The organism is Duganella sp. BJB476, assembly GCF_003416895.1.
Taxonomy (GTDB): Bacteria; Pseudomonadota; Gammaproteobacteria; order Burkholderiales; family Burkholderiaceae_D; genus Rugamonas.
This window is the reverse complement of sequence record NZ_QVIO01000005.1, coordinates 398,566-455,341: the sequence shown is the minus strand read 5'-3', so window position 1 is coordinate 455,341 and position 56,776 is coordinate 398,566. Positions and strand designations below refer to the sequence as shown.

52 protein-coding genes (1 of these 52 cut by a window edge) are annotated in these 56,776 nt (G+C 63.2%); 17 read left to right on the top strand and 35 right to left on the bottom strand.

Annotation, left to right across the window (positions count from 1 at the left end; translation table 11 throughout):
* From D0T21_RS21890 to D0T21_RS21830, 13 genes are all read right to left on the bottom strand, one after another.
* Positions 1 to 319, bottom strand: the 5' end (the start) of a protein-coding gene (locus D0T21_RS21890; RefSeq protein WP_116991407.1) for a site-specific DNA-methyltransferase. The gene continues 500 nt to the left of window position 1, outside the view; only the first 319 of its 819 coding nucleotides appear in the window; the start codon lies at positions 317 to 319; its stop codon lies beyond the left edge, outside the window.
* Positions 316 to 1,632, bottom strand: coding sequence for a histidinol dehydrogenase (hisD, locus tag D0T21_RS21885; RefSeq protein WP_116991406.1), 1,317 nt, complete (start codon positions 1,630 to 1,632; stop codon positions 316 to 318). Before hisD ends, D0T21_RS21890 begins: the two co-directional genes overlap by 4 nt.
* Before the next feature lie 6 nt (positions 1,633 to 1,638).
* On the bottom strand, positions 1,639 to 2,301 hold the full coding sequence (gene hisG, locus D0T21_RS21880) for an ATP phosphoribosyltransferase (protein ID WP_008443069.1): 663 nt from the start codon (positions 2,299 to 2,301) through the stop codon (positions 1,639 to 1,641).
* A gap of 2 nt (positions 2,302 to 2,303) precedes the next feature.
* Complete coding sequence (murA, locus tag D0T21_RS21875) at positions 2,304 to 3,554, bottom strand: UDP-N-acetylglucosamine 1-carboxyvinyltransferase (RefSeq protein ID WP_116991405.1); 1,251 nt, start codon at positions 3,552 to 3,554, stop codon at positions 2,304 to 2,306.
* Positions 3,555 to 3,560: 6 nt separating this feature from the next.
* Positions 3,561 to 3,797 (bottom strand): BolA family protein, encoded by a 237-nt coding sequence (locus D0T21_RS21870; RefSeq protein ID WP_070267817.1) that lies wholly within the window; start codon positions 3,795 to 3,797, stop codon positions 3,561 to 3,563.
* A 16-nt stretch (positions 3,798 to 3,813) separates the two neighbouring features.
* A complete protein-coding gene (locus D0T21_RS21865; RefSeq protein WP_116991404.1) occupies positions 3,814 to 4,581 on the bottom strand; it encodes an ABC transporter permease in 768 nt (255 codons plus the stop codon).
* Positions 4,578 to 5,492, bottom strand: coding sequence for an ABC transporter ATP-binding protein (locus D0T21_RS21860; protein WP_116991403.1), 915 nt, complete (start codon positions 5,490 to 5,492; stop codon positions 4,578 to 4,580). Before D0T21_RS21860 ends, D0T21_RS21865 begins: the two co-directional genes overlap by 4 nt.
* 185 nt (positions 5,493 to 5,677) lie before the next feature.
* Positions 5,678 to 6,103: a lipid asymmetry maintenance protein MlaB gene (locus D0T21_RS21855; RefSeq protein ID WP_116991402.1), complete on the bottom strand. Its 426-nt coding sequence runs from the start codon at positions 6,101 to 6,103 to the stop codon at positions 5,678 to 5,680.
* 22 nt (positions 6,104 to 6,125) lie between these two features.
* Positions 6,126 to 6,770, bottom strand: coding sequence for a phospholipid-binding protein MlaC (locus D0T21_RS21850; protein ID WP_116991401.1), 645 nt, complete (start codon positions 6,768 to 6,770; stop codon positions 6,126 to 6,128).
* A 31-nt stretch (positions 6,771 to 6,801) separates the two neighbouring features.
* On the bottom strand, positions 6,802 to 7,653 hold the full coding sequence (locus D0T21_RS21845; RefSeq protein ID WP_116991400.1) for a VacJ family lipoprotein: 852 nt from the start codon (positions 7,651 to 7,653) through the stop codon (positions 6,802 to 6,804).
* On the bottom strand, positions 7,650 to 8,120 hold the full coding sequence (gene mlaD, locus D0T21_RS21840) for an outer membrane lipid asymmetry maintenance protein MlaD (protein ID WP_070267829.1): 471 nt from the start codon (positions 8,118 to 8,120) through the stop codon (positions 7,650 to 7,652). The genes D0T21_RS21845 and mlaD overlap by 4 nt, the downstream gene beginning before the upstream one ends.
* A 36-nt stretch (positions 8,121 to 8,156) precedes the next feature.
* Entirely contained in the window at positions 8,157 to 8,942 is a 786-nt protein-coding gene (mlaE, locus tag D0T21_RS21835; RefSeq protein ID WP_116991399.1) for a lipid asymmetry maintenance ABC transporter permease subunit MlaE, read from the bottom strand.
* The gene (locus D0T21_RS21830) at positions 8,939 to 9,757 is read right to left on the bottom strand and encodes an ABC transporter ATP-binding protein (protein WP_116991398.1); all 819 of its coding nucleotides are present in this window, start codon (positions 9,755 to 9,757) and stop codon (positions 8,939 to 8,941) included. Before D0T21_RS21830 ends, mlaE begins: the two co-directional genes overlap by 4 nt.
* Before the next feature lie 272 nt (positions 9,758 to 10,029).
* On the opposite strand from D0T21_RS21830, the gene D0T21_RS21825 reads away from it, so the two are divergent.
* Genes D0T21_RS21825 through D0T21_RS21815 form a run of 3 tightly spaced genes read left to right on the top strand, consistent with a single transcriptional unit; the run spans position 10,030 to position 13,576 of the window.
* Positions 10,030 to 10,845 (top strand): PEP-CTERM sorting domain-containing protein, encoded by an 816-nt coding sequence (locus D0T21_RS21825; protein ID WP_116991397.1) that lies wholly within the window; start codon positions 10,030 to 10,032, stop codon positions 10,843 to 10,845.
* A gap of 18 nt (positions 10,846 to 10,863) precedes the next feature.
* Positions 10,864 to 11,739, top strand: a complete 876-nt coding sequence (locus D0T21_RS21820; protein WP_147328152.1) for a GNAT family N-acetyltransferase — start codon at positions 10,864 to 10,866, stop codon at positions 11,737 to 11,739.
* Positions 11,740 to 11,764: 25 nt separating this feature from the next.
* On the top strand, positions 11,765 to 13,576 hold the full coding sequence (locus tag D0T21_RS21815; protein ID WP_158568035.1) for an alkaline phosphatase family protein: 1,812 nt from the start codon (positions 11,765 to 11,767) through the stop codon (positions 13,574 to 13,576).
* A gap of 68 nt (positions 13,577 to 13,644) precedes the next feature.
* On the opposite strand, the gene D0T21_RS21810 is transcribed toward D0T21_RS21815, so the two are convergent.
* The 6 genes from D0T21_RS21810 to D0T21_RS21785 form a co-directional block, all read right to left on the bottom strand.
* The gene (locus D0T21_RS21810; protein ID WP_116991394.1) at positions 13,645 to 15,108 is read right to left on the bottom strand and encodes a glutamate synthase subunit beta; all 1,464 of its coding nucleotides are present in this window, start codon (positions 15,106 to 15,108) and stop codon (positions 13,645 to 13,647) included.
* Positions 15,109 to 15,143: 35 nt separating this feature from the next.
* A complete protein-coding gene (locus D0T21_RS21805) occupies positions 15,144 to 19,868 on the bottom strand; it encodes a glutamate synthase-related protein (protein ID WP_116991393.1) in 4,725 nt (1,574 codons plus the stop codon).
* A gap of 193 nt (positions 19,869 to 20,061) precedes the next feature.
* Positions 20,062 to 20,763 carry a transposase gene (locus tag D0T21_RS21800; RefSeq protein WP_116991392.1) on the bottom strand — a complete coding sequence of 234 codons (702 nt, stop codon included), beginning with the start codon at positions 20,761 to 20,763 and terminating at the stop codon, positions 20,062 to 20,064.
* A gap of 99 nt (positions 20,764 to 20,862) precedes the next feature.
* The gene (locus tag D0T21_RS21795) at positions 20,863 to 21,543 is read right to left on the bottom strand and encodes a response regulator transcription factor (RefSeq protein ID WP_116991391.1); all 681 of its coding nucleotides are present in this window, start codon (positions 21,541 to 21,543) and stop codon (positions 20,863 to 20,865) included.
* A gap of 55 nt (positions 21,544 to 21,598) precedes the next feature.
* Positions 21,599 to 22,732 (bottom strand): PAS domain-containing sensor histidine kinase, encoded by a 1,134-nt coding sequence (locus tag D0T21_RS21790; RefSeq protein WP_116991390.1) that lies wholly within the window; start codon positions 22,730 to 22,732, stop codon positions 21,599 to 21,601.
* Positions 22,733 to 25,882: a DEAD/DEAH box helicase gene (locus D0T21_RS21785; protein ID WP_116991389.1), complete on the bottom strand. Its 3,150-nt coding sequence runs from the start codon at positions 25,880 to 25,882 to the stop codon at positions 22,733 to 22,735.
* A gap of 215 nt (positions 25,883 to 26,097) precedes the next feature.
* Between D0T21_RS21785 and D0T21_RS21780 the strand changes: the two genes are divergently transcribed.
* From D0T21_RS21780 to D0T21_RS21770, 3 genes are all read left to right on the top strand, one after another.
* Entirely contained in the window at positions 26,098 to 28,446 is a 2,349-nt protein-coding gene (locus D0T21_RS21780; RefSeq protein WP_116991388.1) for a Tex family protein, read from the top strand.
* Between the two features lie 81 nt (positions 28,447 to 28,527).
* Positions 28,528 to 28,839, top strand: coding sequence for a Grx4 family monothiol glutaredoxin (grxD, locus tag D0T21_RS21775; protein WP_008443113.1), 312 nt, complete (start codon positions 28,528 to 28,530; stop codon positions 28,837 to 28,839).
* Positions 28,832 to 29,428 carry a UbiX family flavin prenyltransferase gene (locus D0T21_RS21770; protein ID WP_116991387.1) on the top strand — a complete coding sequence of 199 codons (597 nt, stop codon included), beginning with the start codon at positions 28,832 to 28,834 and terminating at the stop codon, positions 29,426 to 29,428. The genes grxD and D0T21_RS21770 overlap by 8 nt, the downstream gene beginning before the upstream one ends.
* A gap of 30 nt (positions 29,429 to 29,458) precedes the next feature.
* Here the strand turns inward: D0T21_RS21770 and D0T21_RS32275 are convergent, their stop codons facing one another.
* From D0T21_RS32275 to D0T21_RS21760, 3 genes are all read right to left on the bottom strand, one after another.
* A complete protein-coding gene (locus D0T21_RS32275; protein WP_020703835.1) occupies positions 29,459 to 29,629 on the bottom strand; it encodes a hypothetical protein in 171 nt (56 codons plus the stop codon).
* Positions 29,630 to 29,877: 248 nt separating this feature from the next.
* Positions 29,878 to 30,285, bottom strand: a complete 408-nt coding sequence (locus tag D0T21_RS21765; RefSeq protein ID WP_026334739.1) for a hypothetical protein — start codon at positions 30,283 to 30,285, stop codon at positions 29,878 to 29,880.
* Positions 30,286 to 30,528: 243 nt separating this feature from the next.
* Positions 30,529 to 31,569 carry an MBL fold metallo-hydrolase gene (locus D0T21_RS21760; protein WP_116991386.1) on the bottom strand — a complete coding sequence of 347 codons (1,041 nt, stop codon included), beginning with the start codon at positions 31,567 to 31,569 and terminating at the stop codon, positions 30,529 to 30,531.
* Between the two features lie 87 nt (positions 31,570 to 31,656).
* Between D0T21_RS21760 and D0T21_RS21755 the strand changes: the two genes are divergently transcribed.
* From D0T21_RS21755 to D0T21_RS21730, 6 genes are all read left to right on the top strand, one after another.
* Positions 31,657 to 32,064: a MerR family DNA-binding transcriptional regulator gene (locus D0T21_RS21755; RefSeq protein ID WP_116991385.1), complete on the top strand. Its 408-nt coding sequence runs from the start codon at positions 31,657 to 31,659 to the stop codon at positions 32,062 to 32,064.
* Positions 32,065 to 32,176: 112 nt separating this feature from the next.
* Positions 32,177 to 33,361 (top strand): isovaleryl-CoA dehydrogenase, encoded by a 1,185-nt coding sequence (locus tag D0T21_RS21750; protein ID WP_116991384.1) that lies wholly within the window; start codon positions 32,177 to 32,179, stop codon positions 33,359 to 33,361.
* Between the two features lie 74 nt (positions 33,362 to 33,435).
* Positions 33,436 to 35,259, top strand: coding sequence for a bifunctional isocitrate dehydrogenase kinase/phosphatase (gene aceK / locus D0T21_RS21745; RefSeq protein ID WP_116991383.1), 1,824 nt, complete (start codon positions 33,436 to 33,438; stop codon positions 35,257 to 35,259).
* Positions 35,252 to 36,451, top strand: a complete 1,200-nt coding sequence (locus D0T21_RS21740; RefSeq protein ID WP_116991382.1) for an acetyl-CoA C-acyltransferase — start codon at positions 35,252 to 35,254, stop codon at positions 36,449 to 36,451. Before aceK ends, D0T21_RS21740 begins: the two co-directional genes overlap by 8 nt.
* Positions 36,452 to 36,455: 4 nt before the next feature.
* Complete coding sequence (locus tag D0T21_RS21735) at positions 36,456 to 37,124, top strand: SDR family oxidoreductase (protein ID WP_116991381.1); 669 nt, start codon at positions 36,456 to 36,458, stop codon at positions 37,122 to 37,124.
* Between the two features lie 19 nt (positions 37,125 to 37,143).
* Positions 37,144 to 38,271, top strand: coding sequence for an acyl-CoA dehydrogenase family protein (locus D0T21_RS21730; protein ID WP_116991380.1), 1,128 nt, complete (start codon positions 37,144 to 37,146; stop codon positions 38,269 to 38,271).
* A gap of 99 nt (positions 38,272 to 38,370) precedes the next feature.
* On the opposite strand, the gene D0T21_RS21725 is transcribed toward D0T21_RS21730, so the two are convergent.
* From D0T21_RS21725 to D0T21_RS21695, 7 genes are all read right to left on the bottom strand, one after another.
* Positions 38,371 to 38,946 carry a flavin reductase family protein gene (locus D0T21_RS21725; protein ID WP_116991379.1) on the bottom strand — a complete coding sequence of 192 codons (576 nt, stop codon included), beginning with the start codon at positions 38,944 to 38,946 and terminating at the stop codon, positions 38,371 to 38,373.
* Entirely contained in the window at positions 38,947 to 39,654 is a 708-nt protein-coding gene (arsH, locus tag D0T21_RS21720) for an arsenical resistance protein ArsH (RefSeq protein WP_116991378.1), read from the bottom strand. It abuts the gene before it with no gap.
* Between the two features lie 9 nt (positions 39,655 to 39,663).
* Positions 39,664 to 40,944 (bottom strand): arsenic transporter, encoded by a 1,281-nt coding sequence (locus D0T21_RS21715; protein ID WP_116991377.1) that lies wholly within the window; start codon positions 40,942 to 40,944, stop codon positions 39,664 to 39,666.
* Positions 40,944 to 41,426, bottom strand: coding sequence for an arsenate reductase ArsC (locus D0T21_RS21710; RefSeq protein ID WP_116991376.1), 483 nt, complete (start codon positions 41,424 to 41,426; stop codon positions 40,944 to 40,946). Before D0T21_RS21710 ends, D0T21_RS21715 begins: the two co-directional genes overlap by 1 nt.
* Positions 41,423 to 41,737 (bottom strand): helix-turn-helix transcriptional regulator, encoded by a 315-nt coding sequence (locus D0T21_RS21705; RefSeq protein ID WP_116991375.1) that lies wholly within the window; start codon positions 41,735 to 41,737, stop codon positions 41,423 to 41,425. The genes D0T21_RS21710 and D0T21_RS21705 overlap by 4 nt, the downstream gene beginning before the upstream one ends.
* Positions 41,738 to 42,109: 372 nt before the next feature.
* Positions 42,110 to 43,027, bottom strand: a complete 918-nt coding sequence (locus D0T21_RS21700) for a YihY/virulence factor BrkB family protein (RefSeq protein WP_116991374.1) — start codon at positions 43,025 to 43,027, stop codon at positions 42,110 to 42,112.
* Between the two features lie 20 nt (positions 43,028 to 43,047).
* Positions 43,048 to 44,781, bottom strand: coding sequence for an ABC transporter substrate-binding protein (locus tag D0T21_RS21695; RefSeq protein ID WP_116991373.1), 1,734 nt, complete (start codon positions 44,779 to 44,781; stop codon positions 43,048 to 43,050).
* Between the two features lie 99 nt (positions 44,782 to 44,880).
* Here D0T21_RS21695 and D0T21_RS21690 point away from each other — a divergent pair, with 99 nt between their 5' ends.
* From D0T21_RS21690 to D0T21_RS21675, 4 genes are all read left to right on the top strand, one after another.
* Entirely contained in the window at positions 44,881 to 46,119 is a 1,239-nt protein-coding gene (locus D0T21_RS21690) for a nucleoside recognition domain-containing protein (RefSeq protein ID WP_116991372.1), read from the top strand.
* An 11-nt stretch (positions 46,120 to 46,130) separates the two neighbouring features.
* Entirely contained in the window at positions 46,131 to 47,681 is a 1,551-nt protein-coding gene (locus D0T21_RS21685) for a D-alanyl-D-alanine carboxypeptidase/D-alanyl-D-alanine-endopeptidase (protein WP_116991449.1), read from the top strand.
* A 68-nt stretch (positions 47,682 to 47,749) separates the two neighbouring features.
* Entirely contained in the window at positions 47,750 to 48,493 is a 744-nt protein-coding gene (locus D0T21_RS21680) for a HipA family kinase (RefSeq protein WP_116991371.1), read from the top strand.
* Positions 48,490 to 49,314 (top strand): DUF3037 domain-containing protein, encoded by an 825-nt coding sequence (locus D0T21_RS21675; RefSeq protein WP_116991370.1) that lies wholly within the window; start codon positions 48,490 to 48,492, stop codon positions 49,312 to 49,314. The genes D0T21_RS21680 and D0T21_RS21675 overlap by 4 nt, the downstream gene beginning before the upstream one ends.
* Here D0T21_RS21675 and D0T21_RS21670 read toward each other — a convergent pair whose 3' ends face one another.
* Complete coding sequence (locus D0T21_RS21670) at positions 49,315 to 50,241, bottom strand: LysR family transcriptional regulator (protein WP_229211589.1); 927 nt, start codon at positions 50,239 to 50,241, stop codon at positions 49,315 to 49,317.
* A gap of 84 nt (positions 50,242 to 50,325) precedes the next feature.
* On the opposite strand from D0T21_RS21670, the gene D0T21_RS21665 reads away from it, so the two are divergent.
* Entirely contained in the window at positions 50,326 to 51,303 is a 978-nt protein-coding gene (locus D0T21_RS21665; RefSeq protein WP_116991369.1) for an aldo/keto reductase, read from the top strand.
* 9 nt (positions 51,304 to 51,312) lie between these two features.
* On the opposite strand, the gene D0T21_RS21660 is transcribed toward D0T21_RS21665, so the two are convergent.
* The 5 genes from D0T21_RS21660 to D0T21_RS21640 are packed head-to-tail and all read right to left on the bottom strand — an operon-like array spanning position 51,313 to position 56,720.
* Complete coding sequence (locus D0T21_RS21660; RefSeq protein WP_116991368.1) at positions 51,313 to 51,924, bottom strand: M15 family metallopeptidase; 612 nt, start codon at positions 51,922 to 51,924, stop codon at positions 51,313 to 51,315.
* Positions 51,925 to 51,941: 17 nt separating this feature from the next.
* On the bottom strand, positions 51,942 to 52,817 hold the full coding sequence (locus tag D0T21_RS21655) for an N-acetylmuramoyl-L-alanine amidase (RefSeq protein WP_199538524.1): 876 nt from the start codon (positions 52,815 to 52,817) through the stop codon (positions 51,942 to 51,944).
* Between the two features lie 22 nt (positions 52,818 to 52,839).
* On the bottom strand, positions 52,840 to 53,739 hold the full coding sequence (locus D0T21_RS21650; RefSeq protein WP_116991366.1) for an N-acetylglucosamine kinase: 900 nt from the start codon (positions 53,737 to 53,739) through the stop codon (positions 52,840 to 52,842).
* A 17-nt stretch (positions 53,740 to 53,756) separates the two neighbouring features.
* Positions 53,757 to 55,409 (bottom strand): glycoside hydrolase family 10 protein, encoded by a 1,653-nt coding sequence (locus D0T21_RS21645; protein WP_116991365.1) that lies wholly within the window; start codon positions 55,407 to 55,409, stop codon positions 53,757 to 53,759.
* Positions 55,410 to 55,451: 42 nt separating this feature from the next.
* On the bottom strand, positions 55,452 to 56,720 hold the full coding sequence (locus D0T21_RS21640) for an MFS transporter (protein ID WP_116991364.1): 1,269 nt from the start codon (positions 56,718 to 56,720) through the stop codon (positions 55,452 to 55,454).
* Positions 56,721 to 56,776: the final 56 nt, after the last annotated feature.

Sequence of the window (56,776 nt, the reverse complement as noted above, 5' to 3'; positions counted from 1 at the left end):
GCACGCGGCGGTCCCAGATAATCTCGTTCATCATCGTCATGCGCTTTTTCAGCAGCACGAAGATCTCCGGCGAAAAGCGCCAGGTCAGGAAAATGTACAGGCTGCCGTTGGGCTTGAGCTTGGGCAGCGCGGCGTCGATCCATTGCTCGGTCCAGCGCAGGTACTCTTCCACCGTTTGGGTATCGGAGTCGTTGCCGTAGTCCTTGCCCAGGTTGTACGGCGGGTCGGTCAAAATCAGGTCGATGGAACCGTCCGGGATGCGCGCCAGGCCGGCCAGCGCATCCTCACAGAAGACCTGATTGATCCATGCTTCACTCATTTGAGGCGCAGCTCCGCGCTGCGGGCGTGGGCCTGCAGACCTTCGCCGTAGGCCAGCTCCGCCGCGACCTTGCCCAGCGTTTGCGCGCCGGCTTCGCTGACGTGGATGATCGACGAGCGTTTCTGGAAATCGTACACGCCCAGCGGCGACGAGAAGCGCGCGGTGCGCGACGTCGGCAGCACGTGGTTAGGGCCGCAGCAGTAGTCGCCCAGCGATTCGGACGAATAGCGGCCGAGGAACATGGCGCCGGCGTGGCGGATCTGGTCCGCCCACTGCTGCGGGTTCTCGGCCGAGATTTCCAGGTGTTCGGCGGCGATGCTGTTGGCGATGGCGCAGGCTTCGGCCATGTCGCACACTTTCACCAGGGCGCCGCGGTCGGTCAGCGAGGTGCGGATCACTTCCGCGCGCGGCATCGTCGGCAGCAGCTTGTTGATGCTCGCTTCCACCTTGGCGATGTAGTCGGCGTCGGGGCACAGCAGGATGGCTTGCGCCAGTTCGTCGTGCTCGGCCTGCGAGAACAGGTCCATCGCCACCCAGTCCGGATCGGTGGTGCCGTCGCAGATGATCAGGATTTCGGAAGGGCCGGCGATCATGTCGATGCCGACGATGCCGAACACGCGGCGCTTGGCGGCGGCCACGTAGGCGTTGCCGGGGCCGACGATCTTGTCGACCGGCGCGATGGTCTCGGTGCCGTGCGCCAGCGCGGCGACAGCCTGCGCGCCGCCGATGGTGATGACGCGGGTGACGCCGGCAATCGCGGCGGCGGCCAGCACCATCTGGTTCTTCACGCCGTCCGGAGTCGGCACCACCATGATGATCTCTTGTACGCCGGCGACGTGCGCGGGTATCGCGTTCATCAGCACCGACGACGGATAGGCGGCCTTGCCGCCCGGGACGTAGATGCCCACGCGGTCCAGCGGCGTGACCTTCTGGCCCAGCACCGTGCCATCGGCTTCGGTGTAGGTGAAGCCGTTCAGTTCCTGCTTCTGGCGTTCGTGGAATACGCGGATGCGCTGCGCGGCGATGTGCAGTGCGTTGCGTTGCGCTTCAGGGATCGCGGCCAATGCGGCCTGCAATTCGGCTTCGGGAATATCGAAGGCGGCCATGCTGGGGGCGCCGCCGTTCGGAATGCGGTCGAAGCGGTTGGTGTATTCCAGCACGGCGGCGTCGCCGCGCGCCTTGACGTCGGCGAGGATGCCGCCGACGGCGCGTTCGATCGCTTCATCAGTGCTCGCTTCAAATGCCAGCAGGGCATCCAGGGACTTTTTGAAATCGGCTTGGGTGGAATCGAGCTTGGTAATTTGAATCGACATGATGTTTTACTTTTTAGAGGCGCGTTCGAATGCTTCGATAATCGGTTGCAGGCGGGCGCGCTTGAGCTTCAGGGCGGCCTGGTTGACGATCAGGCGCGACGAGATGTCCATGATCGCTTCGACTTCCTTCAAGTCGTTGGCGCGCAGCGTATTGCCGGTGCTGACCACGTCGACGATGGCGTCCGACAGGCCGACCAGCGGCGCCAGTTCCATCGAGCCATACAGCTTGATCAGGTCGACGTGCACCCCCTTCTTGGCGAAGTGCTCACGCGCCGTCTCGACGAACTTGGTGGCCACGCGCAGGCGCGCGCCCTGGCGCACGGCGGTCTCGTAATCGAAACCGTTGCGCACCGCGACCGACATGCGGCAGGCCGCGATATTCAAATCGATAGGCTGGTACAGGCCTTCGCCGCCGTGTTCCAGCAGCACGTCCTTGCCGGCCACGCCGAAGTCCGCCGCGCCGTGCTGCACATAAGTCGGCACGTCCGTGGCGCGCACGATGATGACGCGGACGTCAGGATCGTTGGTCGACAGGATCAGCTTGCGCGAAGTCTCCGGGTTTTCGGTGACGGTGATGCCGGCCGCTTCCAGCAGCGGCAGGGTGTCCTCGAAAATACGTCCCTTCGACAGCGCGAGGATCAGCTGCGAGTTGGCCTGGAATGCGCTCATGATTATTTAATCCGTTTGATGTTGGCACCGACTGCGGACAGTTTTACTTCCATCTGGTCGTAGCCGCGATCGAGGTGGTAGATACGGTCGATCAGCGTTTCGCCGCGCGCGGTCAGCGCCGCGATCACCAGCGATGCCGAGGCGCGCAGGTCGGTCGCCATCACGGGCGCGCCCACCAGCTGCTCGACGCCTTTGATGAAGGCGGTGTTGCCGTCGGTTTCAATCGACGCGCCCAGGCGGTTCATCTCCTGCACGTGCATGAAGCGGTTTTCGAAAATCGTTTCGGTCACGCGGCTGGCGCCGTCGGCGATGGTGTTCACCGCCATGAACTGCGCCTGCATGTCGGTCGGGAAGCCTGGGTATTCGGTGGTGCGGAAGGTCACAGGCGTAGGGCGCTTGTCCATCTGCGCGCGGATCCAGTTGTCGCCGATGGTCATTTGCAGGCCGATCTCGCGCAGCTTGTCCAGCGCGGCGTCCATGATGTCGACGCGGGTGTTGCGGATCGTGATATCGCCGCCGGTGGCAGCCACCGCGCACAGGAAGGTCGCCGCTTCGATACGGTCGGAGATGACAGCGTGCTTGGCGCCGTGCAGTTCGGCCACGCCCTGGATCGTCAGGCGGTTGGTGCCGATGCCTTCGATCTTCGCGCCCATCGCCACCAGCAGGTTGGCCAGATCGGTCACTTCAGGTTCGCAGGCGGCGTTTTCCAGCACGGTCTCGCCTTCGGCCAGCGTTGCTGCCATCAGCAGGTTCTCGGTGCCGGTGACGGTGATCATGTCGGTGACGATGCGCGCGCCCTTGAGCTTTTTGCACTTGGCGTAGATGTAGCCGCCTTCGACGGTGATGTCCGCGCCCAGCGCCTGCAGGCCCTTGATGTGCTGGTCCACCGGACGCGAGCCGATGGCGCAGCCGCCCGGCAGCGAGACCTTGGCTTCGCCGAAGCGCGCCAGCAATGGGCCCAGCACCAGGATCGAGGCGCGCATGGTTTTCACCAGCTCATACGGGGCTTCCAGCTTGTCGATGGCGCTGCCGTTGAGCGTGACCTTGTCGCCGTCCTGTGTCACTTTCAGGCCGGTCTGGCCCAGCAGCTTGAGGATGGTCGCCACGTCGTGCAGGTGCGGCACGTTGGACAGTTCGACATCGCCCGACGTCAGCAGGCCGGCGCACAGGATAGGCAGCGCCGCGTTCTTCGCGCCGGAGATGTTGATGTCGCCGTTCAGGCGGTTGCCGCCTTGTATGAGGAGCTTGTCCATGCTTGCTTATCCTTGGTATTCGTCAGGGGTGAGGGTTTTCATCGACAGCGCGTGGATTTCTTCGCGCATGCGGTCGCCCAGCGCGGCGTACACGATCTGGTGGCGCTGGATCAAACGCTTGCCGACAAAGGCCGGCGAAACGATGATGGCCTGGAAGTGCTGGCCGTCGCCCTCCACTTCGAGGTGGGTGCATTCGAGGCCGGCGCTCAGGTAGCCGTGGATCAGTTCTGGAGTAGTGGTCATGATGAAGTCCTTGGAATTAATAGCGCAGACGGTAACCGCTGCGCAGCAAACGAATCGCCAGCAGTGCCAACACGACGAGGAAGGCGGAGACGATGCTCACGCTGATCAGCGGGTTGACGTCCGACTGGCCGAAGAAACCGTAGCGGAAGCCGTCGATCATGTAGAAGAACGGGTTCAAATGCGAGATCGTCAGCCAAAACGGCGGCAGCGAGTGGATGGAGTAGAACACGCCGGACAGGAAGGTCAGCGGCATGATCAGGAAGTTCTGGAACGCGGCCAGCTGGTCGAATTTCTCGGCCCAGATGCCGGCGATCAGGCCCATGGTGCCGAGGATGGCGGCGCCCAGCAGCGCGAACACCACGATCCACAGCGGCGCCGTGAACGACAGGTGGGCGAACCACGCCGTCACCACGAACACGCCGAAGCCGACCACGATGCCACGCACCATGGCGGCGATCACGTAGGCCGAGAAGATCTCCCAGTGCGACAGTGGCGTGAGCAGCACGAACACCAGGTTGCCGGTGATCTTGGACTGGATCAGCGACGACGACGAGTTGGCGAAGGAGTTCTGCAACACGCTCATCATCACCAGGCCGGGAATCAGGAAGGCGGTGTAGCTGACATCCGCGTACACGGTGACGCGACCTTCGAGCACATGGCCGAAGATCAGCAGGTACAGCATCGCCGTCAGGATGGGCGCGGCGACGGTTTGCGTGGCGACTTTCCAGAAGCGCAGCGTCTCCTTGTAGACCAGGGTGCGGAAGCCGGTGGAGATGAAGTTCATACGGTGCCCTTATCCATGATCTGCAAGAAGATGTCTTCCAGGTCAGCTTGTTGCAATTGCATTTCGTCGATCACGGCGCCGGATTCACGCAGGCGCGCCAGCAGGGTTTCGACTTCAGCGTATTCGTTGACGCGCAGGCTGTACTTCTTGCCGTGCTCCGACTGCTCCGGATGCGTGACCAGGTGGCGCATGTCTTGCGGCAGGTCGCCGGCGGCCAGGTTGACCGTCAGCTGCGAGCCGGAGATGCGGCGGATCAGCGACGCCATCGTGTCCAGCGCGACCACCTTGCCGCTCTTGAGCATGGCCACGCGCTTGCACATGGCTTGCGCTTCTTCGAGGTAGTGGGTGGTCAGCACCACGGTGTGGCCTTCGCGGTTCAGGCGCGAGATGAACTTCCACAGCGTCTGGCGCAGTTCGACGTCGACGCCGGCGGTCGGCTCGTCAAGCACGATCACGGGCGGCTTGTGCACCAGCGCCTGCGCCACCAGCACGCGGCGCTTCATGCCGCCGGACAGAGCGCGCATGTTGACGTCGGCCTTGTTGGTCAGGTCGAGGTTGTGCATCACCTCGTCGATCCAGGCGTCGTTGTTCGGCAGGCCGAAGTAGCCCGACTGCAGGCGCAGCGTCTCGCGCACCGTGAAGAAGGGGTCGAACACCAGTTCCTGCGGCACCACGCCCAGCTTCTTGCGGGCGGCGCGGAAATCGCCGGTGACGTCGTGGCCATGAATGGTGACCTTGCCGGCGTCGGGACGGATCAGGCCCGCGATGATGGATATCAGTGTGGTCTTGCCCGCGCCGTTGGGGCCCAGCAGGCCGAAAAACTCGCCCTCTTCGATCGAAAGGGACACGCCGCCCAGTGCCTGGAGCGACTTGTAGCGCTTCTCGACATTACTTATTTGGATCGCTGTCATGCTTGACTTATCTGTAAGGTGCGGCGGCGCGAGCCGGCGCTGTGTGGCCTAAACGTGGCGGAAGATGCTGCGGGCGCCGCGGCTCTCAGGCAGCGGCAACGTTCAATTATATTGGAAATTTGCTTCGGCAGAGCCGGACAGGCTATTTACCGAGGGAACAACAGGCGGCGGGGGTGCGGCGAGGGTCAATGATGGTGGTGCGAAGCCGAGTCGTCGGCGAGACCGGTCTTTTTGGTGAAGAAGGACTCCGGCGCATCGACCGGGGCGAATTCGTCGTGAGCGGGGTTGCGCGCGGCGGCGCCGTCCTGGTCCAGCTTGGCGTCCGGCGGGAACAGCAGCGAGCACACGCCATACAGCTTGGTCAAGCTTTGCAGCGCCGGCGGCAGGTTTTTCAGTTCCAGCTTGACGCCGGCATCCTGGGCGGCGCGTTGCCACGCCAGCATGACCGACACCGCCACCGAATCCACCGTCAACACATGGCGCAGGTCGAACACGGTCTGGCCGGCCTTGAGGGCCGCCAGGCCGCGCTCCAGCGCCGCGGAGGCGTTGAGCACGGTCAGGGTCGTGAGCGACTGCAAGTTGTCGATGGCTTCGGAAACGGCGGTAGACATGGCGTTATGGCTTCGTTGTGGCTTACTTGGCGACGGTTTTCAGGGGTTTGTTGGCCAGCGACTTGTTCTTTTCCGTCAGGGTCTTGATCAGGCCGTCGATGCCGCCCTTGCTGATTTCGGAGGCGAACGTGCCTTTGTAGGTCTCGACCAGCCATGCGCCCAGCACATTGATGTCGTAGATCTTCCAGCCCGACGGGGTCTTGGCGACGCGGTAGTTCAGCGGGATCGGTTCGCCGCGGGCGACGTTGACCTGCGAACGCACTTCCACTTCGTTGTCGGTCGGATCGGAACGCATCGGCTTGAATTCGATGGTTTCGTTCTTAATTTGCGACAGCGCGCCGGAGTAGGTGAAGATCAGCAGCGTGCGGAACTGTTCCGACAGCGCTTTTTGCTGGTCGGGCGTGGCGTCGCGCCAGAAGCGGCCGGCCGCCAGCGCGGTCATGCGCTGCGAATCGACGTAGGGCAGGATCTTGCTTTCCACCAAGTCGAGCACCTTCTTCTGGTCGCCGGACTGGATGGCTTTGTCGGCCTTGGCCGTCTCAATCACTTCCTGGCTGATGCGCTTGACCAGCACGTCCGGCGCTTCGTTGGACGGCGCGGTGGCCGCGTGGGCGTTGACGGCCAGTGCAACAGTTGCTAAAGCGATAAGTTGTTTGATCAATTTCATGTTGTCGTTACCTTTGTGTGGTTCTTCGGGGTCACTGGCTGGCGGTAGCCGCAGCCGGTGCGCCAGAGTTTAACTCTTTTGGCGCCGATTCGGATGACACGGGGGCAGAACTTTGTGCGGCGGCAACCGGAACGGCCGCTGGTTTGGCGTCAATCTCGGCCGAATCATCCTTCTTGGACTTGCGCGGAGCGTCGCCGTCGTCAGGATGGATCTGGCTTTCGCGGCGCTGCAGGAAGCCGTCGCGGATGAATTCGTAGCGGTCCAGCGCGGCATCTTCCAGCAGGCTGGTCGCGTTGAGCAGGTTGGCACGTTGGTCGACGACACGGATCGCGGTACCGGTGTTGCGGATGTAGACCGGTTCCTTGTAGGCCCAGATGTCGCCCTTGATATCGAGCGGCAAGGCCACCGTGTCGCGCACGGTCGATGGGCCCAGCAGCGGCAGCATCAGGTAAGGGCCGGAAGGCACGCCCCAGGTACCCAAGGTCTGGCCGAAGTCTTCCTTGTGCTTTTGCAAGCCGGCTTCCGAGGCGATGTCGAACAGGCCGACGATACCCAGCGTGGAGTTCAGCGCGAAGCGGGTGACGTCCGACATGCCGGCCTCACCCTTGCCTTGCAGCAGGTTGTTGACGCCGGTCCAGGCGTCGGCCAGGTTACCGAAGAAATTGTTGACGCCGGTCTGCACGAAGTTCGGCAGCACGTTGCGGTAGGCCGTGGCGGCCGGCTTGAGCGCGTAGGTGTCGACCGTATCGTTAAAGCTGAACATGGCGCGGTTGAAGCCCTCGTAAGGGTCGCGCGGGTTCGGGCCGGCGCAGCCGGCCAGCAGCACGGTGACGCCCAGCGCCAATGCGGCGCTGCGGAGAGATTTCGGAGTACGGTACGTCATTTACTGTCCTTTCCCTCTGCAGCTTTGCTGTAGATGAATTGATTGATCAGGTCTTCCAGTACGGCGGCGGACTGGGTACGGGCGATCTTGTCGCCGGCGGCCAGGTTGTTGGTGTCGCCGCCGGCTTCGATGCCCACGTATTGCTCGCCCAGCAGGCCGGCGGTCAGGATCTTGGCCGAGCTGTCTTTCGGGAACTTGTAGCCTTCTTCCATGTTCAAGGTTACCAGTGCCTGGTAACTCTTGTCATCAAACTTGATCTCTCCCACACGGCCTACCACCACGCCGGCCGCCTTGACCGCCGCTTGCGGGCGCAGGCTGCCGATGTTGTCGAACTTGGCGGTGATCGGATACACCTTGCCGAATGACATGGAACCCATGTTGCCGGCCTTCAGCGCAAGAAACATCAGCGCGGCGACGCCGACGACGATGAACAGACCGACCCAGACATCCAGAGATTTACGTTGCATAGCGATTCCTTAGTTTCTTATCTTGTACTTTAACGCTTATTTGCTGAACATCAGCGCCGTCATCATGAAGTCCAGCCACCAGATCATCAGTGACGAGATCACGACCGTGCGGGTAGTGGCACGCGCCACGTCTTCCGGGGTCGGCTGGGCTTCATAGCCCTGGTACAGCGCAATAAAGGTGATGGCGATGCCGAACACCACGCTCTTGGCAAAACCGTTGAAAATATCTTTCCAGATGTCGACGCCGCCCTGCATCTGCGACCAGAACGCGCCGTCGTCGACGCCGATCAGCTGCACGCCGACCAGCCAGCCGCCCAGCACGCCGACCGCGCTGAACACCGACGCCAGCAGCGGCACCGAGATCACGCCGGCCCAGAAACGGGGCGCCAGCACGCGCTGGATCGGATTGACGGCCATCATTTCCATCGCCGACAACTGCTCGCCAGCCTTCATCAGGCCGATTTCGGCGGTCAGCGAGGTGCCGGCGCGGCCGGCAAACAGCAGCGCGGTGATCACCGGGCCCAGTTCACGGGTCAGGCCCAGCGCCACCAGCAGGCCCAGCGACTGTTCGGCGCCGTATTTGTTGAGCGTGTAGTAGCCCTGCAGACCCAACACCATGCCGACGAACAGGCCGGACAGGGTGATGATCAGCATCGAATAATTGCCGATGAAGTGCAGTTGCTCGATCAGCAGCGCCGGACGCCGCAGCAGGCCGGGCGACACGCCCAGCATGTTGGCGAAGGTACGGGCGCCGTAGCCTATGCTTTCGACGTAGTCGCGCAGCGGCGCGCCCAGCTTGGACAACCAGTTCTTGATGCTCATAAGACTTGCACTCCCAGGCCCAGATCGTCGGCCAGGGACTTGCCTGGATAGTGGAACGGCACCGGGCCATCGGCCTCGGCGTTGACGAACTGCTTCACGTACGGGTCGGTGGACACCATCATGTCGGCCGGCGTGCCATGCGCGACGATCTTGCCTTGCGACAGGAAGTACACGTAGTCGGCGATGGCGAAGCATTCCTTGACATCGTGCGACACCAGCACGGTGGTCGAGCCCAGCGCGGTATTCAGGTTGCGGATCAGGTTGGCGGTGACGCCCATCGAGATCGGGTCGAGGCCGGCGAACGGCTCGTCGTACATAATCAGTTCCGGGTCCAGCGCGATCGAACGCGCCAGCGCCACGCGGCGCGCCATGCCGCCGGAGATTTCGCCCGGCTTGAGCTTGGCGGCGTTGCGCAGGCCCACGGCGTGCAATTTCATCAGCACCAGGTTGCGGATCAGCTCTTCCGGCAAGTCGGTATGCTCGCGCAGCGGGAAGGCGACGTTTTCAAATACGCTCAGGTCGGTGAACAGCGCGCCGTGCTGGAACAACATGCCCATCTTGCGGCGCAGCAGATACAGGCCGGCGGTATTCAATTTGTGCACGATCTGGCCCTGCACCTTGACATGGCCGCGTTGCGGGCGGATCTGGCCGCCGATCAGGCGCAATACCGTGGTCTTGCCGCTGCCCGAGCCACCCATCACTGCGATTACTTTCCCGCGTGGGAAATCCATCTGGAGCCCCGACAGGATCGAGCGCTTTCCATAGGAGAAGTGTAAATCACGGATTTCGACTAGATTAGCCACGACTGAACTCATTGTTTTTAATGCCGTATTGTAGTGCAGAAAGGTTAATCTCTGCTGGCGCCCCCCTCTTTTGTGACAGAGGAAGACAGCGTAAGTAGCAGATAATACAACACTACTGAACCTAAAGTCAGCAATTTACACCTATCAAGAATTGTTACATTGCTGCATTGCACAACCATTGCACAACATATAAGTCACACTATTGCCGCCAGAAACAATATGTCGATTGACAACATATGTGTAAATGATGACAATCCCTGTTCCCTTTCCGAAATAGAGCCGCCATGTCTAGTCCATCCAACATCTTGCCGAACAAAAAAATAACCGGCACCGCGCTGCTGGCCCTGACGTCGCTGGCGGCGCATGCGGACGTGATCCGGGTCGACGGTATCCACCAGACGCTGGGGCAATGGTACGTCCCCCCAGGGACCCCCGCATCGGTCGCCGTGGATGTGGACCACAACGGCACGACCGACTTCTCGCTGGCGAATAATGCGGCACTCTACGGCCAGAGCTGGGCCGTGATTGGAGGGATCGGCAGCACGGCCTTCTCGCTCCCCGCGTATGACCGCTCGGTCACGGCCGGCGCCCAAGGCGTAGCTGCGAGCTCGGTGGCCGCCGGCACGCTGATCGGGCCGTCGCTGGCGATGTCGAAGACGGTGACCCTTGACCTGACCACCAACCGGCAGGTGGGCAGCATCATCGGGCCCTGCAACAACACCGGCAAGGGCTCCCCCGGCGGCGGCCAGCAATGCGGCCAATTGCCGGTGCTGGCCAGCACCATCACCAACAACAATATCGGCAACAACCTGTTGGTGCCGTTCCAGTTCTCCAGCGGCCAGCAAACGCAATACGGCTGGATAGACGTGACCATCCTGGACAACCCCTCAGTCAAAGTCGCCACGTCCCCGTACATCGTGACATTCAACGGTTACGGCTACGACAATACCGGCGCCGCAGTGGCCGCCGGCGCGGCCGCCTTCACCAGTCCGGTACCCGAGCCGTCGTCGCTGCTGATGCTGGCCAGCGGCCTGGCCGGCATCGCCGCCTACCGCCGCAAAGGCCGCGGCCGGCGCACCGACGCCGCGCTGCCGGCCTGACGCAAGGTAGTGTTGCCGATGGCGACGGTGCATGTCGCCGTGGCGCAGCCGGGCGAACTGGACCTGGCTTTCGCCTTGCTGCCCCACGTCGCCAACCAGGGCGTGGCGGCCGAATCGGTGTTGGTCGCGCGCCGGCTCGGCGACCACGCGATCGTCGGCGCGGCGGCGTTTTCAGCGATCCCTTGGGAAGTGCGGCGCAGCGGATTGCGCGGCGCCATCTTCGTGCTGCCATCGCAGCGCCAGCGCGGCGTCGGCGGCGCGCTGCTGGCGGCGCTCAGCGGGACACTGCGGCAGTGGGACGTCGATTACCTGCACGCCTGGGGCGAATGGGACACCGCCAACGCGCCGCCTTTCCTGGCGCGCAACGGCTTCGTGCCGCAACGCGCGGTGCTGCACTTTGAGGTGGACACCCGCAACGCCTGCCAGCAGACCAATCTGATGCTCGAACGCCTGCGCGCAGGCCGCCGCATTCCGGCCGGCGCCGCCGTCCTGCCGCTGGCGCCGCGCCACCTGCCGCAGGCCATCGCACTGTACGACAGCTACGCCCAGCTGCCCCACGGCACCGCCGCCGCCCGCTTCGATGCTGCACTGGCCAACCCGGCCTACGCCGCGCTGTCGCAGGCGGTCGAACTGGATGGCGAGCTGATCGGTTTATTGCTGTGCAAGCCGAACCAGGAATTGCCCGAAGTGGACCTGTGGATCACCCAACCCGGCCATCGCCACGGCTGGCCGGCCTTGATGTTGCTGGACGCGGCCGCCCGGCAACTGGCGAAGCTGGCAGGGCCCCGCTTCCGCTTCCACTGCAACGACGCGGCCGGCGCCACGTTGCAGATGGCCCGCCGCGTCGACGCCATGCTGCTGCACACCACCCATACCTATGCACTCGCCCTCTGAAACGCGAACCGCGCCGGCGCTGGTCATGCTGGCACTCGACGGCGCCGACTGGCGTCTGTTGCAGGAGCTGGACCAGAGCGGACTGACGCCTTTTCTCTCCAGCCTGATTGGCGCGGGCACTTGGGCGCCACTCGACTTTCCGTTGCCGGCCTGCGCCGACAGCGGTTGGGCCAGCATCGCCAGCGGCATGCAGCCGGACCGCCACGGCATCCTGCACCCGCTGACGGCCATCGACGGCTCCCTGTTCATGCAGGCGCCCGACGCCTCCGCGCTGCGCACCGAGGCCATCTGGCACGCGGCCGATGCCGCCGGCCGTCACGCCGCCGTCATCGGCTGGCCGGCCACGCGCGGGCTGCGGCTGCGGCATGGCACCGTCATCGCGCCGGGCACCGGCGCCTCGCCGGCCAACGACGAGCATGTCTGGCCACTGGACCCGCAGGCGGTCTGGCCGCCCGAAGCGCGCGAGCTGGTGCACGCGGCGCGCCTGGCGCCTGGCGACATCCAGGCACAAGACCTGCACTTCCTGCTGGCTCCGCTGGATACGGCCACCCAGCGCCGACTGGCGGGCACGACGGCGGCGGCGCTGGCCGAATGCGCGACCCTGCACGCGCTGGGAACTGCCGCCATCGAAGAGCGCGGCGCCGATGTGCTGATGTTGCGCCTGCCGTTTATCGCCGTCATGACCGCCGCGCTGGCCGAGGTGGCGGACCGGCACGCGGCCAGCACCTGCCTGGCCCGCTGCTACCAGTTTCTCGACCTGCTATGCGGCCGCTACCAAAACCTCGCCGGCCGCGACGCCTGTTTCGCGATCCTGTCGAACGGCGCGCGCGACGCCGGCTTCATGCTGCTGTGCGGCCCCGGCATCGCGCGGGACCACACCATTGCGCCGGTGGCCGCCTGCGATATCTGGCCGACCGTGGCGGCGGTGCTGGACTTGCCAGCCGGCGGTGACCTCGACGGGCGCGTTATCGACGAGGCGTTGACCATCGCGCCGGTCCGCATGGACGCCGCGACAGTCGCCACAGTGGCGCCGTTGACACCATCCGATATCAGCATCACGCCAGAGGCGCCGGCACTGTCGGCAGCGGAATCGGCCATGTTCGAACGAGAAGGTTTGGCGCTGCCCGATTTCACGCCGCAGATTGCGTTTGTCCGCCAGATCGAATGCGAGACGCGCCTTGCGCTGGCGACGATGACGGCGTTGCGCGGCAACCGCAGCGCGGCGCTGGAGCAGTTGCGCGCATTGCAGCAGCGCTTCGACGGCGACCTGAACGTGCGCATCGCGCTGGCCGAGCAGTTGCTGCTGGCCGGCCAATTCGACGAATGCCTGGCCATTGCACGCGATTTCCCGCTGGTGCGGGCGGGGGGCGCCTGGGCCGATGCGACCGAAGGCATGGTTGCCTTTGCCAGCGGCGACTGGCCGCAGGCGATGGCGCGCTTGGGCGCATTAGCGCACCTCCAGGCCAGCTCCCCGAACGCCGCCACGCCGCCCGTCAACGCCGCCATGTGGCTGGGCCGGGCCCACTTGGTGCAACGGGAATGGGAATTGGCGGCCGCCAGCTTCCGCGCCGCGATCGCGCATGACGGGCGCGACTATTTCGCCTGGTCCGGACTCGGGATGGCCGAGCGCATGCTGGGGCAGTGGCGGCATGCGGCCAGCGCCTATGGCCGCGCGGTCAGCCTGGGACCGCGTTCCGCAGAAGCACTGCTCGATCTCGCCATGGCATGCGAGCGCTGCGGCGACATGGAACCGGCAGCCCAGGCGCGCGCGCGGGCGATGCGGATCGATCCGGCGGCGGTCGCCAGGGATGCTGCCAGAATCACCGCCACAGAATAAAAAAAACCGGCAGGAACGGGGATCACCCATTCACTACCGGCGGAGACAGGCTGATGCGGCCGCGGGGATTAGCGCGGTAACTCCGAACTGCCCATCAGAAACTCATCGACCGCGCGCGCGCACTGGCGGCCTTCGCGGATCGCCCACACCACCAGCGACTGGCCGCGACGAACGTCGCCGGCGGCAAACACGTTGGGGGCGGAAGTCTTGTAGCAGCCTTCGCCGTCCGTGGTGGCCTTGGCGTTGCCGCGTGCATCTTTTTCGACGCCGAACGCGTCCAGCACGTTGGCCACCGGCGAGACGAAGCCCATGGCCAGCAACACCAGGTCGGCCTTCATCTCGAATTCCGAGTTCGGCACTTCGGCCATCTTGCCGTCTTTCCACTCGACGCGGCAGGCGACCAGCTTCTCGACCTTGCCGTTCTTGCCTTCCAGGCGCTTGGTGGCCACTGCCCAGTCGCGCTCGCAGCCTTCCTCGTGCGACGAGGAGGTGCGCAGCTTGGTCGGCCAGTACGGCCAGACCAGCGGCTTGTTCTCTTGCTCAGGCGGCATAGGCATCAGTTCGAACTGGGTCACCGAAGCGGCGCCGTGGCGGTTCGAGGTGCCGACGCAGTCGGAACCGGTATCGCCGCCGCCGATCACCACCACGTGCTTGCCGGTGGCTTTCAGCTGGTCCTTGACCTTGTCGCCGGCGTTGACCTTGTTTTGCAGCGGCAGGAAGTCCATGGCGAAGTGCACGCCCTTCAGCTCGCGGCCAGGCACAGGCAGGTCGCGCGGCTGCTCCGCGCCGCCGGCCAGGATGACGGCGTCGAAGTCCTTGGCGAGATCTTCAGGGAAGATGGTTTCCTTGGCCCAGTTGTTGACGTTGGCCGGGAAGTCCTTGCCAACCAGCACGCTGGTGCGGAATACCACGCCTTCGGCTTCCATCTGCTTGATACGGCGGTCGATATGCGACTTTTCCATCTTGAAGTCTGGAATGCCGTAGCGCAGCAGGCCGCCGACGCGGTCGCTCTTCTCGAACACGGTGACGGCATGGCCGGCGCGCGCCAGCTGCTGCGCCGCCGCCAGGCCGGCAGGACCGGAACCGACCACGGCCACTTTCTTGCCGGATTGCTGCTCGGCCGGCTGCGGCACGACCCAGCCATGCTCCCAGCCTTCATCGATGATCTTGTGCTCGATCGACTTGATGCCGACCGGATCGTTGTTGATCCCCAGCGTACAGGCGGACTCGCACGGCGCAGGGCAGATGCGGCCGGTGAACTCCGGGAAGTTGTTGGTCGAGTGCAGGGTGTCCAGCGCCTCGCGGTAGTTGCCGCGATAGACCAGGTCATTCCAGTCCGGGATGATGTTGTTGACCGGGCAGCCGGTGTTGCAGAACGGGATGCCGCAATCCATGCAGCGCGCGCCCTGCACCTTGGCCTGTTCATTGGTCAGGGTGATGACGAATTCCGAATAGTTTTTCAAACGCGTAGCAGGCGGAAGATAGCTCTCGTCCTGACGCTTGAATTCCATGAAGCCGGTGATTTTACCCACGATAATTCCTTAAATATTGTTCTGTACGGTCAGCATCAGGCTGCGATCGGCTGGGCGGATGCGGCTTCGTTCGCCACGTCCTCGGCCATTTCGGCCAGGGCGCGCTTGTATTCGCTTGGGAATACCTTGACGAATTTACTGCGGCCTTCGGCCCAGTTATCCAGCAACAGGCGGGCACGGGTGCTGCCGGTATGCTTGAAGTGACGCTCGATCAAGCGCTTCAGGATCACTTCATCCGCTTCGCGGCCGAGGTCCTTGTGCTGCACGTGCCAGGTTTCGCTTTGGGCTTCCTGCTCCTTGATGGTCAGCACCGGTTCCAGCGTCACCATCGAGGTGTTGCAGCGCGCTTCGAAATCGCCGTCCGGGTCGTACACGTAGGCGATACCGCCCGACATGCCCGCCGCGAAGTTGCGGCCGGTGGCGCCCAGCACCACCACGGTGCCGCCGGTCATGTATTCGCAACCGTGGTCGCCAGTGCCTTCGACGATGGCGGTGGCGCCCGAGTTACGCACAGCGAAACGCTCGCCGGCCACGCCGTTGAAGAAGGCTTCGCCGGCGATCGCGCCGTACAGCACGGTGTTGCCGATGATGATGTTGTTCACCGCCCAGCCGCGGAACTCGGTGTTCGGACGCACGATGATGCGGCCGCCCGACAAGCCCTTGCCGACGTAATCGTTGCCTTCGCCGACCAGGTCGATCGTGATGCCGTGCGCCAGGAAGGCGCAGGCCGACTGGCCCGCCGTGCCCTGCAGCTGGATGTGGATGGTGTCGTCCGGCAGGCCGGCGTGCCCGTAGCGCTTGGCCACTTCGCCCGACAGCATGGTGCCGACGGTGCGGTTGACGTTGCGTACCGGCGAGATGAACGACACCCGTTCGCCTTTTTCCAGCGCGGCCTTGGCTTGCGCGATCAGCTTGTGATCGAGCGCCTTGTCCAGGCAGTGGTCCTGTTCCTGCGTGTGGTAGATCGAATCGCCGCTCGGCACTTCCGGCGAGTAGAAGATGTTGCTGAAGTCCAGGCCCTTGGCTTTCCAGTGCGTGATCGCCTTGGATTTGTCCAGCAGGTCGACGCGGCCGATCAGCTCGTCATACGTGCGGATGCCCAGTTGCGCCATCAACTGGCGGGCTTCTTCGGCGACGAAGAAGAAGTAGTTCACGACGTACTCAGGCTTGCCGGAGAACTTGGCGCGCAGCACAGGATCCTGCGTGGCGACGCCGACCGGGCAAGTGTTCAGATGGCATTTGCGCATCATGATGCAACCCTCGACCACCAGCGGTGCGGTGGCGAAGCCGATTTCGTCGGCGCCCAGCATGGCGGCGATGACGACGTCGCGGCCGGTACGCATCTGGCCGTCGGCCTGGACGCGGATGCGGCTGCGCAGGCCGTTCAGCACCAGGGTCTGCTGCGTTTCCGCCAGACCCAGCTCCCACGGCGTACCAGCGTGCTTGACCGACGACAACGGCGAAGCGCCGGTGCCGCCGTCATGGCCGGCGACGACAACGTGATCGGCCTTGGCCTTGGTCACGCCGGCGGCAACGGTGCCGATACCGACTTCCGACACCAGCTTGACCGAGATCGAAGCGCGCGGATTGGCGTTCTTCAAGTCGTGGATCAGCTGGGCCAGATCTTCGATCGAATAAATATCGTGGTGCGGCGGCGGCGAAATCAGGCCCACGCCCGGCACCGAGAAACGCAAGGTGGCGATGTATTCGGATACTTTATGGCCTGGCAGCTGGCCGCCTTCGCCCGGCTTGGCGCCCTGCGCCATCTTGATCTGGATCTGGTCGGCCGAGTTCAGGTAGGCCGCGGTCACGCCGAAACGGCCGGACGCCACCTGCTTGATGCGCGAGCGCAGCGAATCGCCTTCCTGCAACGGAATGTCGACCACCATCTGCTCTTTGCCCATGACCGAGGCCATGGTCTCGCCCTGCTTGATCTTGATGCCTTTCAGTTCCATCGTGTAGCGCGATGGATCTTCGCCGCCTTCGCCGGTGTTGGACTTGCCGCCGATGCGGTTCATCGCCACCGCCAGCGTGGCGTGGGCTTCGGTCGAGATCGAACCCATGGACATCGCACCGGTCGCGAAGCGCTTGACGATTTCCTTGGCCGATTCGACTTCATCCAGCGGGATCGCCTTGGTCGGATCGAGCTTGAACTCGAACAGGCCGCGCAAGGTCAGGTGACGCTTGCTCTGGTCGTTGATGATCTGGGCGTACTCTTTATAGCTGGAGAAGTTGTTGCTGCGGGTCGAATGCTGCAACTTGGCGATCGCATCCGGGGTCCACAGGTGGTCTTCGCCACGCACGCGGAAGGCGTATTCGCCGCCGGCGTCGAGGTGGTTTTCCAGCACAGGATCGTTGCCGAAGGCCAGGTTGTGCAGACGCAGCGCTTCTTCCGCCACTTCAAACACGCCGATACCTTCAACGTTGGAGGCCGTGCCCTTGAAATACTTGTCGACCAGCGACTTATTCAGGCCGACAGCTTCGAAGATCTGCGCGCCGCAGTAGGACATGTAGGTCGAAATGCCCATCTTGGACATGACCTTCATCAGGCCCTTGCCGATGGCCTTGGTGTAGTTGTAGACCGCCTTGTCGCCGGTCATGTCGCCAGGCATGCCGAGCGACATCTCGACCAGCGTTTCCATCGCCAGGTAAGGGTGGATCGCTTCGGCGCCATAGCCTGCCAGCAGCGCGAAGTGGTGGGTCTCGCGGGCCGAACCGGTCTCGACGACCAGGCCGGTGGACGCGCGCAGGCCCTTGCTGACCAGGTGCTGGTGCACGGTCGAGGTGGCCAGCAGCGCAGGAATCGCCACGCGCTCAGGGCCGACCGAGCGGTCCGACACGATCAGGATGTTGTGGCCGGACTTGACCGCATCGACCGCTTCGGCGCACAGCGAGGCCAGGCAGGCTTCCACGCCGTCCTTGCCCCATGCCAGCGGATAACAGATGTTGAGCTCATATGACTTGAACTTGCCGCCGGTATGCTGGCTGATGCCGCGCAGGCGGGCCATGTCGTCGAAGCCCAGCACCGGCTGCGAGACTTCCAGGCGCATCGGCGGATTGACGTTGTTGGTGTCCAGCAGGTTAGGCTTGGGGCCGATGAAAGACACCAGCGACATCACCATCGCTTCGCGGATCGGGTCGATCGGCGGATTGGTCACCTGCGCGAACAGCTGCTTGAAGTAGTTGTACAGCGGCTTCAGTTTGTTGGACATGACGGCCAGCGGCGAGTCGTTGCCCATCGAGCCGGTGGCTTCTTCGCCGGCGGCGGCCATCGGCGCCATCAGGAATTTCAGGTCTTCCTGGGTGTAGCCGAAGGCTTGCTGGCGGTCCAACAGCGACGGCACGGCTTTTTCGCCTGGCGCCGCATGGTCCTTGGCGCGGTTGTGCGCCAGCTGGCTTTCGCTCAGCTTGATTTCGTTGAGCTTGATGCGCACCGCGTTGATCCATGCCTTGTATGGCTTGGCGTTGGCGTAGGTGTCTTTCAGCTCTTTATCGTCGATGATGCGGCCGGCTTCCAGGTCAATCAGGAACATCTTGCCTGGTTGCAGACGCCATTTCTGGATGATTTTCGATTCAGGAATCGGCAGCACGCCCGATTCCGACGCCATCACCACCAGGTCGTCGTCGGTGACGATGTAGCGGGCCGGACGCAAACCGTTGCGGTCCAGCGTGCCGCCGATGTAGCGGCCGTCGGTGAAGGCCATGGCGGCCGGGCCGTCCCATGGTTCCATCATTGCGGCGTGATATTCGTAGAACGCACGGCGATTGTCGTCCATCGTGCCGTGATTTTCCCAGGCTTCCGGGATCATCATCATCATCGCCTGGGCGATCGGATAGCCTGCCATCAGCAGCAGTTCCAGCGCGTTGTCGAAGCAGGCGGTGTCCGACTGGCCTTCGTAGATCAGCGGGAACAGCTTGTGCAGGTCGTCGCCCAGCACGGCGGATTTCATCACGCCTTCACGGGCGCGCATCCAGTTGAAGTTGCCTTTGACGGTGTTGATCTCGCCGTTGTGGGCGATCAGGCGGTACGGGTGGGCCAGCGGCCATTCCGGGAAGGTGTTGGTCGAGAAACGCTGGTGCACCAGCGCCAGCGCGGAAATGCAGCGCGCATCTTGCAGGTCTTTATAGTACACACCGACCTGGTCGGCCAGCAGCAGGCCTTTGTAGACGATGGTACGGGCCGACAGCGAGGCCACGAAGAATTCTTTGCCGTGGATCAGTTTCAAGGCCTGGATAGCGTGGCCCGACGATTTGCGGATCACGTACAGCTTGCGTTCCAGCGCGTCGGTGACCATGATGTCAGCGCCGCGGCCGATGAAGATCTGGCGTATCACCGGCTCTTTGGCGCGCACGGTAGGGGACATCGGCATGTCGCAATCGACCGGCACGTTGCGCCAGCCCAAGACGACCTGGCCTTCGGCGCGCACGGCGCGCTCGATTTCCTGTTCGCAGGCGATGCGGGAGGCGTTTTCCTTCGGCAGGAACACCATGCCGACGCCGTACTCGCCTGGCGGCGGCAGTTCCACGCCTTGCTTGGCCATCTCGTCGCGGTAGTACTGGTCCGGGATCTGGATCAGGATACCGGCGCCATCGCCCATCAGCGCATCGGCGCCGACGGCGCCCCGGTGATCGAGGTTTTTCAGGATCAACAGACCCTGTTCCACGATGGAGTGGCTCTTGTTGCCCTTGATGTGGGCGACGAAACCGACGCCGCAGGCATCGTGTTCATTGGACGGATCGTACAGACCTTGGGCTTTCATGGGGCTCTCCACTGCAATTTTGACTAACGAAAAGCTAGAGTAGTGCAATGCAGCGTAAACTTCAACAATAACAATTAGGGTCGGAGTCAGATTAATTTTTTCAAAGTTTCCGAAAATTTTAATTAGGGACAGAGCGAAAGCAGTTCTAAAAAAACCGCAGGAACTGGCGATTCCTGCGGTTTCAACTAGCGGTTCAGGCCGCTTCTGGCTTGATTTTGAACGGTCTGCCGCGCTTGGCCGGCAATACCTGGCGCTTGACCTTGTGCTGCAGCGCCGTCTTGAATTGCTCGGTGCCCAACGGCCAGCCCTTGAGCAGCGCCTTGCTGATGCTGGCCACCTCGTCCTCGCTCAGCTCCGGCTCTGCCAGCGCGATGTAGGCCGCCTCGCGCTGGAACGGCGTGTTGCCCAGCTCCCAGAACTTCGGGTGATCGACGATCAGGCCGTCCGAGCGCAGCCCGGCGTGGTGCGCATAGCTGGACCACGGATAATCCTCGGCCCGCCCGACCATGCCGTTGCGCACCGGATTGAACTCGATATATCGGCTGCACGACATGAAGTATTGCTCTGCGTCGATAAGCGAGGTTTTGTAGCGTCCGTTCCACAAAGTGCCGCTGCGGCCATATTTTTGGTTGAAATAGGGCACGTAATAGCGGCCTATCCATTGCATCATCTGGCCCAGGCCGTCCGCATCGGCCGGCGTGACCAGCAAATGCAGGTGATTCGGCATCAAAACATAAGCATGCACCGCCACTTTGTAGTTCTTGGCGGCGGTGCGCAGCCAGCCCAGGAAGGTTTGATAATCTTCCGTGTCCTGGAAGATAGTTTGGTTGTTATTGCCGGTCTGGATGACGTGATGAGGCTGGCCGGGGACGATCAAGCGGGGGAGACGTGCCATAAATTTGAGCAAAATGAATCGGATGCTCTGATTTTACACCACTCTGTCCCCGATTATTCAGGCGCGTCAAAATACCGACGCGACTCTGTCCCTGTTTTATCAGGAGAGGTTGAAGCTGGCGGACAGGCTGTAGCCTTCGCCGTAGGCGCTGCGCAGCGGCAGGTCCTGGCCCAGGCCGGTGCGGGCCTTCTTGCGCAGGCGATACACCAGCATGTCGACGCGGCGGCCAGCGTCCGGATCGTCGCCGCCGATGCCGGCCACGATGACCTGGCGCGGCACGGGACGGGTGTTAATCGTCAGCAGATGCAGGAAATTGCATTCTTTTTCGGTCAAGGTGATCGCCATGCCCTGCAGTTCCAGCTGGCGGGCGCTGACTTTGAGCGTCCACTTGCTCGGCGCCGGGATGGTTTCCTGCGGACCGACGCGACGGTCCAGCGCCTCGATGTGGGCGGCCAGTTCCGGGAATTTGATCGGCTTGGTCAGGTAGTGGTCGGCGCCCAGGCGCAGACCGAGGATGCGGTTGTCGAAGGCGACCCGGCCGGTCAGCACCAGCAGACCGATTTGCGGGTACAACTGTCGCATCCGGGGGATCACATTGAAACCGTCTTCGTCCGGCAGGCCCAGATCGAGCACCACCACGCCGACATTGCCCTGGCTTAGGGCCGACCACATTTCGCTGGCGTTGTTAGTGATGTGCACTTCGTGTTCAAGCTCAGTCAAAAACTCTGCCATTTCTTCGGCATAGTCCAGATTGTCTTCCACGATGAGTATTTGCGTCATTGATGCGCCATTCGATCGATTATTGAGCAACAGTGCTCAGTCCTGCCTTGCTATTTCAGCTTGCGCTCAAGGAATTATCACTGCTGCCACCCGCCCGCGCAAGGCTTTTCCCGGCGCTGGCCGCTATGGGCAGCCAAATCCGAAATTCCGTGCCGCTTTCAGAAACATTTGTTGCCGTCAGCGTTCCCCCGTGTACATCCACCACCGCGCGCGCCATATACAGGCCCAGCCCCGATCCGGCGATGCCGGCGGCGTTGCTGCCGCGGAAGGATTTGTCGAATACATGCGCCAATTCCGTCGCCGGCAGACCGGCCCCGTGATCGCGCACCAGGAACTCGACGCCGCCCTCGCTTGCTATTTTGCCTATCAATTCTATCGGAGTATTGGCAGTCGTGTACTTAATTGCATTGTCGAGCAAAATTTCCAGGCATAAGCGCACACCGGCGGGGTCGCAGCGCATCCATTGCGGCAGCGTTTCCAGCCGCAGCGTGATGCCACTGCGGCGGCTACGCGCCTGCTCGACCACAGCCTCCAGCAGCGCGGCGGGGGAGATTTCATTCGGCTGGCGCTCGCGGCCGATGCTGGCCATGCGCTCGGGCGACAGGTACTCGTCCAGCATCGCCAGCATGCGGTCGACCGCGGTCTGGATCTTGCGGTAACGCTTGCGGGTGGCTTCATCGTGGTGGGCGCCGGTCATTTCCAGGCGCTGCACGGCGCCGTCGATGGTCGACAGCGGCGTACGGAATTCGTGCGACAGCATGGAAGCGAACTTCTTCTGCTGCGCGGCCAGCTCGCGGCGCGCGCTCAGGTCGCGCACCACACCGACCACGGAGATGGCGACGCCGTGCTCGTCAACGATGAGGGTCGATTCGATTTCCACCGGCAGCAGGCGGCCGTCCGCATGGGGCAGTTCGGTTTCGCGCACCAGGCGCAGGCGGCTCAGGTCGCCGCCGGCGTGGCGTTCCAGCCTGGCGGGCAGCTGCTGCAACAGGCTGGCCGCCAGCGCCTGCGCCGAGTCCAGCGTATAGCCGAACTGGCGCTCGGCCGCCGGACTGAGCCAGGACAATTGCAGGCTGGCGCAGTCGGCCATCCAGCTGACCTCGCCGCTGTGCTGGAGCAGCAGGCGATAGCGCTCGGCCTCCGCCTGCGACTGGCGCAATGCCGCTTGCAGTTCGGCGACGGTCGCCACCTATTCCGCCAGCGGGGCGAAGATCTGCTGCAAGTCTTCCTGGGTGAGCGCCATTTTCTGCGACTCGCCTTCGGCCAGGATGGATTGCGCCAGATCGGATTTCTTCTGCTGCAGCACCTGGATTTTTTCTTCCAGCGTGCCCTTGGCGATCAGCTTGTAGACGAACACCGGCTTGTCCTGGCCGATGCGCCAGGCGCGGTCGGTAGCCTGGTTTTCCGCCGCCGGATTCCACCACGGATCGTAGTGGATCACGGTATCGGCCGCCGTCAGGTTGAGGCCGACGCCGCCCGCTTTCAGGCTGATCAGGAAGATCGGCACCGCGCCCTGCTGGAAGGCCGCCACTTGCGCGCTGCGGTCCTTGGTTTCGCCGGTCAGCAACGCATACGGGATATCGCGCGCCTCCAGTTCCTCCTCGATCAGCTCCAGCATGCTGGTGAACTGCGAGAACACCAGGATCTTGCGGTTCTCTTCCAGCAAATCCTCGACCATCTGCATCAGGTCGATCAGCTTGGCCGAGCCGGCCGTCTGCTTCTTCGACGGCAGCGACTTGACCAGGCGCGGATCGCAGCACACCTGGCGCAGCTTCAGCAGCGCCTCCAGGATGACGATCTGGCTGCGCGCCACGCCCTTGCGGTCGATTTCCTCGCGCACCTTCTGGTCCATGGCCAGGCGCACCGTCTCGTACAGGTCGCGCTGAGCGCCGGTCAGCTCGACCTTGCGCACCATCTCCGTCTTCGGCGGCAATTCCTTGGCTACGTTGTCCTTGGTCCGGCGCAGCAGGAAGGGCTTGATGCGGCGGTTCAGCAGCGCGCGCCGCAGCGGGTCGTCCTGGCGTTCGATCGGATGACGGAACACGGTGTTGAAACCCTTCTCGTCACCGAGCAAGCCCGGCAGCAGGAAGTGGAACTGCGACCACAGCTCGCCCAGGTGGTTTTCCAGCGGCGTGCCGGACAGGCACAGCCGGTGGCGCGCGCGCAGCAGGCCGGCGCTTTGGGCGGCCTTGCTGCGGGTGTTCTTGATGTAATGCGATTCGTCCAGGATGACCAGGTGGAAATCATGCTCGCGCAGTTTTTCCTCGTCACGGGGTAGCAGCGCGTAGGTGGTCAGCACCAGGTCGGCTTCGGCGATCTGGTCGAACTGGGCCATGCGATCTTTGCCTTGCAGCAGCAGCACGCGCAGGCCGGGGGCGAAACGGGCTGCCTCTTCCTGCCAGTTGCCCATCAGGCTGGTCGGCGCGATCACCAGCGCCGGCGCGGTCAGGCGGCCGGCTTCCTTCTCAACCAGGATGTGGGCCAGCGTCTGCACGGTCTTGCCCAAGCCCATATCGTCGGCCAGGATGCCGGCGAAGCCGTATTCGCGCAGGAACTGCATCCACGACAAGCCGTCGGTCTGGTAGTCGCGCAGCGTCGCTTGCAGGCCGGCCGGGGTGGCGATGCGCTTGACGGCGCCGAACTGGTTCAGGCGGGCGCCCATTTCGCGCAGCTCGGCGCCGCCGGTCCAGTTCAGCTCGACGTTGCGGGCCAGGTCGTCCAGGCGTGCGGCGTCCAGCGTAGCCATGCGCAGCGAGGTCTTGATCTTGTCGCTGAAATACAGCTCGCCCAAGGTGGTCAGGATGGGCTTGACGCGGCCCCATGGCAGGGCGACGCGGCTGCCGTCGGGCAGCGTGGCCAGCATCTGGTCTTCGTCGCCGTGCAGGGCGATGGTCTTCGGATTGAAGTCGTTCGGCGCGCTGCGGATCATCTGCACCAGCACCGGCAACAGCGGCACGCGGTCCTGGTCGACCATGATGCCCAGTTCCAGCTCGAACCAGGCGTGGCCGCCGTCGGCCGGATCTTCCACCACGTCGGCATACCAGTCGCCGACGTCGCTGACGTCGTAGCGGTACTTGACGGTTTTTTCCACTTTCCAGCCGGCCAGCTTCAGCGCCTCGATACCATCGCGGGCGAAGCGCAGCCATTCGGCCTGGCTAGGCAGCAACAGGCCGCCCTTGACGCTGCTCAGCGGCAAGGTGGCGGGCGGCAGGAAGTGGCGTTCGGTCAGCAGCGACAGGGCCAGCTCTTCGGCGGCGCTGTCGCGCTGGATGATTTCGGTCACTTCGCCCTTCTGGCGCACCACGCGCTGCGACGGGTCGAAGGACACGCGCTCGCCGTCGTAGTCGAAGGACAACACGGCGAAGTCGTGCCAGCGTTGCAGCGAGCCGTCGGCCAGCATGGCGGCGTCCAGGGTCAGTACCGGACGCGGCTTGACGTCGTCCCGCACGCGCTGCGGCAGCGGTTGCGGCAGCGGCATCAGCTGTTGCAGGCCGTGGGCCAGCAGCAACTGCGATACACGCATCTTGTCGTTATTGGTCAGCAGCGGGGCTTGCGCCACCAACGCCTGCAAATCGGCCAGCGGAATCGAAGCGCCGCCCTGGTTCAGCTGCAGCACGCCGCAGGAAAGATTGTCGATATACCACGGCGGATCGGTCGGCAGCATGTAGTCGACCTGGTCGGCGCCGACATGCTTGGCGTTCGGCGGCGCCTGCACTTGCCAGCCCAGGCGCAAACCCTTGCCTTCTTCGCGCCAGGCCAGGTTGGCTTCGCGCATCACGCCGCCCTTGAGCGGGTAGACCAGGCCGTTGCCGACGTCGGCCCAGGAGTTTGCCCAGAGCAACTTATCCTGTTCGGCCAACATGTTCAGCAGGGCCGCGCCGATCTTGCCGCGCGGCTCGGTGGCGGAGCCGGTCTGGGAATTCTGTCCGCTGCGCATGGCAACGAAGAAACGGATCAAGTCCTCGTCGCCGGCCGCGAGGAAGCTCGGCGGCGCCGACAGCAGCGAAAACACTTCGCTCACCGGGCTGGCCGCGGCGACGTCGCCGTTCGAGCGCAGGCGCGCCTTGTACAGGCACAGCGCCACATGGCGGCCGCCGCTGGTGGGCGCCATCACGTAGATCAGCTTGTATTGGGTTTGTTGCTTCGGATCAGTATCGACCGGCGGCGCGTTCAGTTTGGCTTTGGGATGCGCTGCCGCATCCACACGCTGCAGCCAGGTGGCTACGGCGTACGACAATTGATTCGCGGGCGGCGCAGGGCGAGCGGGAGATGCTGGGGCGGCCGGAGCAGCTGGCTTGGCGGGAACATCGTCGGTGGCGTCGTCGCGGGTAAAATCCATAGGTCGCATTGTTGGTCAAAGATGGTTCAAAAACGGCAACAGGCGATATTATCCGCCATACACGCGTTCGTGTTTGCGGATTCTTCATAAAACCCGCATGTAAACGTGTTCCTTGCACGTTCCAAAGCCGTGCACAGTCCTTTTGGACTGTCAAGACTGGCACATTCGCGCCGATTGCGTATGATTCCGGGCTTGACTGCTTAGGAATCGCCCACATGTTGCCTTCAATCGAACAACGTCTTGCCCTGGAACTGACTTGCAAACCGGTACAGGTTGCCGCCGCCATCGCCCTGCTGGACGAAGGCGCCACGGTACCCTTCATCGCCCGCTACCGGAAAGAAGCCACCGGCGGCCTGGACGACATTCAACTGCGTCTGCTCGAAGAACGCCTGCGCTACCTGCGCGAGCTGGAAGACCGCCGCGCCGCGATTGTGGCATCGATCACCGAGCAGAATAAGATGACGCCGGAACTGTTAGATGCTGTCATGCATGCAGAAGACAAGACCCGTCTTGAAGACTTATACCTGCCATACAAGCAAAAACGCCGCACCAAGGCGCAAATCGCCATCGAAGCGGGCCTGGCGCCGCTGGCCGACGGCCTGCTGGACAACCCGGAACTGAACCCGGAGATGGAGGCCAACAAATTCCTGCGCGAAGCCTTCACCACCGCCGAGGGCAACAATCCGGGCGTGGCCGACACCAAGGCCGCGCTGGACGGCGCCCGCCAGATCCTGATGGAACGCTTTGCCGAAGATGCAACGTTGCTGCAATCCTTGCGCGAATACGTACTGGATCATGGCATTGTTGAATCCAAGGTTATTGAAGGTAAGCAAGACGAAGGCGAAAAATTCGCCGATTACTTCGACTATTCCGAAACCATCGGCACCGTGCCGTCGCACCGCGCGCTTGCACTGTTGCGCGGCCGCCGCGAAGGCATCCTCGATGTCGTGCTGCGCCTGGACACGGAAGCCGAAAAGCCGAAGTGGGATGCGCCGCACAATCCGTGCGAAGGCCGCATCGCCGCCCGTTTCGGCATCAAGAACCAGGGCCGTCCGGCCGACAAATGGCTGGGCGACACCGCCCGCTGGACCTGGCGCGTGAAGAGCTTCATGCACCTGGAAACCGAACTGATGGGCGCACTGCGCGAGCGTTCCGAGCTGGACGCGATCAACGTCTTCGCCACCAACCTGAAGGCGCTGCTGCTGGCCGCGCCGGCCGGCCAGCGCGCCACCATGGGCCTGGACCCTGGCCTGCGCACCGGCGTCAAGGTGGCGGTGGTGGACGCCACCGGCAAGGTGGTCGATACCGCCGTGATCTACCCGCACCAGCCGAAAAACGACTGGGACGGCTCACTGCACACGCTGGGCAAGCTGGCCGCCAAGCACAATGTGTCGCTGATTTCGATCGGCAACGGCACCGCCTCGCGCGAGACCGACAAGCTGGCGCAGGATTTGATCAAGCAATTCCCTGAGCAGAAAATGACCAAGATCGTCGTCTCGGAAGCGGGCGCGTCGGTGTACTCGGCGTCGGAATTCGCCTCGCGCGAACTGCCGGACATGGACGTGTCGCTGCGCGGCGCGGTCTCGATCGCCCGCCGTTTGCAGGATCCGCTGGCCGAGCTGGTCAAGATCGATCCGAAATCGATCGGCGTCGGCCAGTACCAGCACGACGTCTCGCAGACCCAGCTGGCCCGCTCGCTGGACGCGGTGGTCGAGGATTGCGTGAACGCGGTCGGCGTCGATGTGAACACCGCCTCGGCGCCGCTGCTGGCGCGCGTGTCGGGCCTGTCGGCTTCGGTGGCGCAGGCCATCGTGTCCTACCGCGACATCAAGGGCGCGTTCACCTCGCGCGCCGGCCTGAAAGCGGTGCCGCGCCTGGGCGACAAGACCTTTGAACAAGCAGCCGGCTTCCTGCGCGTGATGGGCGGCGAGAACCCGCTGGACGCGTCGGCGGTGCACCCGGAATCGTATCCGCTGGTGGAAAAAATCCTCGGCGACATCAAGAAGGACATCAAGGCCGTCATCGGCGAGACCGCGCTGATCAAGACGCTCAATCCCGCCAAGTACGCCGACGACAAGTTCGGCGTGCCGACCATCAGCGACATCCTGAAGGAGTTGGAGAAGCCGGGCCGCGATCCGCGTCCCGAGTTCACCACCGCCACCTTCAAGGACGGCGTGGAAGAAATCCGCGACCTGCGTCCGGACATGATCCTGGAGGGCGTGGTCACCAACGTGGCAGCGTTCGGCGCGTTTGTCGACATCGGCGTGCACCAGGACGGCCTGGTGCACATCTCGGCCTTGTCGAACACCTTCGTCAAGGATCCGCACACGGTGGTCAAGGCTGGCCAGGTGGTCAAGGTCAAGGTGCTGGAAGTGGACGAGAAGCGCAAGCGCATCGCCCTGACCATGCGCCTGAGCGACAGCGCGCCGCAAGCCGGCTCGCAGCCGCAGCAGCGCGGCGATCGCAACGACCGCAAGAGCATGGGCCAGCACCAGAAGCAGGCCGCCAAGTCCGAGCCGGTCGGCGGCAGCATGGCGGCGGCGTTCGCCAAGCTGCGCGGCTGAGCCAACGGCCATAAAAATACCGGTGCCGTCGTTTTCTTATAAAATGACGGCATCTATTTACATCTTTTCACTGAGGCAGCTATGAGCGACGTACAAACCTGGATCAAAGAAACCGTGACCAACACCCCTGTGGTGCTGTTCATGAAGGGCACCGCCCAGTTCCCGCAATGCGGCTTTTCCGGCCGCGCCATCCAGATCCTGAAGGCCTGCGGCGTTGAGAACATTGCAACCGTGAACGTGCTGGAAGATCCTGAAGTCCGCCAGGGCATCAAGGACTACTCGAACTGGCCTACCATTCCTCAGCTCTACGTCAAGGGCGAGTTCATCGGCGGTTCGGACATCATGAACGAGATGTTCGAGTCCGGCGAACTGAAGGCCCTGCTGGATGCCTGATCGTCCGCGGCGGATTATTATCGCCATCACCGGCGCCACCGGCGCGGTGTATGGCGTGCGTCTGCTGCAACAGTTGCAACATACCGCCGGCATAGAGACACATCTGATCGTCTCGGATGCCGCGGTCCTCACGCTGCACCAGGAAACCGGCTTGCAGCGGCGCGAAGTCGAGGCGTTGGCCCACGTGGTGCACAAGGTGCGCGACGTCGGCGCCTCGATCGCCAGCGGTTCTTTCCAGTCGGATGGGATGATCGTCGCGCCATGCTCGATGAAGACGCTGGCGTCAGTGGCGCATGGCCTGTCGGACAACCTGATCGCGCGCGCGGCCGACGTGGTGCTCAAGGAGCGCCGCCGGCTGGTGCTGATGGTGAGGGAAACGCCGTTCAACCTGGCGCACTTGCGCAATATGACGGCGGTGACGGAAATGGGCGGGATCATCTTCCCGCCGCTGCCCAGCTTTTATCACAACCCGCAAAGCATTGCGGAGATGGTTGACCACACGGTCGGCCGGGTCATCGATTTGTTCGGCATCGAGCACACGATGGCCCCGCGCTGGAACGGCATGAAGCCGACCAGCGATTCCAACTAAGACCTGCCGTACCGCTCCTGCTACCCCGGCCTAGCGTTTATCGAACTGCGATCCGCTGGCTTTCTTCAGATCCCGTGCTTCCTCGACCATGCGGCGGTGGGCAATGCGCTTGCGCATTACTTCCGCGTGCTGGGCGGCGGTCATCGGGGGGACGGTCATCAAATCTTTTAGCTGCGCGACATTGCTGTAGTTACTTTTCATAAGACGGCTCAAAAGCTTGGCTCCCGAAGTAAATGCTGCGGCTCAGCGACGGCTGATTACCTATTGTGCCTCAAATCCGTGTCGAAACTATGACAATTCGTAAAGCCCCCGAAAATAAAAAAGGCGCCCCCTCAGGGACGCCCTATCCGAACAAAAACCGGCCAAACCGTGAAACTAGTTTCACATGGAAACACTTTCAGCCTTAGCCACAAACGGTAAAAATAACTCCGTAGTAGTACTGAAAATGACTACTTTTGGTAATTAACCCGCACCAGCATGCGAATAAATTCGCGTGCAATCTGGCGGTGATGCTCGTCCAGGCGTTGCAAATCCGCGATCAGCTTGACATCGGCCGACTCAAAGCGCGACAAGCCGTTGCCGCCTTCACCGGTCGGAGCGTCCGCTTCGGCACCGCCAAAGCGCAGCCATTCGGCCGGCACGCCCAGCCACTGCGCAATCATGCGCAGCTTTTCCTGGGTCGGAATCGCCTCGCCTACCAGCCATTTACGGGCGGCGTGCACGGTGATCGGCCGGCCGTCGAATCGAATATTGAATTCCCGCGCCAATCGAGTTGGGCTGTCGGGGGAGTAGTGGGCGTTTTTGAGAGCCTGTTGCAAGCGCTGGCTAAAGCTTTCGCGTTCATTAGAAGAATTCATAATTGCACTATTTCACGTTGCGTCATGAAAGTCAGTCTCTTGTTTTTAAGATCTGATTGTGACGTGATGGGATTTTATAATTAACACTTTATCCTCTGTAAGTGCAAGTACGGGCAAGAACCCGCACCGAACTTTATTCGGTTTCCCACTACTAATTGGACCGAAGCCTCGGAGCCGTTTTCAGTGGAAATAGTGAAGTTATTACAATAACACCACTACTAGTTTACGGCCACACTTTCAACGCTACGCGACGCGGAAACGTATGATGCCGTCCGCTCCTGTTTCACGGCGCACGATACCGTCGTGCCACAATTTGTGCAGATGCGCCAGCGCTTCGCCCAGCGCAAAGCTAAGCTGGTGGGCGTCTAGCGGCCGTTTGAACATCATCGGCACGATGTCGGCCGCCGACTGCCAATCGCGGCAGGCGTCGACCACCTCGGCCAGCCGCTCGACGTGGTGCTGGCGCAACTGGGCGATGCGGGTATGCAGCCCCCGGAACGGTTTGCCGTGCGAGGGCAGCACCAATACATCGTTCGGCAAGTCAACAAACTTGCCCAATGAGTCAAGATACAGCGTCAGCGAGTTGGCCTCCGGTTCCACCGCGAAAACCGACACATTGGTGGAGATGCGCGGCAGCACCATATCGCCGGCAATCAGCACGTTGAGCGCCTCGCAATACAGCGAGGCATGCTCGGGAGCATGGCCGAAGCCGGTGATTACCCGCCAGCGATGGTCGCCGATAACAACCAACTGTTCATCCTGGATGCGGGTGTAGGCGGCCGGCACCGACGGTACCAGGGTCGGATAGTAGTTTTTCCGGCTTGCCATTTTTTCCAGCATCTCCGGGTCGCGCAGGCCGTGGCGCTGGAAATGCGGCAGCGCCGCCGAGCCGTCCACACCCGGCAGGGCGGCCGACATCATGCGCGCGAAGGCGTATTCGCCGGTGGTGGTCCACAGCGGCGCATCCCAGCGGCGGCACAGCCAGTCGGCCAGGCCGATGTGGTCGGGGTGGCAATGGGTGGCGAACACGCGCCGCACCGGCAGGCCGTCCAGGCCGCTTTCGAAGATGGTTTCCCAGGCGGCGCGGGTGGCGTCGCCGGCCACGCCGCTGTCGACCACGCTCCAGCCGTCGCCGTCGCGCAGCAGCCACAGGTTGATATGATCCAGCGCAAACGGCAGCGGCATGCGCAGCCAGCGCAGGCCGGGAACGATCTCGTGCACGGCGCCGGTGGCCGGGATGGTGTCGCCCAGCGGGTACTCCAGTTGCGATTCGAGCAGGTTCATTTTTCTTCTTTCGGGATGTCAGGCGCGCTACAATGTGCTTGACGTTGACGTAAACGGAAATTGTACGACTTTACCGCAAACCCAGAGATGCCCAACACTTACACCATCACCGAACTGGCCCGTGAATTCGACATCACGGCGCGCGCCATCCGCTTTTACGAAGACCAGGGTCTGCTGAGCCCGTCCCGCGAAGGCGCGGGCGGCCGCAACCGAGTCTACACGCCGCGCGACCGCACCCGCCTCAAGCTGACCCTGCGCGGCAAGCGCCTGGGGCTGTCGCTGTCGGAGATCAAGAGCCTGGTCGACATGTACGAATCGCCGAAGGACACCAGCGCCCAGATGAACCGCTTCCTGGGCGTGCTGGCGCAGCACCGCGAAACGCTGGAACAGCAGCGCGAGGACATCGAAATGTCGCTGGCCGAAATCACCGCCCACGAGGACGAATGCAAGCGCCTGCTGGCCGCCATCGGCGAACCCCGGCCGGCCACCATCTGACAAAAATAACAATATTGCGTGACGGCCCACCGTCACCGCTGCTTTACGTTTACGTTAACGTCACACCGGCGTATTATTGACGCTTCCATCAAAACACAAGAATGAGGACGACATGCTCCATCTCCCAGGCCTGACCTTTGACCACGGCGAAGACATCGCCGCCCTGCGCGAAGCCGTGCAACAGTTCGCCGCCGCCGAAATCGCGCCGCGCGCCGCTGAAATCGACCGCAGCGACCAGTTCCCGATGGACCTGTGGCGCAAGATGGGCGATCTGGGCGTGCTCGGCATCACCGTCGGCGAAGAATACGGCGGCGCCAACATGGGCTACCTGGCCCACATCGTCGCGATGGAAGAAATCTCGCGCGCCTCGGCCTCGGTCGGCCTGTCGTACGGCGCCCACTCGAATCTGTGCGTCAACCAGATCAAGCGCAACGGCACCGAAGAGCAAAAACAAAAATACCTGCCGAAACTGATTTCCGGCGAACACGTCGGCGCATTGGCGATGTCCGAGCCGAACGCCGGTTCCGACGTGGTCAGCATGAAGCTGCGCGCCGACTTCAAGGGCGACCGCTGGGTGCTGAACGGCACCAAGATGTGGATCACCAACGGCCCCGACGCCGACGTGCTGGTGGTCTACGCCAAGAGCGACCTGGAAGCCGGCCCGAAAGGCATGACCGCCTTCCTGATCGAGAAAGACTTCAAGGGCTTCTCCGTGGCCCAGAAGCTCGACAAGCTGGGCATGCGCGGCTCGCACACCGGCGAGCTGGTGTTCGACAACTGCGAAGTGCCGGCCGAGAACGTGCTGGGTGGCCTGGGCAAGGGCGTCAATGTGCTGATGTCCGGCCTGGACTTCGAGCGCACCGTGCTGTCCGGCGGCCCGCTGGGCATCATGCAGGCTTGCATGGACGCGGTGGTGCCTTACATCCACGACCGCAAGCAATTCGGCCAGCCGATCGGCGAATTCCAGCTGATGCAGGGTAAGATTGCGGACATGTACTCGACCATGATGGCGTGCAAGGCATATGTGTACGCCGTCGGTCAGGCCTGCGACCGGGCCAAAACCCCGGAAGCGGTCCGCCAGTTGCGCAAGGATGCAGCGGGAGCCATTTTGTATAGCGCAGAAAAAGCGACCTGGATGGCCGGCGAGGCGATCCAGACGCTGGGCGGCAACGGCTACATCAACGAGTATCCGGTCGGCCGCCTGTGGCGCGACGCCAAATTGTATGAAATTGGCGCCGGCACCAGCGAAATCCGCCGCATGCTGATCGGCCGCGAACTGTTCGCGGAAACCAAGTAAGCATCGCGTGTGCGTGGGCTGGCCCGGCGGCAGTATTCCGCTGATAGCCAGCTAACGCACACCAGGGCTGACCCATGATCCAGGCTGCTTTCCCCAAACTGCTGCGCTCGCAGATCGCGTTCGACATCGCCCGCACCATCCGCGACGGTTTCGACAAGCACTACCGCTTGTTCCGGCTCACCAGCCAGCAGGCCAAGCAGCATTTCGAGCAGGGCGCCTGGCGCACCGCGCAGCAGGCCGCGCGCGAACGCATCGACTTCTACGACCGCCGCGTGCAGGAATGCGTGCAGATGCTGGAAGACGAATACGATCCGGCCGAGCTGACCGACGAAGTGTGGCGCGAACTCAAGCTGCACTTCATCGGCATGCTGTCCGACCACAAGCAGCCGGAGCTGGCCGAGACCTTCTTCAACTCGGTCTGCTGCAACATCCTCCACCGCCGCTACTTCCACAACGAATTCATCTTCGTGCGCCCGGTGGTGTCCACCGAGTACATCGAAACCGAGGAAATCGCGCCGACCTACCGCGTCTACTACCCCGGCACCGACGGCCTGCACTACACGCTCAAGCGCATCATCACCAACTTCCAGCTGGCGACCACGTTCGCCAACCTGACGCGCGACGTGGCGCAGATCGAAGGCCGGCTGCGCACGCTGTTCGGCGGCATCAAGCTGGAACCGAACCACCAGATCCATGTGCTGTCGAGCCTGTTCTTTCGCAACAAGGGCGCCTACATCGTCGGCAAGGGCATCAACGGCAACAAGGAATATCCCTTCGTCGTGCCCATCCTGCACAACAAGCACGGCGAGCTGATACTCGACACCGTGCTGTTCGACCAGGAACAGATCACGATTTTGTTCTCGTTCACGCGCGCCTACTTCCTGGTCGACATGGAAGTGCCGTCGGCCTATGTGCAGTTCCTGCGCACGCTGCTGCCGCGCAAGCCGCGCAGCGAGATCTACACCATCCTCGGCCTGCAAAAGCAGGGCAAGACGCTGTTCTACCGCGACTACCTGCAACACCTCAAGCATTCGTCCGACCTGTTCGACATCGCGCCCGGCATCCGCGGCCTGGTGATGCTGGTGTTCGCGCTGCCGTCGTTCCCGTATGTGTTCAAGGTCATCAAGGATTTCTTCCCGGCGCCCAAGGAAACCACGCGCGCGCTGATCAAGGAAAAATACCTGCTGGTGAAACACCACGACCGCGTCGGCCGCATGGCCGACACGCTGGAATATTCCAACGTCGCCTTCCCGCGCCACCGCTTCAGCGAAGAGCTGATCGCCGAGCTCAAGCATTTCGTGCCGTCGCTGCTGGAAGAGGAAGGCGACCAGCTGGTCATCAAGCACCTGTACATCGAGCGCCGCATGGTGCCGCTGAACATGTGGCTGACCAACGCCGAGAAGGACAACGACGACCTGCAGATCGAGCACGGCGTGCTCGAGTACGGCAACGCCATCAAGGAACTGGTGGCCGCCAACATCTTCCCCGGCGATATGCTGTACAAGAACTTCGGCGTCACGCGCCATCAGCGCGTGGTGTTTTACGATTACGACGAAATCGAATACATCACCGACTGCAATTTCCGCGTGATCCCGGAAGCCCGCACGGAGGAAGAGGAAATGGCCTCCGAGCCGTGGTACCCGATCGGCAAGTACGACGTCTTCCCCGAGCAGTTCGGCCGCTTCCTGCTGGGGAACGCCAAGATCCGAAAATATTTCATGAAGCACCACAGCGACCTGTTGACGCAAGCCTGGTGGCAGGCGCGCAAGCAGCGCATCCTTGAAGGCCACGTGGAAGACGTATTCCCGTATCCGCAGCACATCCGATTTTGCAATCAACACACCACCCCACCGGCGGCCATCCAGCCGCCATTTATGGAGACTCTAGAAAATGAATGATCCTATCGTAATCGTCGGTGCAGCCCGCACCCCTATGGGCGCCTTCCAGGGCGACTTCTCCAGCAAGGTCGCACACGACCTGGGCGCGGTCGCGATCCAGGCCGCCGTCGAACGCTCCGGCATCGACGGCAAGTTGGTCGAGCACGTCTACTTCGGCAACTGCCTGATGGCGGGCCAGGGCCAGGCGCCAGCACGCCAGGCGCTGTTGAAAGCCGGCCTGCCGACCTCGACCGGCGCGGTCACCTTGTCCAAGATGTGCGGCTCGGCCATGCAGGCCGCGATCTTCGCGCACGACCAGCTGGTGGCAGGCAGCGCCGAAGTGGTGATCGCCGGCGGCATGGAATCGATGACCAACGCGCCTTACCTGGTGCCGAAGGCGCGCGGCGGCTACCGCATCGGCCACGGCATGCTGTTCGACCACATGATGTACGACGGCCTGGAAGACGCCTACTCGCGCAACGAGAAAACCGGCGAAGGCCGCTCGATGGGCACCTTCGCCGAAGAGTGCTCGGCCAAGTACGAGTTCACCCGCGAGGCGCAGGACAACTTCGCCATCGAATCGGTCAAGCGCGCGCAGGTCGCCACCAACGAAGGCTACTTCAAGTGGGAAATCGCGCCGGTCACCGTGACCAGCCGCGTCGGCGACACCGTCATCGACAAGGACGAAGGCCCGCTCAAGGCCAAGATCGAAAAGATCCCGACCCTGCGCGCCGCGTTCAAGAAAGACGGCACCATCACCGCCGCCTCGTCGTCGTCGATCAACGACGGCGCCGCCGCGCTGGTGATGATGCGCGAATCGACCGCCAAGAAACTGGGCCTGACCGTGATCGCCAAGATCCACGGCCACGCCACCTTCGCGCAAGAGCCAAACCTGTTCACCACCGCACCGATCGGCGCGGTTGAAAAGCTGTACAAGAAAATCGGCTGGGGCACCAAGGACGTCGACCTGTTCGAGATCAACGAAGCGTTTGCCGCCGTGCCGATGGCCGCCATGCGCGACCTCGACATCCCACACGACAAGGTCAACATCCATGGCGGCGCCTGCGCGCTGGGCCACCCGATCGGCGCATCCGGCGCGCGCATCATCGTCACCCTGATCGGCGCGTTGAAGCGCACCGGCGGCAAGAAGGGCGTGGCGGCGTTGTGCATCGGCGGCGGCGAAGCGACCGCCATGGCCATCGAACTGGCGTAAGCGGATGGCGACGGCACTGATCATCGGCGCCTCGCGCGGCATCGGCCTGGAACTGGTGCGCCAGTACCTGGCCGACGGCTGGCGCGTGATCGCCACCGCGCGCAAGGCGGAAGACATCGATGCGCTGGCCGACATGGGCGCCGAAGCCCACGGGCTGGATGTGACTAACGTCGAAGCTGTAGCTGGCCTGGGCTGGAAGCTGGACGGCGAGGAGCTCAACGTGGCCATCCTCAACGCCGGCGTGTACGGCCCGCGCCATGACGGCTTCCCGCTGCAATCGGACTTCGACACGGTGATGCACACCAACGTGCTGGCGGCGATGCGCTTGCTGCCCGTCATCGCGCCGATGGTGTGCGCGGTGCGCGGCAAGCTGGCGGTGCTGTCGTCGAAGATGGGTTCGCTCAGCGAGCGCAGCAATCCCACCGGTTCGCTGTACCGCGCCAGCAAGGCGGCGCTGAATTCGGTGCTGATCGACACGGCGCTCAGCTTCGGCAAGCAGGGCGCCACCTGCGTCGCCCTGCATCCGGGCTGGGTGCGCACGGACATGGGAGGCGGCGGCGCCGATCTCCCGGTGGAACAAAGCGCGGCAGGCATACGCGCAACGCTGGCGGCGCTACCCGCGTCCGACCAGGCGGTGTATCGCAACTACGATGGCACAAGCATCGGTTGGTAAATTAAAAAGACGAGACAATATGATACTGAGCGAAGAACACGAAATGATACGCGACGCCCTGCGCACGTTTGCGCGGGAGCGCCTGGCGCCCAACGCCGCCCGCTGGGACAAGGAGCACCACTTCCCGAAAGAGGAGCTGAAGGAGCTGGCCGCGCTGGGCGCGTTCGGCGTCGCGGTGCCGGAGGCGCTGGGCGGCGCCGGCATGGACTACGTGTCCCTCGCGCTGGTATTGGAAGAGATCGCGGCCGGCGATGGCGGTACGTCCACCATCATCTCGGTCAACAACTGCCCGGTGTGCAGCATCGCGATGATGTACGCCAACGACAAGCAGAAGCAACAGTGGCTGCGTCCGCTGGCGCAAGGCGAGATGCTGGGCGCCTTCTGCCTGACCGAGCCACACACCGGCAGCGACGCCGCGGCGCTGCGCACCACCGCCACGCGCGATGGCGACGAGTATGTGATCAACGGCGTCAAGCAGTTCATCACCAGCGGCAAGTATGCGGACGTGGCGATCGTCATGGCCGTCACCGACAAGGCGGCCGGCAAGAAGGGCATCAGCGCCTTCTGGGTGCCGACCTCGGCGCCGGGCTACATCGTGGCCGGGCTGGAGCAGAAGATGGGGCAGCACTCGTCGGACACGGCGCAGATCTTGTTCGAGAACTGCCGCATCCCGGCGGAGAATTTGATCGGCGAAGAGGGCCAGGGCTACAAGATCGCCTTGTCCGGCCTGGAAGGCGGCCGCATCGGCATCGCCTCGCAGGCGGTGGGCATGGCGCGCGCCGCGTATGAAGCGGCGCTGGCGTATGCAAGGGATCGCGAAAGCTTCGGCAAGCCGATCTTCGAGCACCAGGCGGTGCAGTTCCGTTTATCGGACATGGCGACGCAGATCGAAGCGGCGCGCCAGCTGATCCGCCATGCGGCCTCGATGAAGGACGCGGGCTTGCCGTGCCTGAAGGAAGCGGCGATGGCCAAGCTGTTCGCGTCCGAGATAGCGGAGAAGGTCTGCTCCGACGCCATCCAGGTGCACGGCGGCTACGGCTACGTGTCGGACTTCCCGGTGGAGCGCATCTACCGCGACGTGCGCGTCTGCCAGATCTACGAAGGCACCAGCGACATTCAGAAACTGCTGATCGCCCGCGCGCTGTAACAACCATTGGGGGTCAAGTCTGACATTCGGACACGAGCTCTGCCGTAAGCACCTGCTTAGGGCTGAGCTCGTGTCCGAATGTCAGACTTGACCCCGGGTTTAGGTTTTGACTACAGCACGTTCGCCGATGGCGTAGAAGGTGCCGCCGGCGATGTAGTGCAGGCTGCGCCAATCCGGGCCGGCGGACTCGAATTCCCAGTGGCCGTTGCGGAACACATGAGTATCGGCATACGCTGCGACCACTTCGCCGATGAACAGGTCGTAGGTCTGCTGGTTGTGCGGCTCGGGCACCAGCTTGCAGATCAGCCAACCCGAGCAGCCCACCACCAGCGGCGTTTCGTGACCTTCAGCATGGAACAGCTCCACGCCGCATTTGGCCAGCTTGTCCGGCGTATCGGCCAGGCTCATGCTGCCGACCGCGTAGGTCAGATCGATCTGCGCCATGTTCGGCACCTGGATCGCAAAATAGCCACTCTGCTCGACCAGCCCGCGCGTGCTGGTCGATTTATCCAGCACCACCGTGATCTTCGGCGGCATGAAATCCAGCGCGCACGACCAGGCCGCCGCCATCACGTCCGTCACACCGCCGTGCGTGGCCGATACCAGCACCGTCGGGCCGTGGTTCAACAAACGGTAGGCTTTTTCCAGTTCGACTGGCAGCACATGTAAGTCCAATTAAATCTTCCCCAGTTGTCGATTGATCGCCTTCACTGAACGCTCGTTGCGTTCGCTGTAACGGTCAGTCAGGTAATCGGTGCGGCCGCGCAAGAGCAAGGTCATCTTGTACAGCTCCTCCATCACATCCACTACCCGTTCATAGTAACCGGAAGGACGCATGCGGCCGGCGTCGTCGAATTCCTTGTAGGCCATCGGCACCGATGACTGGTTGGGTATCGTGAACATGCGCATCCAGCGTCCCAGCAGCCGCAACGTGTTGACCACGTTGAACGATTGCGATCCGCCGCATACCTGCATCACGGCCAGCGTACGCCCTTGACTGGGACGCAGCGCGCCTTGCTCCAGCGGTATCCAGTCGATCTGGTTCTTCATCACCGCCGTGATGGCGCCGTGCCGCTCCGGGCTGCACCACACCTGGCCTTCGGACCACAGCGACAAGGCACGCAACTCCTGCACCTTGGGATGGTCCTCCGATACGCTGCCCGCCATCGGCAACTCGGTCGGATCGAAGATTTTCACCTCGGCGCCGAAATGCTCAAGGATGCGTGCAGCCTCTTCGGTCAGGAAGCGGCTAAACGAACGCTCGCGCAGCGAGCCATACAGCATCAGGATGCGCGGCGGATGATCGAGGTCGCCGACCGGCGCCAGCTTGTCCAGCGTCGGCGTTTCCAACAACAAGGGATTGATGTTTGGCAGGTGGTCCATATTGTCCTCTCAGCTCAAGCGCACAGCGAGAGCCGCCAGCGTTACCAGCAGCACAGGCAAGGTCAGGCAGACGCCGGCGCGGAAGTAGTAACCCCACGAAATCCGCACGCCCTTGTTCGCCAATACATGCAGCCACAGTAGCGTGGCCAGGCTGCCGATCGGCGTGATCTTCGGTCCCAGGTCGCTGCCGATGACGTTGGCGTAGACCATGGCCTCGCGCACCACGCCCTGCGCAGAGCTGGCATCGATCGACAGCGCGCCGATCAGTACCGTCGGCAGGTTGTTCATGATTGACGACAGGATCGCCGTGATGAAGCCGGTGCCCAGCGCCGCGCCCCACACGCCATGCTGCGCGCAGGCGTTGAGCGCGGCCGTCAGGTAGTCGGTCAACCCGGCGTTGCGCAGGCCGTACACCACAAGGTACATGCCCAGCGAGAACACCACGATCTGCCACGGCGCATTGCCGATCACCTCGCGCGTCGAGATGCGATGGCCGCGCGCCGCGACCGCCAGCAGCATGGCGGCGCCGACCGCGGAGGTGGCGCTGATCGGCACGCCCAGATCCTCCAGCCAGAAGAAGCCGATCAGCAGCAAGCCCAGCACCCACCAGCCGGTGACGAAGGTCGCGCGGTCGTGGATCGCGTCTTCAGGCCGCTTGACCTGCGCCATATCGTAGTCCGCCGGAATATCGCGGCGGAAGAACCACAGCAGCACCGCCAGCGTGGCCGCCACGGCGACAAAGTTCACCGGCACCATCACCGCCGCATAACGCGCGAAGCTGACGTTGAAGTAGTCGGCCGAGACGATGTTGACCAGGTTGGACACCACCAGCGGCAAGCTGGCCGTGTCGGCGACGAAGCCGGCCGCCATCACAAACGCCAGCGTGGCCTTGCCCGAAAATTTCAGCTCGCGCAGCATGGCGATGACGATGGGCGTGAGGATCAGCGCCGCGCCATCATTGGCGAACAGCGCCGACACCGCCGCGCCCAGCAACACGAACATCGCAAACAGCAGCTTGCCGCTGCCGCGTCCCCAGCGCGCCACGTGCAGCGCGGCCCACTCGAAGAAGCCGGCCTTGTCCAGCAACAGGCTGATGATGATGATCGCCACGAAGGTGCCGGTGGCGTTCCACACGATATGCCACACCACTGGGATATCGCCGACATGGATCACGCCGGCCAGCAGCGCCACGCAGGCGCCGGCCACCGCGCTCCAGCCTATGCCCAGGCCGCGCGGCTGCCAGATGACGAGGGTCAGCGTCGCCAGGAAAATCAGGAAGGCGGTCAGCATCAGGCCACGCTCAGGCCGCCGATGCGGTCCAGCTCCAGCTTGAATGCTGCCTTGTCGGCCGCCAGCTGCGCCAGCGGCAACGCCAGCAAGGCCTCGATGCGCGCGCGGATGATGCGGTAAGCCAGCTCGAACGCCGTCTCGATTTCTTCTTCGGTGCCGAGCACATGGCTGGGATCGTCCACGCCCCAGTGCGCACGCAGCACCTGGCCCAGATAGGCAGGGCAAGTCTCGCCGGCCGCGCTGCCGCAGACGGTGATGACGATGTCCGGTGTGACCGGCAAATCATTCCACGACTTGCTGTAATAGCCTTCGGTGGAAATTCCCTTGCGGGTGAGCAGCGCCACCGCGCGCGGATGCAAGGCACCCGCCGGCTGGCTGCCTGCACTCAGCGCGCGCCAACCCTGCGGCGCCAGATGGTTGAAGACACCTTCGCTCAACACCGAGCGGCAGGAATTACCGGTACAGAGAAACAGAACATTCATGGGGAGCATTCAGAGACGCCGCAGGGCAGGCCGCCGCAGCAGTTTTCAGTGAGGAAGCCGATCAGGCCGTTCATAGCGCCCACATCGGCCGTGTAGATGACGAAGCGGCCATCCTGGCGCGAGCCGACCATGCCAGCATGGCTCAGCTCCTTCAAATGGAAAGACAGCGACGACGGCGAAATATCGAGCCGTTCAGCGATTTTGCTGGCCGCCATGCCATCCGACCCGACTTGCACGAGTAGGCGAAACACGGCCAACCGGCTATCCTGGGCCAGCGACGACAGGGCCGCCAGAGCTTGTTTAGTATCCATGCGCCCATGCTAGCGTAAACGATTCGACATTTCAAATAATATTGAAATGAATCGGCAATAAAAAAAAGCCCGCATCTCAGCGGGCTTTGTTCCAATGTATTACCAATGCTTTAATCGTATGCCGGGGTCCAGTGCTATCTGCAAAGTGACTCCAGAGTCTCGGGCGCCCATGCTATCTGCGTGGTGCCCCCAACGTGTAAATCGACCATCGTATCCGGAATTACAACTCCAGGGTTTGCGTCAACTGCGGTTCGGTCTTACACATATCGAACTGCGGCGCTCCTCTTGGACGTGGGACTGTTTGCCGGGATTCCTCCCTTACAACCTCAACCACGAACGTAGTGTACCACAGTTTTTTGTGCGACGCACAAATTATTTTACTTCTGTAGCTTGAGTGGTCATCGGCGTCGGTTCGCGCAATGTGCGATGGCGGCCGACCCGCTCAAACTCGGAAATGACCTGGGCGCCGAACAACAGCAAGGTGGCGCCGATTTCCAGGCTGAACATGACGATGATGGCGGTGGTCATCGAGCCGTACACCACGTTCACCTGCGACAAGGTTGAAAAATACCAAACCAGAATGCGGCGCGCCAGTTCCCACAGCAGCGCCGCCGTCACCCCGCCGATCAGCGCGTGCGACAGCGACAGGCGGCCCACCGGCATCACCAGGTAGATCGACGTCAGCACCAGCACCTCGCCGCCCAGGCCCAGCAGGTACAGCAGCACGCCGGAGATGCCGTGCAGCGACCAGCTGTAGCCGAGGAATTGCACGCTTTCCTCGCCCAGCACCTGCAGGCTGCCCGCCACCAGGGTCACCAGCAACATGCCGACGCCCAGCGACAGGATGTAGCAGTAGGGCATGATCGCCGAGATCAGGAAATGCCGGCGCCGTATCTCGACCCGGTGCTTGAAGATGACGCACATGGCGTTCTCCAGCACCGTGAACGCCAGCGAGCTGAAGAAGATCATGCTGACCACCAGCACGCCGCCGATCAGGTCGCGGTGTTCAAGGAAATGGCCGACCTCGGTCACGATGGGTTTGGCCTGGCCTGGCACCAGCCAGTTCAGGTAACGGCCCAAGGTCGCCAGCAATTCGTCCTGCGCGATGAAGTGCGACAGCGCGACCACCACCAGCATCACCAGTGGAACGATGGACAGCAGCGAGTAATACGCGACTGCGCCCGCCAGCAGCAAGCCTTGGTTGGCGCGGAAGCCCTTCAGGCATTGCACCAGAAAGTCCATCGGGTGCGCGCTGACGTGTAGCAGCGCCCTGCGGTTAAATAGTCTCATGCGGCCATTGTACGCATGGATCAGCGCGAGTTATGTGCGTCTACGTCCAGATAGCGCCAGTTGGTCAGTTCCACCGGATGACGCTGGTAATGCTTCAGCCACGGCTGTTGCAGGTCGGCGGAAATCGGATGCGTCAGCAGCACCCACGGCGTGTAGGCGTGGATGAGCTGCGCCATTTCATCGTACAGCGCGGTGCGTTGCGGCGAGTCGCCCATGCTGCGGCTCTGCTCGTAGCGCTGGTTGTAGGCGGGCAGGTTGAAGCGCGAATAGTTGGCGCGGCCGCTGTTGGGGCCGTATAGCAGCTGGTAGAAGTTTTCGCCGTCGGGGAAGTCGGCCACCCAGTTGGTTTCGAACATCATCACTGAGCCCAGGCGCGAGGCTTTGATGATCTCGGTTTTTTTGTCGCTCTTGAAAGTCACTTTCAGGCCGATGGCGTTCAGATTCTTGCGCCACAGCTCATCGCGCAGGCGGCCGACGGTGGACGATTCGCTGTGCATCACCAGCGTCAAAGGCTTGCCGTCGGGCTGGGTGCGGAAGCCGTCGGCGGCCTTGCGGTAGCCGTAGCGTTCCAGCAGCGCGTTGGCCAGCGCGGGATCGTAGGCGACCGGGCTGCGGTAGGCGGGATCGTAGCCCAGCACATTCGGTGGCAGCGGCGTCACGGCCGGCAGCGCCAGGCCCTTCTTCATCAAGGCCACATCCTCGCCGCTGTTATAGCCCAGCGCGATGGCGCGCCGCAAGGCCAGTTTCTCCTTGCTGTAGCCGCCGATCAGCGGGTCGTCCATGTTCATCCACATGTAGTACGTTTGCAGCACGGGGAAGGGCGACAGCACCATGCCCTGCTTCGCCAGCGCCGGTTTCAGCGTCGGCTTGGCGTCGGCGGTCAGCACCATGTCCTTCATCGATTCAGGCAGTTGCTCAAGGAAGTCGAATTCGCCGTTCAGGAAGCCCAGCACGCGCGACTGGTATTCCTCGACGACCTTGATATCGACCTGATCCAGCAGAGGCAAGCGCCGGCCCTCAAATATCGTCGGCCGGAAGTCGCGGTTGGCCAGCAGCGTGATCTGGTCGCTGTGTTTCCAGCGTCCCATCATGAAGGGACCGGTGCCGACCGGGTGATTGCCGGCTTGGGCGCCGTAAGCCTCCATCACCTCGCGCGCGACCACGCCGGTGGAGGGCGTCGCCAGGTAGAACAGGAAGTTGGGATCGGCGGCATGGAGCTTGATACGCAGGGTGAACTTGTCCACCGCTTGCAGGCCGGCGATGTTGCTGTCGTAGCTGAATTTGGCCTTCAGCGCTTCGTCGCCGGCGATCTTGCCTTCCAACAGAAACAGCCACGGCGATTTCAACGTCGGATCGTACAGGCGCTTCAGGCTGTAGACGTAATCCTGCGCGGTTACCTGGCGATGCACGCCCTTGAACGCCGGATCGGGCGTGAAGTAGATGTCCTGCCGCAGATGGAAGGTGTAGCTCAGGCCGTTGTCTTCCACGGTCGGCATGGCGCTCAGCGTGTTGGCTTGCAGTTTGACGGGGCGGGCCAGGTAGTCGTAGCGCAGCAATGGATCGAACAGGTTTTCCAGCAGGCTGAGGCTGGCGATATCGGACGCCACCGCCGGATCGAGGCCGGTCTCGCCGGTGCTGAGGAAGGCGTGCAGGACCTTGGGTGCAGGCGGCGCAGGTGGCTCGGCTGCGGCGAGGCCGGAGGACAACGCCAGCGCCAGCAGGGCTGCGGCATAACTTTTGGGCATCAGGTCCATTCCACATCGCATACGTAAAGCGGCAGCTTATAACTTTTTTCGCAGGCTTACCCGCTATACTTCGAAAATCGCCCACTGCTTTCAGGAAAATTTCTAGATATGTCGCTCAATTACATCTGGTCCGGCTTCTTCCTGGTCGGCTTTGCGGCCGCGCTGGTGCAGTTCCTGCTGACGGGCGACACCGAAATCTTCAAGCGCATCATCGACGGCACCTTCGACTCCGCCAAGGCCGCCGTGATGGACATCGCGCTGCCGCTGGCCGGCGTGATGACGCTGTGGCTGGGCATCATGAACATCGGCGAGAAAGCCGGCGCCATCGACCTGCTGGCGCGGCTGATCCAGCCGTTCTTCTCGCGCATCTTCCCCGGCGTGCCGAAGAACCATCCGGCCACCGGCCACATGGTGATGAATTTTTCGGCCAACCTGCTGGGCCTGGACAACGCCGCCACACCGTTCGGCCTGAAGGCCATGGAAAGCCTGCAAACGCTGAACCCCAGCAAGGACGAGCCGACCGACGCGCAGATCATGTTCCTGGTGCTGCACACTTCCGGCCTGACCTTGATCCCGCTGGCCATCATGGCGCAGCGCTCGATCCTGGGCGCGGCCGATCCGTCCGACATCTTCATTCCCTGCATGATCGCGACCTACGTGGCGACCGTGACCGGCATCATCGCCGTCGCCATCCGCCAGCGCATCAACCTGTTCAACGGCGTGGTGCTGAGCTGGCTGGGCGGCATGACGGCCGCCATCGCCGGCATGGTCTTTTACTTCACGCATTACCTGACCAAGATCGAGATCGAGCTGTTCTCCAAGGTCTTCAGCAACCTGGTGCTGATCGTGGTGATCGCCGGCTTCATCATCGGCGCGCTGCGGCGCAAGGTCAACGTCTACGAAGCCTTCATCGAAGGCGCCAAGGGCGGCATCCAGACCTCGATCACAGTGATTCCCTACCTGGTCGGCATGCTGGTGGCGATCAGCGTGATCCGCAACGCCGGCGTGTTCGCCTATGTGATGGACTGCTTCGGCTGGCTGTTCGGCCACCTGGGCGTCAACACCGATTTCGTGCCGTCGCTGCCGACCGCGCTGATGAAGCCGCTGAGCGGCAGCGCCGCCAAGGCCATGATGATCGACACCATGCGCACCTACGGCGTGGATTCGTTTGTCGGCCGCCTGGCCTGCGTGTTCAACGGCTCGGCCGACACCACCTTCTACATCGTCGCGCTGTACTTCGGCTCGGTGGGCATACGCAAGACGCGCTACGCGATTTCCTGCGGCCTGATCGCCGACCTGGCCGGTGTCATCGCCGCCATCTTCGTCTCCTACATCTTCTTCCATTGAACAAGGTCGCCATGTTCCGTCGCCTCATTCTCGCCGCGCTGATTGCCACCGGCACCGCCCACGCCGCCGACCTGCCGGAGCCGATCGGCGCCCTGCTGCAGGCGGCGCATATTCCGCTGGAAGGCGCCGGCATCGTCGTGCTGCGCGGCGACACCACACTGGTCTCGCACAACGCGCAGCAAAGCATGCAGCCAGCCTCCACCATGAAGCTGTTCACCACGTTGACGGCGCTGGAGCAGCTGGGCCCGGCCTTCCGTGGCCGCACCGAGTTCCGCAGCAGCGCCGAGGTGGTCAACGGCGTGCTGCAAGGCGACCTGATCCTGCGCGGCGGCGGCGATGTCGACCTCAACGAGGACGTGCTGCTGCACATGCTGCAAGCGTTGCGCAACCAGGGCATCCGAAAGATCAAGGGCGACGTGATTCTGGACCGTCTACTGTTCCAGCCGGCGCGGTCGGATGTGGGCCAGCCGCCGTTCGACGAATTCCCGTGGGCTTACTACAACGTGATCCCCGACGCGCTGCTGACCAACACCAATTTGCTGAAAGTGGAAATGCGCTCGACCGGCAACAAGATCGGCCTGGTGATGATGCCGGAGATGGACAAGGTCAGCATCCGCTCGGACATGAAGCTCAGCGATGCGCCGTGCGCGTCGTGGGAGCAGGGCTGGCGTTCGCCGGACGTCGCGCGTAGCGGCGACAAGATTGAAGTAGTACTGCACGGAAGCTACCCCAAGAACTGCATCAAGTCGACCAGCGTCGATGTGCTGGACCATCACGACTATCTGGAGCGCTTGCTGCGCGCCACCTGGCGCAAGCTGGGCGGCAGCATAGTCGGCGACGTGCGCGAGGCCGGCGTGCCAGCGGCCACGGACACGCCAACCGCTACCGTGACCACCTCGGCCACCGCGAGCGATGCCGCAGCGGCGACTGATGCGACGCCCGCCGACGCGCCAACGCCGGCCCCGGCCACCCGCCTGCTGGCCGAACACGTCTCCCGCCCGCTGCCGGAAATGCTACGCGACATCAACAAGTTCTCCGACAACACCCTGGCCCGCACAGTCTTCCTGATGCTGGGCAGCCTGCAAGCCGACCCGGTGCTGGGCAGCCGCCCGATCGCGCCCGACGGCAGCCAGGCCAGCACGCCGATGCGCGCCGAAACCGCGATCCGCGGCTGGCTGCAAAACCAGCGCATCGACGCCAACGGCCTGGTCTTCGACAACGGCTCCGGCCTGTCCCGCACCGAGCGCACCACGCCGGCGCAACTGGCGGGCGTGCTGCAAGCCGGCCTGAAAAGCCTGTGGATGCCCGAGTTCCTGTCCAGCCTGCCGATCGCCGCCACCGACGGCACCATGCGCAAGCGCCTCAAGGACAGCCCGGCCGCACTGCGCGCCCGCATCAAGACCGGCAGCCTGAAAAGCGTGATCGCCATCGCCGGCTACGTCACCGACGCCAACAACCAACCCTGCATCGTGGTCGCCATCCTGAACGACGAGCACGTCGCCAACGGCGCCGGCCGCACCGTGCTGGACGGCGTGATCGATTGGGTGTCCCGCTCCAAGTAAGCTGTAATTTTCCAAACTGAAATTCGCGTAGAATGATTTGAACATAACGCAGCGGGGAACATTGCAAGATGTCCTTAACCGTCACCGAAATACTGGGCCGCTCTCAAGAGGGACAAACACGCCCTTACATCTGTCGGTGCGATGACGGTGACGTCTACTTCGTCAAAGGGAGATCGACCACTCGGTATCAACTTATCGCCGAGTGGATATGCGCTCAGTTATGCACAGCGCTGGAATTGCCAATTGCCCACTATGCCTTGGCGACAGTACCCGTCGAAATAATCGAAGCTGACTTAACCGGCGACTACCAGGACTTGGGTTCGGGCCCAGTCTTCGCCTCCCGCCGCGTGAACGCAAGAAACCTGATGCGCAGCCATATCAAACGGGTACAGCAAAGCCTGCGTCGCGACATCATCTTGTTTGACTGGTGGGTACACAATGCGGATCGCAACTTAACTGACATCGGCGGCAACCCCAATCTCCTCTGGACTGTCGGTGATCCACCAGCCTTGGTCATGATTGATCACAATTTGGCTTTTGATGCGGACTTCGACCCAACACAATTCCTTCATCTGCATGTATTTTCCTCAGAAGTGGCCGATCTGTTCAGCGATTTCCTCCTGCGCGACACATACCGTACCCGCTTTGCCACGGTACTGGAAAATTGGGATGATATTTGTGATACGCTGCCTTTAGCTTGGCACTTTATCGACGCCGAAATGACCATGCCGGCCAAGTTCCCGTTTGATGAGATCAAGCGGCTTCTGGAGCGTGCCTTAACAGATGCATTCTGGCAGTTACCACCAACATGAATATCGCCTGTCATTACGCCATTGTTCGCTTTACCCCGTTCATAGAAACGGGGGAGTTCGCCAATGTCGGCTTGGTGATGCTCGCGCCTGGAATACGCTACTTCGGGTTTAAGCTTTTGGTCAACCGACACGCTCGCGTGACTAATTTCTTTGAAGGGCTAGACCCCAGAGTTTTCAAAACATCGATCGGCGACCTGCGCGAGGAGATGGATCGGCTCGGTTTGATATTGAACCAGACTGGCAACTACGACAAGGAAACGCTGCTGCGCATTTGGACAGAGCTGATTAAGCCCCGCGAAACCATGTTGCGCTTTAGCGAACCACGTCTGGTCTTGGCCGAGGATTGCAAAGCAAAACTGCTGGAGCTCTATGACTACTATGTCGGGCACAACTTCGCGAACAAGGAGTATCAGGAAAAACTGCTGGAACGCGATGTCAGCGGATGGCTGCGTGATGCAGGACTCCAAAACAAGTTCCATGCGGCGCGCATAGGAAACGAGGAATATCACGCGCATTTTCCTTTCGTGGCAGGTTCGGAAGAGCATCCCGAAAAAATCATCAAGCCGCTCAACCTCAATTACACTGATGCCGCGAAAATCATCGACCATGGCGGCCAATGGCTCTACCGCATAGATTCGCTCAAGAAGCGCGACCTGTTGCCCCCTCAAGTCCTCTTCACCGTCAAAGGGCCTGAGTCCAACGAGACTACACCGCGCGGCCGAGCCCAGAGCGAGATTGTCGCTGAGTTGAAAGCAAAGAACGTGATCGTAGTGAACCACGATAGCGTTACGCCAATCCTGGAGTTTGCTCGCTCCCGGTAATCACACCCCCGGCAACCCTTCCTCCACCAGATAATCGATGAACGCCCGCACCTTCAACGCCAGGTGCGGGCCGGGCATGTAGACCGCGTGCACGGTGCCGGCATACGGCTCGTCGAAAATCCACTCCGGCAGCACCTGCCGCACCCGCTGCTGCGCCAGCGCCGGGCGCGCCGTGAAATCCGGCACCAGGCCGATGCCACCACCCGCCTCCACTACCGCCATCAAGGCCGCGCTGTTATTGATCGTCAGCCGCGATGGCACGCGGATGCTGGCCGTCTCGCTACCGCGCCGCAAGCTCCATGCGTCGCCAAAGCGCGCGTAGCCCAGGTAGCTACACTGATGCGCCGGCAGCTCGTGGGGCGACTGCGGCTCGCCATGCGCGTCCAGATACTGCTGCGACGCCACCAGCACATAGCTCACCGGCCCCAGCGTGCGCGCCGCCAGTCCCGGGGCCAGCTCGGTCGCGATGCGGATCGCCAGGTCCATGCCTTCCTCGATCAGGTCGATCTTGCGGTCCATCAGTTGCAGCTCGACATTCACCTCGGGATAGCGCGCCAGGAAGCCCGGCAGCTTGGGCGCTAGCCACACCTGCCCCAGCACGATGGGCGCGCTGACGCGTATCGTGCCGTTCGGCCGCGCGCTGTAGCTGCCGGCCAGCGCGTGCACCTCGCGCGCCGTGCTCACCATGCGCGAACAAGCCGCATGCACCTGCTGCCCCAGCTCGGTCAGCGACAGCGATCGCGTGGTCCGATGCAGCAACCGTCCGCCCATGTGCGCCTCCAGCCTCGACACATGGCGGCTGACCGCCGACGTGGTCAGCTCCAGCTGCCGCGCCGCCGCCGAGAAACCACCGCTGTCGACCACCTGTGCAAAGATGGCCATTTCCTTCAACATTTCCATCGCATCGCTCCACCGTTGCAGCTGCATCAACAATGCTTTGCATTGTAAGCGGATTGTGTATTTTTTGTGCAGCCGCGATACTAAAAGCACCACATCACGCAGGGAGTCATCATGAAACAACGTACTTTAGGCAGCCAGGGTCTGACGGTATCGGCGCAGGGCTTGGGCTGCATGGGCATGAGCAATACCTACGGGCCGGCCGACCAGACCGAGGCGGTCGCCACGCTGCACCGGGCGCTGGAACTGGGCGTCAACTTCTTCGACACGGCCGAACAATACGGTCCTTACGACAATGAAGCGCTGCTGGGCCGCGCCTTCACCGGCCGCCGCAGCGAGGTCATCCTCGCCACCAAGTTCGGCTTCGACATCCGCGACGGCAAGACCGTCGGCGTGACCAGCGACCCGGCCCATATCCGCGAAAAAGTGGAAGGCTCGCTGCGCCGCCTGAACACCGACTACCTCGATCTGCTGTATCAGCACCGCATCGATCCGCTGGTGCCGATCGAGGACGTGGTGGGCGTCATGGCCGACCTGGTCCGCGAAGGCAAGGTGCGCTACCTCGGCCTGTCCGAGGCGGGCGTGGCCAACATCCGCCGCGCCCATGCGGTGCACCCGATCAGCGTGCTGCAAAGCGAGTATTCGCTGTGGGAGCGCAACCTGGAAGCCGACGTGCTGCCGGCGCTGCGCGAACTGGGCATCGGCCTGGTGGCGTTCAGCCCGCTGGGACGGGGTTTCCTGGCCGGCACCGCCAAGCGCGCGGAAGAGTATCCGCCGAACGATTTCCGTCATCTGGACCCGCGCCTGCAAGGCGAGAACTTCGACCGTAATATGGAGGCGGCCGCCATCGTGCGCGAGCTGGCCGATCATCGCCTGGTCACGCCGGGGCAGATCGCGCTGGCCTGGGCCATGCAAAAGGGCGACGATATCGTGACCATCCCCGGCACGCGCCGTCGCGCCTTCCTGGAGCAGAACGTGGCGGCAGCGGAGATCACGCTGGATGAGACCGAGATGGCGGTGCTGGATAGCGCGCTGAAACAGGTGTCCGGCCTGCGCTACAGCAAGGAGCGCATGGCGATGGTGGATCGCTGAGTTAATCCACTACAGTACGCGGATGTAGTCGCGGCGCACCAGCAAACGGTCGCCGCAATCGAAGTGCCACCATTCGCTGTTGATGCCGACCCAGCCGGCCTGCAACATGGCGTCGCGCAGCAGCTGGCGGTTGGCGATCTGCTGCGCCGTCAATTCGCCGCGCGCCAGCAGTTCAGCCTCCAGCGCCGGATGCGAGCGTTCGGACAAATCATCGAAACCGGTGCCCATGTCCAGCTCGCGGCCTTGCGCGTCCAGCAAAGTCAGGTCCAGCGCCATGCCGAAGGAATGGATGGAGCCGCGCGCCGGATCGGCGATGTAGCCCAGCAGCTCCGTGCCTTGCAGCGCCAGCCACAGCTGCTCCTGCACGCGCTGCGGACGCAAGGCGTCCAGCACCAACACCTTGCAATCGGGCCGACGTTCGGCCAGCCACGCCACCACCTTCTCCAGCGCCGCTGCCGCATTGTTGTGCAGCCAGGCGCAATCGAGCGGCGAATACAAATCGCGGCCGACAAAATTATCCGGCGTGGCGTAGCGCAGCTCGACGGCGATGCCGTCTATGCTGTCGAGACGCCGGAAATCGGGATGGCCGGCAATTTCTTCACAGGTGATGGTGAAAGCCATGCGGCGCTCCGTGCAAATTATTCAGTCGGCACGGTGCCCGGCGCCGGTTGCGGCGGCGGCATCACCGTCGGCGGGATCGCCATTTGCATGGCAGGCAGCGGACTGGTCAGCACATCGAGGATGGCCGCCGTTTCCGCATCCGGCACACCGTCATACAGCGACTGGCGGTATTTGGACTGGAACACCACCATCACGTTGCGGGTGGCCTGGTCCATCTCGCCCGTCTGCGGCACCGCGTAGCCGTGCTGGGCCAGCTTGCGCTGGAACCATGCCACGTCCGGCAACTGCTCCTGGAAGCCCGGCAGGCGCGCCGCCACGCGGCTCGCTTCCGGCCACGCGACCAGGCCGGCGTCGGCCAGCTGCTTCCACGGGAATTTCGGGCCGGGGTCCTGCTTGCGCTGCGGCGCGATATCGTTGTGGCCAAGGATATTTTCCGGCTTGATGTCGTGGCGCGCCACGATCTGCTTCAACAGCAAAATCAGCTGGTCGATCTGCGCCTGCGGGAACGGCGCATACACGCGGCCCTGCGGCGTTTCGACAAAACCCGGATTGACGATCTCGATGCCGATCGACGCCGAATTGAGCTGGTTGTAGATCTTCCAGCTGCTCAGCCCCGCATGATTGGCCTGGCGCGACTCGTCCACCAGCGTGTAGAAGAACGGCTGCTCCGTATCGGTCAGCAGGTAGTGGGCGCTGACTTCCTGCTGGGTCAGGATCTTGATCGAACGCGGCAGGTCACTGACCGTGTAGTGGATGATGATGTACTTGATGCGATCGCTCTGGCTGCGCGCGCTCAACGTCGTATCGAGGCGTGGGCCGGCGGGTGGCGCGGTGGCGCAGCCTGCCAGCAGGGCGACGGCGGTGGACAGGGCGGCAAGCGGAAGAATCTTCATCATTGGCGGTCTCGGCAGCGGTTCAATTGCATGAGTGTAGAGCAATGCGGGCCGCAGCGTGGTGCGACTGCGCTTCTTTTTGCCGCAGCGACAGTTCCGGCGGCAGCGCCGCGCGCATCGCCTGCGCGATCAGCGGATGCAGCATGGCGGCACGTCCGCTCAGCACCAGCGGGCGCGGACCATAGCGGCCCACCAGCGCCAGCGCTATGCGCGCCAGCTCCTGGCCCGCCTGTTCGAGGATGGCGCGCGCCACCGGATCGGCATCGGCGCTGGCGGCCACGGCCAAGGCTAGGCGGCCGATGGCGCCCCGGTCCTGGCCATAGATGAACTGGCGCGACAAGGCCCAGTCGCTGCCGCCGACCTGCTCGAACACCGCGCATGCCATCGGCGATTGCTGCCAGACGCCGGGCTGCTCGTCCTCCAGCCGCCAGATGTGGCGCATGGCTTCGCGCGCAATCCAGAAGCCGCCGCCGCCGTCGTCCAGCGTGACGCCGCGTCCGCCGGCGCGGTGGAACACGCCGTCCTCGGCGATCCAGGCGGCGATGGAGCCGGTGCCGGCGTAGACCAGATAGCCTTCGCCGGGCGCGAAACTGTCGAGATAGGCGATTTCCACGTCGTTGCGCAGCGTTACCGCTGGCGGCGCGACTTGCAGCAGTTCCGCCAGCCATTGCGCGGGCAGCGTGGCCAGGCCGTCGAAGCCGGTCAGGCCGGCGCACACGCCCAGCGGCTTGCCCACCGCCAGCACCTGGGTCGCCAGCATCGAGAAGATGCCGCGTACCGCGTCGCGGCCGGCGGTGTTGCCCATCTGCGTGGCGGACATGCCGGCCACCGCGCCCTCGGCCACGATCGCACCTGCCGCATCGGCCAACGCCCAGCGGGTTTGCGTGCCGCCCGCGTCGATGCCCAGTCCCAGCTCGCTCATATGTCGCTCCGTGATAGTCAGCGCATGACGCTGATACGTTCGCTTTCATTACCCAAGCGGTCGATGGCGCTGACCACCACCGCCTGCGCCGCGCCTGCCGTCGCATCGTCCGGCAACAGCAGCACCGCACGCGAGGCGGGCGCCACCGCGAAGCGCCATTCCGAACCGTAGCGTGACCAGATCGCATAATGCGCGACCGGCTTGCCGCCGCCGGCAGACAATTTCAGCCCCACGCCATTGCCTTCGCGCCGCACGGCAACGCTCGGCGCCAGCGGCAGATCCGAGCCCAGCCACGGACTGGCCGGGGCCAGCGCGGCAGTCTGATAGGTCTGCGTCCGCAGTTGATCAGCGATGCCCTTGCGGTTGTCCATCAGCGCCGCGATGCTGAAATGCAGGTGGCCCTGCACGCCGGCGCGGCTGCGCGTGACGCCGATCTGCTTGACGATCTCTTCCGGCGCGAACGCCTTGGCGCTGTTGTCGATGCGGCTGGTGTACAGGCCCGGCCAGACGTGGCGCGCGCGAGTGTTCTGCGCCAGCCAGTAGTCGAGCAGCACGTCGAACGCTTGCGGCGCCTGCGCCACCGGCCAGTACAGCTGCGGCGCCAGGTAGTCGAGCCAGCCGTTGGCCAGCCACAGTTCGGCGTCCGCATACAGCTTGTCGTACTGGCTGAAGCCGACAATGCCGGCCGGGCGCCGGTCCGGGCGGCCGATGCCGAACGGACTGATGCCGAAGCGCACCCAGCTCTTTTCCTTGTGGATGCCGAGGTACATCGCCTCGATCAGCGAATTGACGTTCTGGCGGCGCCAGCCGGCGCGGTCCAGCGTGCCGCCGCCCAGCAGATAGTGCTGCCACGACGGCTGGTCCGGGAACTCCAGCTCCTGCTTCTGGCCGACGCCGGCGTCCAGCGCCACGCCTTCCGGGCCGGCCGTGCTGGCGGCCGTGTCGATCGGGTAGGGATAGAAATAATCGTCGATGTGGACGCCGTCGATATCGTAGCGGCGCACCACGTCCAGCACCACGTCCAGCGTGTGCTGCGAGGCGGCGGCTTCGCCCGGATCCATCCACAGGTAGCGGCCGTAGGATTTGACCACGTCGGGATTGGTGCTGCCGATGTGGTTGCGCGCCAGCGGCGACTTGGCCGTGGCGTGGCGGGCGCGGTAGGGATTGAACCAGGCATGTAGCTCCAGCCCGCGCGCGTGCGCCTGCTCGATCCAGAATTGCAGCGGATCCCAGGCGGTGGCCGGCGCGCGGCCCTGCTGGCCGGTCAGGAACTCGGACCACGGCTCTAGTTCGGACGGATATATCGCATCCGCGCTCGGCCGCACTTGCAGCACGATGGCGTTCAGGTTCAGCGCCTGCGCGCGGTCGAGGATGGCGAGCGCTTCGGCCTGCTGCTTGGCCATGGTCAGGTTGCTGCGGCTAGGCCAATCGATGTTGGCCACGGTCGACACCCAGGCTGCGCGGAACTCGCGCGGCGCCGGTGGCGGCATATTCATATCGAACGGTGCCGCTGGCGCAGGGACGCCGGCCGCCGGCGGACGCGGCGTGGCGCCGGTTGGCGGGGCAGGCGTTATCGGTGTGCTGGAACAACCATCCAGCAGCACGGCCAGGGCGCCGGCCATGCCGGCTGTCAGCGTCAGCCGCTTCTTTGCATTAAAAACCAAAACCATTCCCCGAATCTGTTGAGCACCGTATTGTAATGCGCTGGGCGCTTATTTTTTGCCGAACTCTGAATCGATCCGTACCAACGCCGTCATCGCGAACGCGGGCAGGGTCGAAATGCAGGCCCAGATGAAGAAATGTTGATAACCCAGGTGCTGCTGTATCCAGCCGCTGATCATGCCCGGCAACATCATGCCGAGGGCCATGAAGCCGGTGCAGATGGCGTAATGCGCGGTCTTGTGCTCGCCGTCCGCCACCAGCACCATGTACAGCAGGAAGGCCGAGAAGCCGAAACCGTAGCCGAACTGCTCCACCGCGAGGCAGGCGGAGATCAGCACGGTGTTGGTCGGCAGCGCGGTGGCCAGGTAGACGAACACCAGGTCCGGCACGTGCATGATGAACACCATCGGCAACAGGCTACGCTTGAGGCCGAATCGGGAAATCACCACGCCGCCGCTCAGCCCGCCCAGCACCAGCGCGCACACGCCGACGGTGCCGTAGACCACGCCGAAAGTCTCGGTGCTCAGGCCGAGGCCACCTTGCGCGCGCGGATCGAGCAGGAAGGGCGCCGCCATCTTCAGCAACTGCGCCTCGCCGAGGCGGTACAGCAGCAGGAAGCCCAACGTGGCCTTGATGCCCGGCTTCTGGAAGAAACTGTGGAAAGTGCGCAGGAAATCCTTCCACAACGCGCCGCCGCCTGCGTGGCTGCGGTCGGAATCCGGGCGGGGCAGAATCAGCTGGTGATACGCGCTCAAGGCCAGCATCAAGGCCGCCATCGCGCAGAACACCACCGACCAGGCCCAGGCGGGATCGCCGCTGGACGTGGCCAGCTTGCCGGCGAGGTAGACCAGGCCGCCTTGTCCGGCGATCATCGCCAGCTTGTAGAACGCGCTGCGCACGCCGACGAACGCGGCCTGCTGGTGCTGGGTCGGCAAGCCGAGCATGTAGTAGCCGTCGGAGGCGATATCGTGGGTGGCCGAGCTGAACGCCATCAGCCACAGCAAGGCCAGGCTCATGCGGAAGAAGTCCGGCAGATGCAAGGTCAGCGCCACGGAAGCGAGCGCCGCGCCGGTCAGCAGCTGAAGCAAGACGATCCAGCGCCGCTTGGTGCCGAACAACTCCACGACGGGCGACCACAGCGGCTTGATCACCCACGGCAGGTACAGCCACGCGGTATAAAACGCCAGGTCGGTATTGGACACGCCGAGATTCTTGTACATCACCGTCGACAACATCATCACCGCGACGTAAGGCACAGCCTGGCTAAATGAAATACTAGGCACCCAAGCCCAGGCACTGCGTTGTTGCGCTCGATCCATACATCCTTCGATTTTGTTCGGCAAAATTCGGACTACAATTCAGACAGCCATCGGAG

Coding starts and splice junctions, on each gene's coding strand:
- D0T21_RS21710 (WP_116991376.1), bottom strand. CDS start 41,426: ATGAATGTTCTGTTTCTCTGTACCGGTAATTCCTGCCGCTCGGTGTTG.
- D0T21_RS21675 (WP_116991370.1), top strand. CDS start 48,490: ATGAATATCGCCTGTCATTACGCCATTGTTCGCTTTACCCCGTTCATA.
- aceK (WP_116991383.1), top strand. CDS start 33,436: ATGATCCAGGCTGCTTTCCCCAAACTGCTGCGCTCGCAGATCGCGTTC.
- D0T21_RS21665 (WP_116991369.1), top strand. CDS start 50,326: ATGAAACAACGTACTTTAGGCAGCCAGGGTCTGACGGTATCGGCGCAG.
- D0T21_RS21685 (WP_116991449.1), top strand. CDS start 46,131: ATGTTCCGTCGCCTCATTCTCGCCGCGCTGATTGCCACCGGCACCGCC.
- D0T21_RS21735 (WP_116991381.1), top strand. CDS start 36,456: ATGGCGACGGCACTGATCATCGGCGCCTCGCGCGGCATCGGCCTGGAA.
- D0T21_RS21680 (WP_116991371.1), top strand. CDS start 47,750: ATGTCCTTAACCGTCACCGAAATACTGGGCCGCTCTCAAGAGGGACAA.
- mlaE (WP_116991399.1), bottom strand. CDS start 8,942: ATGAGCATCAAGAACTGGTTGTCCAAGCTGGGCGCGCCGCTGCGCGAC.
- D0T21_RS21815 (WP_158568035.1), top strand. CDS start 11,765: ATGCTGGCACTCGACGGCGCCGACTGGCGTCTGTTGCAGGAGCTGGAC.
- D0T21_RS21700 (WP_116991374.1), bottom strand. CDS start 43,027: ATGAGACTATTTAACCGCAGGGCGCTGCTACACGTCAGCGCGCACCCG.
- D0T21_RS21660 (WP_116991368.1), bottom strand. CDS start 51,924: ATGGCTTTCACCATCACCTGTGAAGAAATTGCCGGCCATCCCGATTTC.
- D0T21_RS21730 (WP_116991380.1), top strand. CDS start 37,144: ATGATACTGAGCGAAGAACACGAAATGATACGCGACGCCCTGCGCACG.
- D0T21_RS21865 (WP_116991404.1), bottom strand. CDS start 4,581: ATGAACTTCATCTCCACCGGCTTCCGCACCCTGGTCTACAAGGAGACG.
- D0T21_RS21820 (WP_147328152.1), top strand. CDS start 10,864: ATGGCGACGGTGCATGTCGCCGTGGCGCAGCCGGGCGAACTGGACCTG.
- arsH (WP_116991378.1), bottom strand. CDS start 39,654: ATGGACCACCTGCCAAACATCAATCCCTTGTTGTTGGAAACGCCGACG.
- D0T21_RS21845 (WP_116991400.1), bottom strand. CDS start 7,653: ATGACGTACCGTACTCCGAAATCTCTCCGCAGCGCCGCATTGGCGCTG.
- D0T21_RS21795 (WP_116991391.1), bottom strand. CDS start 21,543: ATGACGCAAATACTCATCGTGGAAGACAATCTGGACTATGCCGAAGAA.
- mlaD (WP_070267829.1), bottom strand. CDS start 8,120: ATGCAACGTAAATCTCTGGATGTCTGGGTCGGTCTGTTCATCGTCGTC.
- D0T21_RS21830 (WP_116991398.1), bottom strand. CDS start 9,757: ATGAGTTCAGTCGTGGCTAATCTAGTCGAAATCCGTGATTTACACTTC.
- D0T21_RS21825 (WP_116991397.1), top strand. CDS start 10,030: ATGTCTAGTCCATCCAACATCTTGCCGAACAAAAAAATAACCGGCACC.
- murA (WP_116991405.1), bottom strand. CDS start 3,554: ATGGACAAGCTCCTCATACAAGGCGGCAACCGCCTGAACGGCGACATC.
- D0T21_RS21670 (WP_229211589.1), bottom strand. CDS start 50,241: ATGCAGCTGCAACGGTGGAGCGATGCGATGGAAATGTTGAAGGAAATG.
- hisD (WP_116991406.1), bottom strand. CDS start 1,632: ATGTCGATTCAAATTACCAAGCTCGATTCCACCCAAGCCGATTTCAAA.
- D0T21_RS32275 (WP_020703835.1), bottom strand. CDS start 29,629: ATGAAAAGTAACTACAGCAATGTCGCGCAGCTAAAAGATTTGATGACC.
- D0T21_RS21770 (WP_116991387.1), top strand. CDS start 28,832: ATGCCTGATCGTCCGCGGCGGATTATTATCGCCATCACCGGCGCCACC.
- D0T21_RS21805 (WP_116991393.1), bottom strand. CDS start 19,868: ATGAAAGCCCAAGGTCTGTACGATCCGTCCAATGAACACGATGCCTGC.
- grxD (WP_008443113.1), top strand. CDS start 28,528: ATGAGCGACGTACAAACCTGGATCAAAGAAACCGTGACCAACACCCCT.
- D0T21_RS21785 (WP_116991389.1), bottom strand. CDS start 25,882: ATGGATTTTACCCGCGACGACGCCACCGACGATGTTCCCGCCAAGCCA.
- D0T21_RS21655 (WP_199538524.1), bottom strand. CDS start 52,817: ATGAAGATTCTTCCGCTTGCCGCCCTGTCCACCGCCGTCGCCCTGCTG.
- hisG (WP_008443069.1), bottom strand. CDS start 2,301: ATGAGCGCATTCCAGGCCAACTCGCAGCTGATCCTCGCGCTGTCGAAG.
- D0T21_RS21780 (WP_116991388.1), top strand. CDS start 26,098: ATGTTGCCTTCAATCGAACAACGTCTTGCCCTGGAACTGACTTGCAAA.
- D0T21_RS21850 (WP_116991401.1), bottom strand. CDS start 6,770: ATGAAATTGATCAAACAACTTATCGCTTTAGCAACTGTTGCACTGGCC.
- D0T21_RS21705 (WP_116991375.1), bottom strand. CDS start 41,737: ATGGATACTAAACAAGCTCTGGCGGCCCTGTCGTCGCTGGCCCAGGAT.
- D0T21_RS21650 (WP_116991366.1), bottom strand. CDS start 53,739: ATGAGCGAGCTGGGACTGGGCATCGACGCGGGCGGCACGCAAACCCGC.
- D0T21_RS21855 (WP_116991402.1), bottom strand. CDS start 6,103: ATGTCTACCGCCGTTTCCGAAGCCATCGACAACTTGCAGTCGCTCACG.
- D0T21_RS21695 (WP_116991373.1), bottom strand. CDS start 44,781: ATGGACCTGATGCCCAAAAGTTATGCCGCAGCCCTGCTGGCGCTGGCG.
- D0T21_RS21860 (WP_116991403.1), bottom strand. CDS start 5,492: ATGACAGCGATCCAAATAAGTAATGTCGAGAAGCGCTACAAGTCGCTC.
- D0T21_RS21800 (WP_116991392.1), bottom strand. CDS start 20,763: ATGGCACGTCTCCCCCGCTTGATCGTCCCCGGCCAGCCTCATCACGTC.
- D0T21_RS21640 (WP_116991364.1), bottom strand. CDS start 56,720: ATGGATCGAGCGCAACAACGCAGTGCCTGGGCTTGGGTGCCTAGTATT.
- D0T21_RS21690 (WP_116991372.1), top strand. CDS start 44,881: ATGTCGCTCAATTACATCTGGTCCGGCTTCTTCCTGGTCGGCTTTGCG.
- D0T21_RS21645 (WP_116991365.1), bottom strand. CDS start 55,409: ATGGTTTTGGTTTTTAATGCAAAGAAGCGGCTGACGCTGACAGCCGGC.
- D0T21_RS21755 (WP_116991385.1), top strand. CDS start 31,657: ATGCCCAACACTTACACCATCACCGAACTGGCCCGTGAATTCGACATC.
- D0T21_RS21740 (WP_116991382.1), top strand. CDS start 35,252: ATGAATGATCCTATCGTAATCGTCGGTGCAGCCCGCACCCCTATGGGC.
- D0T21_RS21750 (WP_116991384.1), top strand. CDS start 32,177: ATGCTCCATCTCCCAGGCCTGACCTTTGACCACGGCGAAGACATCGCC.
- D0T21_RS21765 (WP_026334739.1), bottom strand. CDS start 30,285: ATGAATTCTTCTAATGAACGCGAAAGCTTTAGCCAGCGCTTGCAACAG.
- D0T21_RS21760 (WP_116991386.1), bottom strand. CDS start 31,569: ATGAACCTGCTCGAATCGCAACTGGAGTACCCGCTGGGCGACACCATC.
- D0T21_RS21870 (WP_070267817.1), bottom strand. CDS start 3,797: ATGACCACTACTCCAGAACTGATCCACGGCTACCTGAGCGCCGGCCTC.
- D0T21_RS21715 (WP_116991377.1), bottom strand. CDS start 40,944: ATGCTGACCGCCTTCCTGATTTTCCTGGCGACGCTGACCCTCGTCATC.